Source organism: Rhodoblastus sp. 17X3, assembly GCF_030056575.1.
Classification (GTDB): Bacteria; Pseudomonadota; Alphaproteobacteria; order Rhizobiales; family Beijerinckiaceae; genus Rhodoblastus.
On the sequence record NZ_JASHHX010000015.1, the window covers coordinates 57,672 to 101,157 of the forward strand.

Here is a 43,486-nt window from a genome sequence, read left to right on the forward strand (position 1 = left end):
GGTGAAGAAGCTGGAGAAGATCGACAAGGTGGAGCCGCCGCGCCGCCGCCAGACGATCCTGTTCGAGTTTCCGCCCGCGCCGCGCTCCGGCGAGGACGTCGTCAGCCTGAAGGGCGTGGACAAGTCCTATGGCGCCCGCAGCATTTATTCCGGGCTGGATTTTCAGGTGCGCCGCAAGGAGCGCTGGTGCGTGATGGGCGTCAATGGCGCGGGCAAATCGACCCTGCTCAAGCTGGTGGCGGGCGCCGCGCGGCCGGACGGCGGCTCGGTCACGGTCGGCGGCACCGTGAAAATGGCGTATTTCGCGCAGCATGCGATGGATCTGCTGGACGGCGAGGAGACGGTGTTCGAGTCGCTGGAGAATTCCTTCCCGCAGGCGGGGCAGGGGTCCTTGCGCTCCTTGGCCGGCTGTTTCGGCTTTTCCGGCGATGATGTGGAAAAGAGATGCCGGGTGCTGTCGGGCGGCGAAAAGGCTCGTCTGGTGATGGCGAAAATGCTTTATGACCCGCCGAATTTCCTTGTGCTCGACGAGCCGACCAACCATCTGGACCTTCTGACCAAGGAAATGCTTATCGCGGCGCTGTCGCAATATGAGGGCGCCATGCTGTTCGTCTCGCATGACCGCCATTTCCTCGCCGCCCTGTCCAATCGCGTGCTGGAGCTGACGGACGAGGGCATTCACCAATATGGCGGCGGCTATACGGAATATGTGGCGCGCACCGGCCAGGAGGCGCCCGGCCTGCGCAGTTGAGCGGCGCCCGGTATGTAGTGTTGATCCGGCGGGAGGGACCGCGAGAGGGGAATAGTTTTCCACGCGGGACGCTCCCCGGAGCAGATTCGCCTTATTTGACAAGGGGTCGAGAATCGACATTGCCAATCCGGCCGGGCCGTTATAGGAAACGGGCCTTATGGGCTGGCTTGGCGCCTTTCTTGCCGGGCCGGACGCGCGTCGACGCTCGGCTTGATGGCGGTTTCGCCTCGCGATTTGAGCCCCCGGCGCGAATGGATCCCGGCGGAGCGCGGTCGCTCCCGCGGATCGGTTTGAAATCGAGGGCCAGCGCCTCTTTCCTGCCCCAATGGCGTTTCCTGCCTCAAGGGCGTGTTTTCGGCGCTGGACTTGCACGGAGATTGGTCAAGATGAGCAATGCCGCCGAGAATGACACCGTGATGGCTCCGCCCGCGGAAGCCCCGGCCAAGAAAAAGGGCGGCGCCTTCAACCGCGAAACCGTGCTTGAAGTTCAGCACTATACCGACCGCCTTTTCCGCTTCCGCACCACGCGCGATCCGCATTTCCGCTTCGTCAACGGCCAGTTCGCCATGATCGGCCTCGAAGTCGAGGGCAAGCCGCTGCTGCGCGCCTATTCCATGGCCAGCGCCAATTACGAGGACGATCTCGAGTTCTTCTCGATCAAGGTGCCGGACGGCCCGCTGACCTCGCGCCTCCAGCATCTCGAGGTCGGCGACACGGTTCTGGTCGGCCGCAAGCCGACCGGCACGCTGGTCCAGCCGAGCCTGCTGCCCGGCAAGCGCCTCTACATGTTCTCGACCGGCACCGGCATCGCGCCCTTCTCCAGCATCATCAAGGACCCGGAGGTCTATGACCTCTATGACCATCTGATCCTGATCCATGGCTGCCGCGAGGTCGCCGAGCTGAAATATGGCCTCGATATCGTCGAGGCGGCCCGCGACAACGAGTTCTTCGGCGAGATCGTGCGGGAAAAGCTCATCCATTATCCGACCGTGACCCGCGAGCCCTATCAATATCAGGGCCGCGCGACCGATCTGATCGAAAACGGCAAGCTGTTCGCCGACATTGGCCAGCCCCCGCTCGATCCGGCCGAAGACCGCGTCATGATCTGCGGCAGCCCCGGCCTGCTGCGCGATCTGGTCCGCATGCTCGAAGAGCGCGGCTTCCGCGAAGGCTCCGGCGGCGATCCGGCTTCCTATGTCATCGAAAAGGCTTTCGTCGAGTCCTGAGACTCGACGAAAGGGTTTCGGGCTGGCGCGATCTTGGGTTCAGGCGTTCATTGTCTGGCTCCAGGTCGAGGGCAGGTGCTTGACGATGGCGGGCTTGCCGCCGCGGGCGTGAACGTCGAGGAAATAACGCAGTTCCTTTGTGTCAAGTCCCGAAGCGCAGCGCCCGTTGCATTTGATCAGCGGGCCATTGATGAGGCTCGGGTCGACCGAGAGCATCACCAGCGCCTGCTGGGGATTGGCGCTCAATGGGTCGATCTCGCCTGACAGCACCTGCGGCGCCTTGGGGTCGAACCATTCGGACACCGGCTTTTCCGCAAAAAACGCGCGAAGTCCGGCCGAAGTCCAGTTTTCCGCAGTCAAGTCACGCGTCTCGACTTCATATCCGGCTGCGGCGAGCATGTCTTTCTGCTCGCGATCCTTTTTAGAACCAGACTTTTGGTAAAGAACTACCTTTTTCATGGCGCCATCCCTTGCGGTCAGAAGAAAGCTAAGCAAGTCGTAAGCTGTCAAGTCGACGGCGCCATGAAGGCCGGAATGCGACGCCCCTGCGTTGGTAAAGGTTTTTTTTTTGGATTTTTTCGGCATCGGCAAGAATTTGGTCGAGCAACACCGCTATCAAACAGAAATAATTTGCTTTAAACTGATTGAACTCATTTGATTCGTATTTTCCTATGTATGGAGATAGACGGGTGCGCCGTCCGCAGAAGCCTTTTACTGTCGAAGTCAAAAAAGTCCGCAAAGGCGGCTTCGCCAGATTTTTGGGCGCCGGACGGCAATGGAGCGAATCCGATCTAGCGGAAGAGGCGCGGAAAAACCAGCCGGCGCCGCCGCAGTCCGTGCCGCCCCGCGCCGAACCCGCGCCGCCCCGCCGTATTCTCGAGGCCATAGTGCCTGCATCGGAGTCGGGCGCGGTCGACGAGCCGGGTTCGGACGCCAGCGCTGAAGCGTCGCCGGAGGTTGCTGGCGAGACCGAGACAAAGCCGCGCCGGCGTGGCCGTCCCCCGAAAGTCGTGATCGTTGCGGAGGGCGCGGAACCCGCCGCAGCGCCGAAGGTCCGCGCTGTCCCGGCGCCGCGCAAGAAATCCCCGGCGATAAAAAGCCGCCCCGCGATCGAGCTTGTCCCGCCAGTGGTCGCGGCGCCCGTTTCGGCGCCAGAGCCGAACGCCCGCGTTGCGCAGTCCGGTCGCACGGAAGCCGCAAGCAGCCTGCCGCGCGGCGAGCGCTGGAAACGCCGACTCCCCAGGGTCTTGTGGTAAGCTGAACCTCTGGGCCTTCAGGCCGGGATCGAATGGAATTGCCCGGCGGCGTCGAGTTGACGCGTTGTGACCGCAATGCGTTGCTTTTCCAGATCGAAGTCGATCAGAAAATAGGCAGAGCGGCGGCGCGGATTGCGGCCGATCGAAGACGCGGAGCAAATGCCGAGCACCGGAATCGGTCCGTCCGGCCCGGGCAGGCTTTTTCGTGAAATCATATGGCTGTGCCCGTGCAGCACCAGATCCGCTCCCTCGCGCGCCAGCACCTCGGCCAAAGCGCGATGATCCGCCAGATTGCGGATGCGGCCGCCGCCGTCGACCGGCGGGTGATGCAGCAGAACGACTCGAGCCACGTCACGTGTCTCGCGGAGGAGTTCGGCCAGCCGCGTCAATTGCGCGCGGCCGAGCTTCCCCGAGGCGACAAAGGGCAGCGTCGGGACGCCGCTGCACAGGCCGATAATCGCAACCCCGTCGCGCCGGCGCAGGAAAGGAAAGCCGTTCGCGCCATCGTCGCCGCGCATCCACGGACTCAGGTCGCGCGTCATATAGGGCAGGCTGGAACGTAAGTAGGCGTCGTGATTGCCGGGCGCGAGGCTGACGTCCGCTGGCGCGCCGATGGTGTGCAGCCATTGCGCGGCGAGCTGAAATTCCGCCGGCAAGCCGATGTTGCAGACGTCGCCCGTGATCGCGACATGGTCGGGACGATGGGCGCGCAGATCGGCGACGAGCGCGCCCAGCGCCTCCATGTCGTGGGCGCGATAGCGGCCGCGCCGCCAGTTGATGTAGCCGGTCGCGCGCTTGCCCAACAGCTCGCGCCATCGGGGATTGGGCAGCGGGCCGATGTGGGCGTCGGAAAGATGGGCGAGACGGAACATGCGGCGGGCCCTCAGGCGCCGCCGATGAGAATGCCGACGGCGAGCACGACAGCGCCGCCGACGACGATCTGGGCCACGGCCTTGAGGAAAGGCGTGTCCATATAGCGCGCCCTGATATAGGCGATGGCCCACAGCTCTATGAAAACCACGATTCCGGCGATGCTTGTCGCAGTCCAGAAAGCGTGGGGCCAGGAATCCGGCACCAGAAACGGCAGGCTGTGGCCGAGGCCGCCCGCGGTGGTCATCAGCCCGCAGACCGCGCCGCGAATGAAGGGCGCACCGCGTCCGGTGATCGAGCCGTCGTCCGACAAGGCCTCGGCGATGGCCATGCTGATGCCGGCGCCAAGCGAGGCGGCGAGGCCAACCAGGAAAGTGCTCCAGTTGTTCTGCGTCGCGAAGGCGGCGGCGAACAGCGGCGCGAGCGTCGAGACCGAGCCGTCCATCAGGCCGGCGAGGCCAGGCTGGACATATTGCAGCACGAAGAATTTATGCGCGGTCCGGCCTTCCTCCGCGCGGGCGCTTTCGGTCAGAATCGCTTCCGAAAGCGCGTTCGCCTTCTCGCCGTGGGTTTTCTCGACCGCGGCGAGATCGCCGAGCAATTTGCGCACGCCTACGTCCTGCGATGCGGCGGCGGCCTGGATGTAAAAACGCTGCGAATCCACCTCCATCGCCTCGGCCTGGTTGCGGATCGTCTCCAGCGGCAGGTTCTTGACCAGCCAGGTCGGGCGGCGGCTGTAGAAGCCCTTGACGTCTTCGCGGCGAATGGCCGGGAGATTGGAGCCAAAGCGGGCCTGATAGATCTCCAGCAGCTGGCGGCGATGGCCGTCTTCCTCAGCCGCCATTTCATGAAACACTTTCGCGGTTGCGGGATAGCGATCCGCCAGCTCTTCTGCGAAAGTAGAATAGATTCGGTTGTCTTCTTCTTCGGAAGCAATGGCGATGGCGAGGATTTCGCGTTGGGTCAGTTCGGAAAAGCTCTTCAAACTCATGATCTTCTCCGAGAGAGCGACGGCGTCGGGAGCCTTGCGCGACAGGCGTTTCGCTTGCCGCCCGTTTTCCATTTCGCAAGCGCATCAAAGCTATAATTTGATTTCAAGACTGAATCCAGTCGCGGAGCTTTCATGTCGGAAATGACGTTATGGCAAAAATTCATCCGGCAGGGGCAGCGGGTTGTCGGCCTGTTGCTGCGTCCGATGACGCTCGGCGTGCGCGTGATCGCGCTCGATGAGAAGGGCAGGGTTTTCCTCGTGCGCCACACTTATATCCCGGGATTTCATTTGCCCGGCGGCGGCGTTGAGCGCGGGGAGACGGCGGTGGCGTCGCTGCGTCGGGAAATGGAGGAGGAGGGCGGCCTCGTCTCGCAGGAAACGCCCCGCCTGATCGGACTCTACCATAATCCCCGCCATTCGCGGCGCGATCACGTCGCGCTTTATCTCGTGCGCGGCGCGCGCCAGGTCAAACCCCGCGCGCCCGATTGGGAAATCGCCGAAAGCGGCTTTTTCCCCCTCGACGCGCTCCCCGCCGAAGCTACGGCTTCGACGCGGGCGCGCATCGCCGAATATTTGCAGCAGGCCGCGCCCTCGCCGATCTGGTGACGCGCCGGCCGAACAGCGGAGAATATGATGACGGAAGCAACGGCGACGCAGGACGAGACGGACAAGCAGCGGCCGCTTTTTGAAGACATTCGCCTGCTCGGCCAGATCCTCGGCGATGCGGTGCGCGAGCAGGAGGGCGAGGCGGTCTTCGAGCAGATCGAAAAGATCCGCCGGCTCTCGGTCGCCGGCCAGCGCAAGGCCGATCCGGCCGCCGGGCGCGAGCTCGACGCCCTGCTGCAGTCCCTGACGCCGGCGGAAACCGTCTCCGTTATTCGCGCTTTCGCCTATTTTTCCCATCTCGCCAATATCGCCGAGGACCGCCACTTCCTGCGCCGCCGCGCCGCCCACGAGCCGCAGACCCAACCCGGCGGCCTCGGCCATTGCTTCGAGCGGCTTTCGGCCGTGGGCGTCGCCCCGGAAAAGATCGAGGACATGCTGCGCCATTCCTATGTCTCGCCGGTGCTGACCGCGCATCCGACCGAGGTGCAGCGCCGCAGCACGCTCGACGCCGAGCGCGGAATCGCCGATCTGCTCACGGCGCGCGAGACGTGCCGGACCGAAGCGGACCGGCGAGAGAACGAGGCGCAATTGCACGCCCGGGTGGTCCAACTCTGGCAGACGCGCATCCTGCGCACGTCGAGCCTGACCGTGCGCGACGAAATCGACAACGCGCTGCTCTATTACCGCTCGACCTTCATCCGCGAGATCCCGAAGCTTTACGCCGATCTGGAGCAAAGGCTCGGTCGTCCCGTGGCGCCTTTCTTCCGCATGGGCAACTGGATCGGCGGCGATCGCGACGGCAATCCCAATGTCGACGCGCAGACACTGGACGCCACGGTCAAGGCGCATGCCGAGACGATCCTGCGGCATTACCTCGTCGAGGTTCACCTGCTCGGCGCCGAATTGTCGATGTCGCGGACGCTGGTCGATTGCTCGGCGGAATTGGATGGGCTGGCCAAGGCGTCCGGCGATCATAACCCGCATCGCGCCGATGAATCCTACCGTTGCGCCCTGATCGGCGTTTACGCCCGCCTCGCCGGAACGCTGACCGCCCTGACCGGCGGCGAGGCGATGCGCCACGCCGTCGCCCCCGGCGCGCCCTATGCGCGGCCGGAGGACTTGCGCGCCGACCTCATTATCGTGCGCGAGTCGCTGATCGCCCATCACGGCGCCGCTTTGGCGCGCGGCCGGCTGGCGCGGCTGATCCGCGCCATCGACGTGTTCGGCTTCCACATGGCCACGACCGACCTGCGCCAGAGTTCGGACCAGCACGAAGCGGTGCTCAGGGAGCTTCTCGCGGCGGTGCGGATCTCGCCGGACTATTCCGCGCTGCGCGAGGACGAGCGCATCGCCCTGCTGCTGCAATTGCTCGCGGACCCGCGTCCGCTGCGCGCCCCGAACCTGACCTATTCCGACGGGCTGCTCAGCGAGCTGTCCGTGTTCGAAACGGCGCGGATTGCGCGCGAGAAATTCGGCGCCGGAGTGATTCGCCATTACATCATCAGCCATACCGAAAGCGTCAGCGACCTGCTCGAAGTCATGGTGCTGCAGAAGGAATGCGGCCTGCTGCACGGAACGCTGCATGAGTCCGAGCGCGATTTGGCGGAGCTGGAGCTGATCGTCACGCCGCTATTCGAGACCATCGAGGATCTGCGCGCCGCCGAGCCGATCATGCGCGCCTTTTACGCCTTGCCGGGAATTGCCGATCTGATCCGGCGCTCCAGCGGCGTGCAGGATGTGATGCTCGGCTATTCAGATTCCAATAAGGATGGCGGCTATCTCACCTCGAACTGGGAGCTTTACCGCGCCTCGACGGCTCTGGCGGCCTTGTTCGATTCGCTGTCCGGATTGCGTCTGCGCCTGTTCCATGGACGCGGCGGCGCGGTTGGGCGCGGCGGCGGCCCCTCCTATCAGGCCATTCTCGCCCAGCCGCCCGGCACGGTGCGCGGCCAGATCCGCCTGACCGAGCAGGGCGAGGTGATCAACGCCAAATACGCCAATCCGGACATCGGGCGGCGCAATCTCGAGACCTTGATGGCCGCCAATCTCGAAGCCAGCCTGCTGGTGGACGGGCAGAAGCCGCCGGAGGAATTTCTCGCGGCGGCGGAGGAATTGTCGCGCCTGTCGATCCGCGCCTATCGCGGCCTCGTCTATGAGACGCCGGGTTTCGTCGATTATTTCTATGCCGCCACGCCGATCGCGGAAATCGCCGAGCTGAACATCGGCTCGCGCCCCGCTTCACGCAAGGCGACGCGGCGGATCGAGGATTTGCGCGCCATTCCGTGGGGATTTTCCTGGGGCCAGAGCCGCGTCGCCCTGCCGGGCTGGTTCGGCTTCGGCGCGGCAGTCGAGGTTTTCCTGCGCGAAGACAGCGAGGCAAGGAAGGCGCTGTTGCGGCGCATGTCCGAGGAATGGCCGTTCTTTCGCGCCCTGCTGTCCAATATGGACATGGTGCTGGCCAAGGCCGATCTCGAAATCGCGCGGCGCTATGCTGATCTTGTTCCTGACCGGGGGGCGGCGGAGGTGATTTCTGCCGCGATCGAGACGGAATGGGCGCGCACGGTCGCGGCGCTCGAAATTGCGACCGGCCAGATCGAGCGGCTGGCCGACAATCCAGCGCTGTCGCGCTCGATCGCGCATCGCTTCGCCTATATCGCGCCGCTCAATTACCTTCAGGCCGAACTGCTGCGGCGCTGGCGCGCTGGCCTGATCGACCACAAGGCGCGGGTTGGCATCCTCATCGCCATCAACGGCATCGCCGCGGGGCTGCGCAACACCGGCTGACCTCGCAAAAATGCGTCCTTGGGCGCGGGCAAGAAAAAGCCTCCTTGGCGATCGCCAAGGAGGCTCAGGAGCAGATCAGCGGCCGAAGTCGCCAGAAGCCGGATTAGTGGGCTTCCTTCATGACGACGTCGAGAAGCTTGTCGGACTTGTGCTCCGCGCAATATTTGCCGATCACCTCGTGGTTGCGCTTCATATAGCGCGAATCGATGGTGGTCAGGTTCTTGGTCGAGCTGTAATAGCCGCCCATCCAGGACGAGATCAGCAGCTTGTCGGCGTCGGGCAGATTGGCGAACTGGCCGCAGGTGATGAGGCTCATGTCGAGCATGACCTGCGCCTTGGCGGGAACGGTCAAGGCGAGCATCGCCGCCGCGAGAATCAGCTTGGTCTTCATAGTTTTTCTCCGAATGGCTCGATGCGGCTTACTGCTTCTTCATCATCTGATTGACGGACGCCTGGATCACGCCGAACAGCTGATCATTCGGATGAGCGGCGCAATATTTCTCTACGCTGGCGATGTTGCGGTGGAAGGCGTCGAGGTCGACCTGGGTATAGCCGAGCTTCTGGTTGAACCAGCCGCTGAACCAGGCCGCGACCATGTCGGCGTCGGCAGGCCCCATCCCGGCCAGATCGCCGCAGGTGATCTTGGTCGTATCGATCATGATCTGGGCTGAGCCGGCGGTCGGCGCCAAAGCCATTCCGAGAGCCAGGCAAATCGCTGTTTTTTTCATGTTTCACCCCTTAAGTCGCCTGCGTCGCCGGGAGCGAACGCGCAGGCAAAAAAAATTGTCGCGAATGGCAAACCCATTCGGACATTCATTTTTGCTTGCGGTCGGGGCGGTCGCCGCCGATCAAATATACAGGGCGCCTGCTTCCGCCGCGATCGCACAGAAGCACGATTTAATTGGGAAGGCCAGAGCGTGGCGGCGCGCCCGACTGATATTTCATGCGCTGTCCCGGCGCAAAAACGGGCATGATTTTCGGGGGCTCGGCGAGGTCAAGAAAAAGGCCGGGGCGTGAGCCCCGGCCTGATCATTTCGCCCAACTGGCGGTCTAATCAGTTGATCAGCGCCTTGACGCTGGCGATGCCCTGATCGACGAAGGCGGCGCCGTCCGGACCGCTGGCGCTGGACTTCAGCACGGTCTCGGCGGCCTTGACGGCGGCGTCGGCGGCGGCGGAGCGCACGTCGGCGGTCGCCTGGGCTTCGGCCTGAGCGATCTTGTCCTGAGCCTGCCGGGTGCGGCGGGCGACATATTCCTCGATGCGCGCCTGGGCTTCCTTGGCCATGGCCTCCGCTTCGGCCTTGGCCTGGGCGACGATGCTGGCGGCCTGGGCCTCCGCTTCCGCCGTCTTGGCGGCGAAGCTCTGCATCAGGGTCTGGGCTTCTGCGCGCAGGCGGGCGGCTTCGGCCAGCTCGCTCTTGATCTTGTCGATGCGGCCGTCAAGTGCAGCGCCAAGCTTGCTGTGCACGCCCAGATAGCCGAGCAGCATCACGAAGAGAACGAAGCCGAGGGCGACGAAAAATTCAGCGTCCATGTTTCGCTCCTTCAGCTCTTGAGCGCGGCGATCGCGGCGGCGACGGCGGAGACGTCGGCCGGCTTGCCGGTGATGTGTTGCAGGATGGCCTGGGCGGTCTCATTGGCGATGGAATCGACATTGCCCATGGCGGCGGTCTTGGTCGTGGCGATCTGCGCTTCAGCGGCGGCGAGCTTGGCGTTTAGCTCGCCTTCGAGGGCGGCGCGGCGGGCGTCGGCCTGAGCCTTGACGTCCGCGTGGGCGGCCTGGCCCATCGCCTGGGCCTTGGCCTTTGCCGCGTCCAGCGTCTTTTCATGCGCGGCGGCGGCGGCGGCCGCGTCGTCCTGCGCCTTGGCGGCGGCGGCGAGGTCGGAGTCGATCTTGTCCTTGCGGGTCGCGATGATCTTGGCGACGCGCGGCAGCGCGATCCTGGACATCAGCAGGTAGATCGCGCCGAAAGTGATCGTCAGCCAGATGAGCTCCGCCGCGAAATTATTCGGGTCGAAGGGCGGGAAAACGCCGCCTTCGTGAGCGGGGCCGCCAGGAACCTCGGTTCCGGCCTTGTGCCCTTCAACGTCGTGAGCCATGGGTCGATCCTAAATTTGCGGGACGAAACGCGCGTCGGCGAAAACCCGCCGGCGCGCGACTTAAATCACTTCACGAAGAGCAGAATGATCGCCACGAGGAAGGCGAAAATGCCGAGACCTTCGGCGAGGGCGGCGCCGATGAACGCGCGGCCGAACTGGCCATCGGCCGCGGACGGATTGCGCAGCGCGCCGGACAGGAAGTTGCCGAAAATCGTGCCCACGCCGATGGCGGCGGCGCCCATGCCGATGGCGGCGAGACCGGCGCCGACGTACTTAGCTGCAACAGGATCCATCTTGAAACTCCATTCGATTTTGAAGGGCGACTATTTGTTGTTGAGTTGGATTATCAGTGGCCCGGGTGAATTGCGTCGTTGAGATAGACGCAAGTGAGGATGGCGAAGACATACGCCTGAAGGAAAGCGACCAGCAGTTCGAACGCGGTCAGGAGAACGATGCCGATCAGCGGCAGCGGCGCGAGAAGGGCGTAGACGCCGGCGCCGAGCAAAAGTGTCACGAAGCCGCCGAACACCTTCAGGGTGATGTGGCCCGCGAGCATGTTGGCGAAGAGACGAACCGAGAGCGAGATCGGCCGCGAGGCGAAGGAGATGATCTCGATCAGGACGATGAAGGGCAGCAGGATCGGCGACACGCCCGACGGAACGAACAGGTTCAGGAAGTGCGTTCCATTCTTGTAGAAGCCGTAGGCCAGCACCAGCAGGATGATGAAAGCGGCGAAGGCGAAGGTGACGATGATCTGGCTGGTGACCGTGAAGGTGTAGGGCACGAGGCCGATCAGGTTCGAGAAGAACACGAACATGAAGACGGAAAAGACGAAGGGGAAGAACTTCATGCCCGCTTCGCCCGCGGTCTGCCGCACCGTGCTCGCCACGAATTCATAGGACATTTCGGCGAGGGTCTGGAGGCGGTTGGGGACGATGTGCTCGCCCGACGTGCCCACCAGCATGATGAAGGCGATCACCGCCAGAATGATCACCATGAAAAGCGAGGCGTTGGTGAAGGAGGCGTCGACCCCGCCGATGCTCAGAGGCGCGATGACGTTGATGTGGAATTGGTGGATCGGATCAATCGCGGGACCAGCTTCCGACATGTTCTGCCCTTCACTTAAATGCGGGAGGCCCCGCTCACAAGGTTATGCGGGAGGTCCCGCTCATCAATTCAAGACTCTTTCGAGCCGCCTCGCCCCGACGGCAGCACCGCGAGGCGATAGATGTTCCAGAAGCCCGCCGCCACGCCCAATCCCAGCAAAAGGATCAGCAGGAACGGGCTTGTGCCCAGCCACTCGTCGAGCTGCCACCCGATCAGGGCGCCGACCACGATGGCGGCCACAAATTCCGACAGCACGCGAAAGCCGAGGCTCATCGCCTGCCCAAGGCCCTTGTCGGTCAAATCCGCTTCCGCCTTGCGATCGGCCTCCTTGCGGCCGGATTCGCGCTGCGCCTGCAGGTCGCCTCGCAATTTGGCGAGACGCGCCTTCAGTTCCTCGGCGTCGTCCGGTCCGTCCTGCATCAATCGCCCCCTAGCTCATGGCGCCTCGGCGCGGGATCGGGGCAGGCGCCGCTGATATTATCGCAGCCGCCGCATCTAGCAGGAGGTCGTCCGGACGAGAACCGATGAGGAATCGGACTCGTGGGATGCGAAACATCCCGCCCTTCTTGAACCGGGCGCACCATATTGACGGGACCTCGCCCTGTCAAGATAAGCGCGGCTTTTCTATGACACAAATAACACATTGAAAATAAATGGGAAAACATGATTTTATCCGGGTGTCTCCTAAGGTCGCAGACGGCGGTGCGGCGCGGGGCCGGACAGCGCGGGTTTTTTCCCGCGCCCGGATGGTTTAGCCTGCCGCCGAAGCAGGACGGAGGACAGGCGTGACGAGCGAGCGGCTGAAGGCTTTTTCCGATGGCGTGCTCGCCATTATCGTCACCATCATGGTGCTGGAGCTGAAGGCCCCGCACGGCGAGGATTTCCCGGCGCTTCTTCCGCTCTGGCCGGTATTCCTGGCCTATGTCCTGAGTTTCATCTATGTCGCCATCTACTGGAACAACCATCACCACATGTTCGCCATCGTTGAAAAGGTGAACGGCGGCGTGCTGTGGGCCAATATCCACCTGCTGTTCTGGCTGTCTTTGCTGCCCTTCGTCACCGCCTGGGCCAGCGAGAGCCATTTCGCGCGCGATCCAGTGGCTCTTTATGGCTTCGTGCTGCTCGGGGCGGCTTTCGCCTATTACATCCTTGTGGTCGCGCTGCTGCGCGCCCACAGGGGCGAGACCTTGCTGCGCCGCGCCATCGGCAAGGATTTCAAGGGCAAGATTTCGATTGTCGCCTATCTCGCCGGCATGGTCGGAACCTGCTTCAGCCCATGGATCGGCTGTCTGGTCTATGTCGCCGTCGCGGCGATGTGGCTGGTCCCGGACCAGCGAATCGAATCGCGGTTGGGCGAGATTTAGCTCGCCTCCAGCAGGCGCTCCGCCTGCTCCAGCTCCACCGACACCAGTTGCGACACGCCGCGCTCGGCCTGGGTCACACCGAACAGCCGGTCCATCCGCGCCATGGTGATCGGATTGTGGGTAATGGTGATGAAGCGGGTGTCGGTCTTGCGGGCCATGTCGTCGAGCAGATCGCAAAATCGCTCGACATTGGCGTCGTCGAGCGGCGCGTCCACCTCGTCCAGCACACAAATCGGCGCCGGATTGGTCAGAAACACCGCGAAGATCAGCGACATGGCGGTCAGCGCCTGCTCGCCGCCCGAAAGAAGCGTCATGGTCGCGGGTTTCTTGCCCGGCGGCCTGGCCAGAATCTCAAGGCCGGCTTCGAGCGGATCGTCCGATTCGACCAGTTGCAACTCCGCCGAGCCGCCGCCGAACAGCAGCGAGAACAGGTCGCGGAAATGCGCGTCGACCCGCGCGAAGGCGTCCAGAAGCCGCTCGCGGCCTTCCTTGTTGAGCGAGCCGATGGCCGAGCGCAATTTGCGGATCGCCTCGGCGAGGTCGTCGCGCTCGGCGATCAGCTTCGCCTGTTCGTCCTCTACTGTCGCCAACTCGTCCTCGGCGCGCAGATTGACGCCGCCAAGCCGCTCGCGGTCCTGTTTCAGGCTGGCGAGGCGGATGCTGACCCCGTCCATGGCGGGAAGGTCGTCGCCTTCGGCGATGCCGGCGAGCGCCGGCAGGCCCTGCGGCGCGCAATTCAACTGCTCAGCGATGTCGCGGATGAGGATTTGCAACCGCGTCCTGGCGGCTTCGGCCTGAGCCTCCAGCCGGGCGCGGGTCTCGCGGGCCGCGCTCATGGCCTCCAGCGCAGCCCGGGCGGCGCGGTCGGTCTCGGCAAGGGCGGTTTCGCCCCTGGCGCGGGCGTCGGCTGCGTCGCGCAGCGCGGCCTCGGCCTCCTCGATCTTCTGGGCTAATGAGCGGCGCTGGAGCAGGAATTCGTCGGGCGCGTCCTCGAGCTTCGCCAGCTCCTCTTGCGCCTCGGCGACGCGGAATTCGATTTCCTCGGTCTGGAATTGCGAACGCGCACGGCGGTCGAGCCAGCTCTTGGTCTCGCGCGCGATAGCCTCGCGGCGGCGCAGCCGGCTTTCCGCCTCGCGCGAAAAAGACTGCAATGCCGCGCGGGCCTCGGCGGCCTCGGCGCGGTCCAGCGCATTGGCGGCGCGGGCGGCGTCGCGTTCGCCCGCCAGCGTGGCGGGCTCGGCGACATCGTCGAGCGCCTCGCGCGATTCGATCAGCCGTTCGCGGGCCTCGTCGCGCAATTCTTCGGCGCGCTTGCGGGAATCGTCGAGATTGGCGAGGCGCGACAGGAATTGCGCCTGCCGGCGCTCGGCGGCGTTGGCGCTTTCACGGGCCTCGGCCAGCGCTTTCTGTGTCATGCGGGCGGTCTGGCGGGCGCGCTGGTCGGCCTCGGCAGCCTCCGCGACGGCGACCCGAACCCATTCCATCTTCTCCAGAAGCGCCTCGACCGCCTCGCGCGCCGCATCGGCCTCGATTTCGAGATCGCCGAGGCGGTTCTTCTCGGCGAGGCGGCGAGCGGCGGGCGTGGGGGCCTCGGCGGCTTGCGTAAAGCCGTCCCAGCGCCACAGATCGCCCTCGATCGAGACGAGCCTCTGCCCGGGTTTGAGATGCTGGCGCAGGACCGGCCCCGCATCGCGCGAAACCAGTCCGATTTGGGCGAGGCTGCGGTAGAGCGCGGGCGGGGCGCTGACCCATTCGGTCAGCGGCCGGGCGCCTGCGGGCAAGGAGGGGTCGCCGCCGCTTTGCGTGATGGTCCAGTGCGCCGGGGCGGCGTCGTCGTCGGAAGCGTCGAGATCGTCGCCGAGAGCCGCGCCGAGCGCGGCCTCATAGCCCTTGGCGACGACGATACGCTCCAGCACGGCGGGCCAGCCGCCGCTCGCGCCGGTCTGCAGCAATTTGGCCAGCGTCCCGGCCTCTGTTTCGAGCCTTTGCGCCTTGCGTTCGGCCTCGGCCAGCGGGCCGCGCAAAAAATTCTCCTCATCGCGGGCCAGCGCGAGTGCCGATTCCGCGGCGATCGCGTCTTCCTCGGCCTGCGCGGCGGCGTCCATCAGGCGCTCGGCCTCGGCGAGCGATTCGGCCAGTTCGGAATCGCTTTCGGCGCTCGCGCGCAGGGCGGCGATGTCGTCTTCGATGCGCGACAATTCGCCCTCGAAACGCAGCAGCGCCTGCTCTTCGCGCCGCGCCGCCTCGGCGAGGGCGTTGCGCTGGGCCTCGGCGTTGGCGAAGGCGTCCTGCGCCTTTTCCAGCGCGAGTTCCGAGGCGCGGAGTTTTTCCTCGGCCTCTTCGCAGCGCAACCGGGCCTCTTCGACGAGATCGGCCTCGGCCTCGCCGGCCCCCGCGAGGTCTTCGTCCTCGGCTTCGAGACGGGCCAGGGTGGCCGCCGCATCCTCGAAATGGCCGCGTTCGCGGGCGAGATCGGCGGCCGCCTGGGCGATGCGGCGCTCCATTTCGGTCTTGCGCTCGGCGGCGCGTTTTTCCTCGCCATCGAGCGTTTCGCGGGCGAGGACGAGACGCTGGAGGGCGGCGGCGGCCTGGCTTTCCGCGTCGCGCAAGCCGGGCATGGCGTGGGCGGCGAGCGCCTGCAACCGGGCGGTCTCGGCCTGCTGGCGGGTGCGCTCGGCGACGTCGACCACATTGGAATCGAACAGCCGCTGCGCCTCCTCGGCCTCATGGGCCGCTTCGCGCGAGGCGATCAGGGCGGTCAGCGCCTCGTGGCGGCGGATTTCGGCGGCCAGCGCGCGATAGCGTGCGGCCTGTCGGGCTTGACGTCGCAATGATTCGGCCTGCGCGCCGATCTGGGTCAGCACGTCCTCCAGCCGGAGCAGATTTTCTTCCGCGCCCTTGAGCCGCAATTCGGCCTCGTGGCGGCGGGAATGCAGCCCGCCGATGCCGGCCGCTTCTTCCAGAATGCGGCGGCGGGCCTGCGGTTTGGCGGCGATGATCTCGCCAATCTGCCCCTGCCGAACCATGGCCGGCGAGCGCGCGCCGGACGAGGCGTCGGCGAACAGCAATTGCACGTCGCGGGCGCGCACCTCGCGGCCGTTGACGCGATAGGTCGAGCCCTGTTCGCGCTCGATGCGGCGGGTGATTTCGAGAATGTCGGAATCATTGAAGACGGCGGGCGCGGAGCGGGCGCTGTTGTCGAGCACCAGCGCGACTTCGGCGTGATTGCGCGACGGGCGCGAGCCGGAGCCGGAGAAGATGACGTCGTCCATGCCGGCGGCGCGCATCTGCTTGTAGGAGTTCTCGCCCATGACCCAGCGCAGGGCCTCGACGAGATTGGACTTGCCGCAGCCGTTCGGCCCCACAACGCCTGTCAGGCCGGGGTTGATCACGAAATCGGTCGGCTCCACGAAACTTTTGAAGCCGGTCAGTCGCAGCTTGTCGAATTTCATGTCTTTACGCAATTTTTCGCCGGCCATGGCCGGCGAACCCCTCGCATCAGCTCGGCGTCGCGTTCGCTCCTGGCGCGCGCCCGCTGGCTCCCGCCAGCGCGATCGCGCCTTTGCCTCGCACGCCGCATTCCCAGAATGGAACAAGGCGCCAGAAGAGGGCCTGAATCAAGCGCGGCCACGGCGAAAGTTGGGGAAAAGGGCGCGCCGCCTCAGGCCTTGACCGGCTGGGGAGGCGTCCAGCGCAGCACCGGCTTGCGCGCGGCGGCGGTCTCGTCGAGCCTTTTGCGCGGGGCGTAATGAGGCGCGCCGAGGAAGCGCTCGGTCTCGCCGCGCAGGGCGCTGAAAACGAGATCGCGCAAGGTTGCGATGAACAAGGTCAGCGAGACCAGCGATTCCGACTCGGTCGGCTCGATCAGCATGGCGCCATGGACGACGAGCGGGAAATAGATCGTCATCGGGTGGAAGCCCTCGTCGATCATCGCCTTGGCGAAATCGAGCGTGGTGATGCCCGTGTCCTTGAGCCAGCGGTCGTCGAACAGGGCCTCATGCATGCAGATCTTGTCGCCGAAGGGCGCTGACATGACGTCGCCGAGGCTTACCCGGACATAATTGGCGGCGAGCACCGCGTCTTCCGAGGCCTTGGCCAGACCGTCCGCGCCGTGGGAGAGGATATAGGCGAGCGCGCGGACGAACATGCCCATCTGGCCATGGAAAGCGGTCATGCGGCCAAAGGCTTCCGTCCCTTCCGCGTTCTCGACCAAAGTGAGCCGTTCGCCCTCGCGCTTGAGGAAGGGAACCGGCGCGAAAGCCGCCAGCCGGCTCGACAGCACCACCGGGCCGGAGCCGGGGCCACCGCCGCCATGCGGGGTGGAGAAGGTCTTGTGCAGGTTGATGTGCATGGCGTCGACGCCGAGGTCGCCGGGCCGCACCTTGCCGACAATGGCGTTGAAATTGGCGCCGTCACAATAGAAATAGGCCCCGGCCGCGTGGACCAGCCGCGCGATTTCGACAATGTCGCGCTCGAAAAGCCCGCAGGTGTTGGGGTTGGTGAGCATGATCGCGGCGACGTCGGGGCCGAGCGCGGCGGCGACCGCGTCGGGATGGACCAGCCCGTCCGGTCCGGCGGGCACGACGCGGACGGAAAAGCCGAGCGCGGCGGCGGTGGCCGGATTGGTGCCATGGGCCGATTCCGGCGCCAGCACCACTTTCCGCGTCGCCGCCTCTCCGCGCGCGGAAATCGCCGCCTTGATGGCCATCATGCCGCACATTTCGCCATGGGCGCCCGCCTTGGGCGATAGCGCCACGGCCTGCATATTGGTGAGCTTGAGCAGCCAGCCGGCCAGCTCTTCCATCAGTTCCAGCGCGCCCTGCACGGTCGAAACCGGCTGCAAGGGGTGAATATCCGCAAAGCCGGGCAGCCGCGCCATTTTCTCGTTGAGGCGCGGATTGTGCTTCATCGTGCAGGAGCCGAGCGGATAAGGCCCGAGGTCGATGGCGTAATTCTTCTGCGACAGCCGGACGTAATGGCGCATGGCCTCCGGCTCGGAAAGTCCGGGGAGGCCGATCGCGCTCTTGCGCTCCAGCCCGCCGAGGCGCGGCGTGAACGGCGCGGGCGGGTCGAGATCGACACCGGTAAAGTCATTGCGGCCGGTCTCGAAGATCAAGGCCTCGGCGACTTGCAACGCGCGATTGCCGGTGAAGGTTTTCGGCATGTGCGGCGTTGCGACCTGCGGCTGGGTGGGGCGGCCTTCGCGGTTCATGCGCGCATCTCCGCTTGCAGCGCGTCGAGGAGGACGGCGCGATCCTCGTCGGTATTGACTTCGCTTGACGCCACCAGCAGCAGGTCGTCGAGACCGGCGCCGGGCAGCAGGCGCGAGACGGGGACGCCGGCGAGCACGCCGCGCGCCGCCATGCGCTCGACGAGGTCCGCCGCCGAGCCTTGCACCTGTAGCGTGAATTCATTGAAGAAGGCGCGGTTCAGGACTTTTACGCCCGGAACCTTCTCCAGCGCGTCGGCCAGCGCGACGGCATTGGCGTGGTTGATCAGGGCCAGTTGCTTCAGGCCCGTCTCGCCGAGCAGCGAGAGGTGAATCGAGAAAGCGAGGGCGCAGAGGCCGGAATTGGTGCAGATGTTCGAAGTCGCCTTCTCGCGGCGGATATGCTGCTCGCGGGTCGAAAGGGTCAGCACAAAGCCGCGCCGCCCGTCGGCGTCCACGGTCTGGCCGCAGAGCCGGCCGGGCATCTGCCGAAGATATTTCTCGCGCGCGGCGAACAGGCCGAGATAAGGCCCGCCGAAATTGAGGCCATTGCCAATCGACTGGCCCTCGCCGACGACGATATCGGCGCCCATCGCGCCGGGCGATTCGATCAGTCCGAGCGCGAGAGCTTCCGTCACCACGGCGATCAGCAGCACGCCCTTGGCGCGGCAGGCCTCGGCCAGCGGACGCAGGTCGCGCGGATTGCCAAAGACGTCCGGGCTCTGCACGACGACGCAGGAGAGGCTGTCGTCCAGCGCGCCGATCAGGTCTTCCGAAGCCAGCGGGTCGGGCGGGAGGATGCGGATCTCGTCCTCGGCCATGTCCGACAATGTGCGGGCCGTCGCTGCATAATGAGGATGCAACCCGCCTGAGACCAACGCCTTGCGGCGGCGCGTGACGCGATGCGCCATCAGGATCGCTTCCGCCGCGCCGGTCGAGCCGTCATACATCGAGGCGTTGGCGACCTCCATGCCGGTCAGATTGGCGACCTGGGTCTGGAACTCGAACAGGACCTGCAATGTGCCCTGCGAAATTTCCGGCTGGTAGGGCGTGTAGCTGGTGAGGAATTCCGACCGCTGGATCAAATGGTCCACCGTCGCGGGAACGTGGTGCTTGTATGCCCCCGCGCCGACGAAGAAGGGAACCGCGCCAGCCGCGACGTTTTTGCCCGCCAGAGCCGAGAGGCGCCGCTCCACCTCCAGCTCCGATTTCCGCGACGGCAGGTCGAGCGGGCTGGTGAGCAGGGCGTCGCGCGGCGCATCGGCGAAAAGGTCGTCGATGGCGGCGACGCCGATGCGGGCCAGCATGTCCTCGCGGTTTTCGGCGCTGAGCGGCAGATAACGCATACGGAAAGAACTCTTACTTCAGATAGGGAGCGAGGACGGCGTCGAGCTCTTCGGCGGGGATCTCGCCGGACTTCTTGTCGCCGTTGATGAAGAAGGTCGGCGTGGCGCTGATGCCGAATTTCTGGGCCGCCGTGTCGCGGATCTGGTTGATCTTGTCGAACATGGCCTGGTCGTTGAGGCAGGCGTCGAAGGCCGCCGAACCCATGCCGGTCTGCTTGACGGTGTCGCGCAGGGCCTGCAGCGGATTATTGACGAAGGCCCAGTTCTTCTGCTGCTGGAACAGCAGTTCGACCACGGCCTCGCGCTTGTCGCCCGAACAGCGCGCGAGCATGGCGGCGCCGGCGGCGAGCGGATCGAGCGGGAATTCGCGCAGGGCGAAGCGCACCTTGCCGGTGTCGATATATTTGGACTTCAGGGTCGGGAAGACGTCCGTGGTGAAGCGCGCGCAATGGCCGCAGGTCATCGAGGCGTATTCGACGATCGTCACGGGCGCCTTGGGGTCGCCCAGCCAGACGTCGGGCAGCGGCGGTTCGGCCATCAGCTGGTCGAGCGGGACCTTGGCGGCGGCTTCCGGCCCGGCGGCTTTTTGCGCCTGAGCGGCGAGGGGCGTGGCGGCCAGAGCGAGCGCGGCGCCGAGACCGAGCAGACCACGGCGCGTGGCGCTGGAGCGGAAACGAGACATGGTGCGATCCTGCGTGACGGAAACGATTGGCCCTTCATATACGCTCGCGCCGCGAGTCGCAAAGCGCGCGGGCCGCAATGCACAATATTGAGGGGGAGGCCGCCGCCCGGCGCGCACGCAGCGAGGGGGGAACGCCGATTCAGGTATTACGCTGATCCAGCTCTGATAAACCGCGAAGTAAGCGCCTCGAACGCAGGATTGCGTTCATGCCTGACTGAAGAAATCATTCTCTTTTTGGAGTGGGTGGGCTGTGACGAGCGCCCTACGATCACCATTTTGGGTCGGGGCAGGCACGAATATCAGCAAAATCTGCTCCGCCATTATGCAGAAACGGCAGCGATTGAGGCCGTCCGTCGCACAAAGCAAGACAACGGGAGGGAACGATGGCTAAGGGGCAGGTTAGAGGGAATAAAGAGGCCAAAAAACCGAAGGCGGATCAAGCGCACCCCAAAAAAGGCCTTCCGTCCGCCTATCAGAAATCACAGGGAAGAGAAGACCCTGTAGATAGTTTGTTCAAAAAGAAGGGCTGAGTGACTATAAACCGCTCCCTAAACTCACGAAGCGTGAGTAAAATCGATTCTCTTCACGGAACAAAAAAGAGTGTCCGGCAACCCTCGTTGCCGGACACGTAACCGTGCGAATTACGGTGACAAAATTACCGAACCAATGTGACAAGAATTATAGTGACAGAATACGAATTTCTATAATTAGACCACGCCCCCTGCCGACGGAATTGTCGAGCCAGGAACCAATAGCCGGTCACCGCCCTGCCGGCCCCCGCAGCGCGCGTGCGCCCAGCCGCGCCAAAGCCTTGCGCAAATCTTCGTCCTCGACGTCTTCGGCCGCCTTTTCCGCCTCGGCCAGAGCTTGCGGATCGGGCGGGGCGATGCGCGCCGGCCTGTTGGCCTTGCTCAGCGGCCCCTGCCGGATCGCCAGCTTGCCCACGGCCCGCCAGCCGAGATGGGAATTGACGCGCTCGATCAGAACCGGCCCCATGTGCTGGATTTCGAGCGCCATGGCGCCCGAGACGCGCAGGACGAGGGTCGCGGGCTCGACGACCGCATCGGGCGGGCGCTTGGCGGGGCGCGGCGGCCATTGCAGCTTGATCGGCTCGGAACAGGCGGCGACGCGCTCGCCGACAATGTCGTCCCAGTGCAATATGAGGCTGGATTCGCCGAATCCCTGTCTGGCCAAAACCGGATCGACCGCCGCGCGAACGAAATCGGCGAGCGGGACGGGTTTGGAATATTTTTGACGCGGAGCCATCCGGTCATAGTGGGAGTCCCATGGGCAAAGGCAAGACCAATTCGGGCGTCGGCGTCGGGGAGAGGCTGCTGGCCTGGTACGACCGCAGCCGCCGGACGCTGCCGTGGCGCGCGGCGCCGGGGGAAAAGCCCGATCCTTACGCCGTCTGGCTGTCGGAAGTGATGCTGCAACAGACCACGGTCGCGGCGGTGGGCGCTTTCTACGCGAAATTCCTGGCGCTGTGGCCGCGCGTGGAGCAGCTCGCGGCGGCGCCGGTCGAGGCGGTGATGCAGGCCTGGGCGGGGCTTGGCTATTATTCCCGCGCCCGCAATTTGCACGCCTGCGCGCAGAGCGTCGTGCGGGATCATGGCGGGCGCTTTCCCGACAGCGAGGCGGATCTGCTTCGCCTGCCGGGGGTCGGCCCCTATACGGCGGCGGCCATTGCGGCGATCGCTTTCGACCGTCCCGCCATTGTCGTCGACGGCAATGTCGAACGCGTGATCGCGCGGCTGCGCGCGGTCGAAACGCCCTTGCCGGCGGCGAAGAAGGAGATTTCGGCCCTTGTCGCAGAGATCGCGCCGCGCGCGCGGCCGGGGGATTTCGCGCAGGCGATGATGGACCTTGGCGCCACCATTTGCACGCCGCGCAACCCGGCCTGCGTGTTGTGCCCGCTTCGCGCTGACTGCGCCGCCAGCGCGACGGGGACGCAGGAGGATTATCCGCGCAAGGCCGCGAAGAAGCCGAGGCCGCTGCGGCGCGGCGCGGTGTTTTACCTGCGCAGGGCCGACGGCGCCGTCCTGACCCGGACACGGCCGCCGCGCGGTTTGCTCGGCGGCATGGAGGAGTTTTTCGGCACGGATTGGCGCGGCGAGCGGGCGGCGGATTGGGCGGCGCGGCCGCCGGCGGGCGATGACGCGCCGCCGCCCCACGCGCGCTCCGATTGGCGTCACGCGGGAGAAATCGAGCATGTCTTCACCCATTTCGCGCTGAAACTGGCGGTTTTTGTCGCCGAGGCGCCGCGCGGCGTCCCGGCGCCGGAAGGGGGGCGCTGGCTGGACGAATCGCAAATGCGCGCCGCCGCCTTGCCGAGCGTGATGCGAAAGGCTGAGCGGGCAGCGCTTGGATTTCTCGCCGTTTCGGGCTTGTCTGGAGAGCAGAACGGTTCATGATGCGGCGGGAGCGGAGACGGGCATGACCAGGAGGCGCGGCGACAAGCCGGAGGTGGAACTGACCGAAGGCGCGATACGCGTGGTCTGGCGGGGCCGCACCCGCACCATCATGCCGGCCGCCGCGCCGCCCGGCGCCGAGGAGGCGGCGGATTTCATCGTCTTGCTCGACGACATCGTCTGTTGGGACCCGCCCGACGAAGAAACCGAAATTGAAATGAACGAATTGCAGACGATCCTCGAAGCCATCGACGAGGCCTTCGACAAGATCGGGCTCGAAGTGGCCTATGAATGAACAGCCTCCCCAATTGGGGTTTGGGCTGTTAGAAGAGTCGCGCGCCTTCGCGGAGACGAATTGCGATGAAATGGGAAGATTACGGTCAGTCTGAGAATATCGAGGATCGCCGCGGCGACACCCAATATGCCGGCGGCGGGGGCGGCTCGTCGGGTCACCTCGGCCTCGGCGCGATGATCGTGCTGGGCCTGGTCGGCTATGCGCTCGGGATCGATCCGCGCCTGCTGATCGGCGGCGCTGAAATGGTCAGCCGCATGGGCGGCGGCGGACAGCAGGAGGTCGCGCGCAAGGGCGAGGTCGGCGTGCCGAAGGACCAGGTCGGGCGTTTCGTCGCCTCGATCCTCTCCCAGAACGAGCAGGTCTGGGGCGAGGTTTTGCCCGCGCAGACCGGCGTGAAATTCAAGCCGGCGCCCATCGTGCTCTTCAATGGCATGACTTCTTCGGGCTGCGGCACGGCGCAGTCGGCGATGGGTCCGTTCTATTGCCCGATCGACGGGAAGATCTATCTCGACACCTCTTTCTTCCGCGACATGAAGACCAAACTGGGCGGCGGCGGCGATTTCGCCTATGCCTATGTGATCTCGCACGAGATGGGCCATCACATTCAGGATCTGCTCGGCGTCCTGCCCAAGGCGCAGGCCGCGCAGAAGAACGCCTCCTCGGAGGGGCAGGCCAACGCCATTTCCGTGCGGATCGAATTGCAGGCGGACTGCCTTGCGGGCGTCTGGGCGGCCAACGCCAATGAGAAATGGCAGAATATCGAGCCGGGAGACGTCGAAAAGGCGATCGCGACGGCGCAGGCCATTGGCGACGACCGCTTGCAGAAATCGCAGCGCGGCTTCGCCGTGCCGGATTCCTTCACCCACGGCTCTTCGGCGCAGCGCGTCCAATGGCTGCAACGCGGCTTGCAGTCCGGCAAGGTCTCGTCGTGCAACACCTTCGCCAATTGACGAGCGGTGAATCCCGGCCAGGGGGCGGGAAGCGGCCCCTCACGCCGGAACGAGTCCATAGCGCTTCATGATCTCGCCGATGCGTGCCGGATCGGGCGCGCCGGGTGCATTCACCGCTGCGGCGATCTCCTCGAAATAGCGCCGCCCTATAGTTCCGGGGTTCAGCACGACGAGGGCGCGGGCGCCGCCCTCGTGCAGGTTCTGGTGGTGATGGACGCTGCCGCGAGGAATGACAATGGTGTCTCCTTTGCTGATTTCATGAGTCTCGCCGTCGCGTGTGACGGTCAAGGTTCCCTCGAGACCGAAAATCACCTCGTCGACCTTCTCGTGATAATGCGCCGCAGGCACGCGGGCGCCCGGCGGCACTGTGAACTCGAACATCACCAGATCGCCGGACCCCTGCTTTTCATCGACCAGGAAGCGAAGATCCAATTGCCCGATCCGCACCGTCTCGCCGTCGAAACTTGCCATGTGCGTCCCCTCTCTGTAAAACGACTTTACGCTAACCAAGTAAAATGACTTTACAAAATATGTCAAGTTCGACCCTGCTCAAAACACCCTCCGCGGATATCGATGGGCCGCCGTTCGTGGGAGCGCTTCTGCGCATGTGCGTCAAACGCATTCGCGCCCGAATCGATGCAGCCATCAAACAGGCCGGGTTCGCCGATCTTCAGGAAACGCATCTGCGCGTCTTTTCCTACCCGCTGCCGGATGGCGTGCGCCCGTCTCAACTGGCGCGCCACCTCGGCATGTCGAGGCAGGCGACGAACCATGTCATCGCGCAGATGGAGGACCTCGGGTATCTTGAGAGACGCGGAGAAGACGGCGAACGCCGCCTCGTCCATTTCACGACCCGCGCATGGGGCGCCGTTGAAGCGATTTACGCCGCTTCTCGCGAGGTTCAGGCCGAATGGGCGAAAGAAATCGGACAAGATCGCTTCCGCGACCTCATCGCCACCCTGCGGCTCATCGCGGCGGAGGAACTTGAGAAGGCGCCCAGCGCTGCAAAAGACGGCGGTTAAAGTCCCGGTTGAAGGAAAGTGTCTTGCTGTCCGCCGATTTCCGCGCCAGTCGGCAGGACATTTGAACGGTCAGCAGGGCGACCAGCCGGGCGGCGCCAACTCGAAGCCTGAAAAGTTGAAGGCCGGAGCGACGACGCAGGACGCCAGCGTCCACGCTCCGAGGCTTTGCGCCGCCTGCCAGGCGTGAGCTGGGACGACGGCTTGAAGCGTTTCGCCGGCGTTCAGGTTCGGGCCGAGGCGGACGCTCTTTCCGTCATTGCGAGCGTCGCGAAGAAATCCACTCTCTGGCCTGCTGAGAGATGGCGATGGATTGCTTCGCTCCATTCGCAGGGACGGTCCGGGAGCGCGCGCGATTTCCAGCTTCAGCGGCGCGCCGGCCTGCCAGATCCACAATTCGGCTGCGTCGACGCGATGCCAGTGCGAGCGTTCGCCGGCTTCGCGCAGGAACAGGATGCTGGTCGCGGCGCCGCGCCCGCCGCCGTCGGGCGCATCGCGCCAGATTTCCCGATAGGCGCCGCCTTCCGGATGCGGCGCGAGGCCAAGCGCCTCTCGCACCGCTCGCGCGTCGAGCGACGGATCGCGCAGGTCGATCACGTTGAGCTATTCGGCGGCGTGCAGATGCGCATCCTTGCGGATGGTCTCGTCGCGCTTCTTGCGCGCCAGCGCTTTCTCGCCGCCCGAGGTGGCGTGATAGAGCTCCATGTCCTCGAATTCCTGCGCGCTTTGTTTGGCGATGGCGGTGTCCGTATAGGTCTCACGGTCAGGCGCCTCGACAACCTCCTGCTGGAACTTGCGGAATTTGCGGATGGTCAGCCAATAGCCGATGGCGTTGCGAATGGTCTTGAAGCCATAGCGCGGATAGAAGATCAACGGATTTTCAAGCTTCATTCCCGGGCGACGGTCGGTGCGGAATTTCATTCGCAGGGCGCCGCCTTCCAGCGGATGCACGCCCTCATATTTGATCATGAGGTGAAACATCAGCAGCTTGGACGTCAGCGACTTGATCGAGCGCAGTCCGTGGACGGCCGAGCGGCGCATGACGGTCTTGACGTGCTCGTCGGTGTAATAGGCCTTCCAGGCGGATCGATAGGCGTCCTCCCATTCCGCGTCCGACATCTTCCCATGATGGGTGACGCGGTGGTTGAGGTCGTATTTGTTGAGATCCGGATCCATCCAGACGCCCTGCGCGAGCGCGCGCTTATGGTCTTCGGAGCCCGGCAGCGGGGTGAGGAAGAAGAATTCGAGAATGTCGAGCGGCAGCTCCCGCTTGATGATCTCGATGTCGCGCAGGATGCTTTCCTTGGTATCCGCCGGAAAGCCCAGAATATAGCCGGCTGCGGTATGGGCGCCGTGCTCGCGCCATTTCTGCAGCATGGCGCGATATTCGGTGATCTTGTTCTGGCGCTTGTTGGCGCCGATCAGATTGTCGGGATTGATGTTCTCAAGCCCGATAAACACGCGGTTGGCGCCGGCGCGGGTCGCCTTCTCGATGAAATTCGGAATCTTGTGGCAGAGGGTATCGACCTGGATGGTGAACCCGAAAGTCATGCCCTCTTCCTCGCGCAGCTTGATGATGCGGTCGAACAGCTGCTCCCATTGCGAATTGCGGGCGAAATTATCGTCCGTGATGAAGAAGCGGTTCACGCCCTGGGCTTGGTTCTCGCGCAGGATGCGTTCGAGATCGTCGGCGTTGCGGTAGCGGCTCTTGCGGCCCTGCACATTGATGATCGTGCAGAACGAGCATTGATAGGGGCAACCGCGCCCGAAATCGAGGCTCGACAGCTTGCCCATGGTTCGGCGCACGCGGGCGCGCGGCAGGATGGGGAGCGGTTCGCCTTCGAGCGAGGGCAGGTCGTCGAGATAATTATAGAGCGGCTTGAGCTGGCGGGCGAAGGCGTCGCCTAGAAAGCCGTCGAGCCGGCCGGCCTCGGATTCGCCTGCGAAAAGCGAGACGCCAAGCTCCTGCGCCTCGCGGATTTCCGGCGGAATTTCGGGCAGCATCGAAAAACAGCCCGAGACATGGAAGCCGCCAATGGCGACCTGAATATTTTTAGCGCGAAACACGCGGGCGAGATCGACGGCGCGCGGATATTGGTTGGATTGCACGCCGACAAGGCAGATCACGCCTTCGCCGCCCGTCTCGCGCATCATCTCGACGATTTCCTGAGGGCGGATGCGGGTATTGGTCTCGTCAATGGTGTGCAGGCGAATCTCGACGTCGTCGCCTAGGATATGGCGCCGCGCCGCGTCCTGCGCGAGGCCGTACATGCAGGCCAGCGTATTCGACGGAATCGCGGAGCGGAACCATTGTATCGGATAGCCTTGATCGTCGTAATGGGTTGGCTTGATCAGGACGACGTTGAAGATGCGGGCGGCGGTCTGGGAGATCGTCTCGGACGTCATTCTCAACCCTTGGCTAAAGCTTGGCGCTATTGATTTTATTGGAAATCTCCGCGCGACTTTAGTCGATCCGCCCGCGCGGGGAAAGCGGCAATGCGCCAAAGGCGCGGTTTTCGGCCTGTTCCGCGCCGTTCAGACCACTTTTTGCGCGCGGACACGGAGCGTTTGGCGAATTTTCGCCCTTCGGATCAATTCCTTGATGTCGTGCGGGCCAGCCGCGCGCAAGGCGGAGCAAAGCAAGAAGGCGCCGACGGGCTCCGCCAGGCCCGGCGCGATCCGGGTCAGGAGATTGGCGGGCTCTCGCAACAGCCGCGCGCCGCGAAAGACTGCGGCGCCAAGCAGGAGATCGCTCGCTTCCTCGACGAAGCCATTCTGGGGGATGAATCCGCCCTTCAGCACGAAGGCGATCTCGCTGCGCGATTGCGCGACGGCGCGCGCGAAACCCTCGGCGGCGGTGGCGGCCTCGATCAGCCCGCACCCGGCCTCATTGGCGATTTCGCCGAGTTCGTCATCGGCCTTGCCGATAATGATCGCGTCCCGCACCACGCCTTCCACCGCGGCGCGCACCAGCGCGCAGAGGCTGCGCGCGACGGCCTCCGCCGCCCGGGGCGCGGGAGCGGCTGCGAAAAGCGACGGAGACAGAACGACGGCCATGACCATGGGGCGATGCGTTTAGTCGAAATCCCACCTTTGGCAAGCGGCTTGACATGGGATTAATGTTCCTTAAATGTTCTTTGTATCGTTTTTGTTCTCATCATTCGGCTGAATCCCAGGAGGCGACGATGGCGTTACCGGTCCATAATCCGCCTTCGGGCGCTGACGATGGCGCGCAGGTCGCGCCTCCGCGCCGGCGCGGGCGGGCGGCGGCGAGCAATGTCTCGGGCCGTTTCGAGAAATTCCAGCGCGCCGATTTCGACGACGGCTGGGGCTCGCTCGACGGACTGCCGCCGTTCAGGACCGAGGTCACGCATGAAAAGCCGAGGACAGTCATCACGCGCAACGATTCGCCCGACCTCGCCTTCGACCGCTCCATCAACCCCTATCGCGGCTGCGAGCACGGCTGCGTCTATTGTTTCGCGCGCCCGACCCACGCCTTTCTCGGCCTCTCGCCGGGGCTGGATTTCGAGAGCCGGCTATTCGTCAAGGACAATGCCGCCGAGGTGTTGAAGCGCGAGCTGTCGGCGCCCGGCTACCAGCCCAGGACGCTCGCGATCGGGACCAACACCGACCCCTACCAGCCGATCGAGCGCGAACACCGCGTCATGCGCTCCATTCTGGAGGTTCTGTCGGAAGCCAACCATCCGGTCGCCATTGTCACCAAATCTGCTTTGGTCCTGCGCGATCTCGACCTGCTCGCGCCCTTGGCGGCCAAAGGACTGGTCAAGGTCGCGCTGTCGGTCACGACGCTCGACCGCGATCTCGCCCGGGCGATGGAGCCGCGCGCGACCACGCCGTCGCGGCGGCTGGAGACGATCGAGAAGCTCTCGGCGGCTGGCGTTCCCACGGCGGTCATGGTCGCCCCTGTCATCCCGGGGATCACGGACCATGAGATCGAGACCATTCTGACCCGCGCCTTCGCCCATGGCGCGCGTGAGGCTGGCTACATCTTGCTACGGCTGCCGCTGGAGACGCAGGACCTCTTCGCCGGCTGGCTGCTGGAGCACTTCCCGGACAAATATCGCAAGGTGCTCTCGCTGCTGCGCTCGTCCCGCGAGGGCAAGATCTATGACTCGACCTGGGGCAAGCGCATGACCGGGACGGGCCCTTACGCCTGGATGCTCGGGCGGCGTTTCGAACTGGCCAGCGAGAAGATCGGTTTCGGCAAGACGCGTATCCGGCTGCGGGCCGATCTCTTCAAAAGGCCGGCCGGCGGCGCGCGGCAACTGAGCCTGTTCTGAAAGGGCGGTCAGGTTTTGCGGGTCAGGCGATAGGGGAAGGGCGCGAAGCGCGCCGAAGCCAGCGCCGGCGCCGATCCATTGATAGGAACGCCCCAACGCGTCACCTTCGCCGGCGGCGCGGCGGGGGCCAGCGGCCTGAAGGGCGGCAGCGGCGGGTCGGCTGGCTGCGGGCTTGCTTCGGACGCATCGCTCGGCAGCAGAGTAGGCGCGCCGGGTTCGGACCGTGCGATTTGTATTGGCGGAGGGGCGAGATCGCTCGGGCGCGGCGGGGGAATTGGCGCGCCGGCGACGGGAGGCGCAGGGACGACGGCGGATTCCGCGGATATTGCGGCGGCTTCGGGGGCCGTGTTCTGGGCGGCGGTTGCGTCGGAACGCGCCGCGCCTCCCGTGGACGGCGCAGCCTCGGCGACCTGAACCCCGGCGGTCTGGGGTTTCACGCGCTGGACCTGGACCGGCGCGCCATAGCCGCTATAGGCGGGAATCTGCGTCGAGCCGAACCCCGACATCAGGCCGCCGAAGGCGTTGGAGAGCGGGTTTTCTCCGCGCACTGGGCCCGGCGTCGCGCGCGCCATCAGGATCCGCGGCTGGGAGGGGGCGTTGCAGTCGCGCACGCCGAGCCGAATCAGCTCGGAACCGGTCAGAGACTTATATTGCCGCGTCAGGACGCCCAGGCGCTGGCGCACGGCTGGCGGATAGGCGGACAGCATCGCGTTCGAGACGTCTTCATTGGTCGCCTTGGTGATCGGATTATAGGCCTTGTGAAAACGCAGCACGCTGTCGGGATAGACGCAGACGTTCGGCACCGCGAGGGCAAGCGTGCAGGCCGAGCGGCATTCGTGCAGGCGCACCTGGCGGCCGCTCTGGATATAAGCGGTCGTCTGAGCGCTATAGGCCCGGACGTCGCCGCCGACGTCCTTCATCACGATCACCGGCGCGTCGCCGGGTGGCGGGTACAAATATCCCATGGGCTTTCCGTCCCGAATTTGACGTCAGCTTTGGCCCAACATGGTAAAGGCATCATTAAGGCGCCCTTGGGGCTCTGGAGCCAAAAAACACGAATAGCTAACGCCTGTAGCTTGTTCATGGCCTTGGAATAGGCTATAAAAAGCCATATTCAGAATTTTTGGCGATTAGGTCAGGGATTGACCTGGCTGCGCCATGAATTCGCATCACGACAGGACCTGAACCATGCTTTTCGAAGGCGGCTTTAATTTTTGGAACTTTCTGGCTGACGCCATCACTATTTTCCTCTTCATCATGTGGATCTGGATCCTGATCAATGTGATCAGCGATCTCTTCCGCCGTCATGACGTCTCGGGCTGGATCAAGGCGATCTGGATCGTCGCGCTCATTTTCGTGCCCTATCTCGGCGTGCTGATCTATCTGATCTTCCAGGGCCGGGGCATGGCAGTCCGCCGTCTGGAAGACGTCAAGCACGCGCGCGAGGACATGCGGCGTTTCGTCGGCTATAGCGTCGCGGACGAGTTGCTCAAGCTCGACCAGCTGAAGCAGTCCAAGACCATCACCGACGAGGAATACGCTCGGCTGCGCGCGCGCCTGGTCGACTGAGAGCCCGGTTTCCGGATCGCTATCTGATTTTCGGGCGCGTCGCTTCAGCGGCGCGCCTTTCGCTTTCCGTTTGCGTCCTGTTCAATATTGCCGGCTGATCCTGTCCGCGGGACAGTTCATCGGAAGGGGCCGGCGATGAAAGCAAAAAACGATGTTGCATGGGTCATCGGCGTCTGGATCCTGGGGCTTGCAGTTTCGGGCGTCTTCCCGGGGGATCGCCTGACCTGGGCGCTGGAGGTCTTTCCGGTCTTCATCGCCATCCCGGTCCTGCTCGCCACGAGGACAAGCTTTCCCCTGCCGCGCTATATTCTCTTTCTCATCTGCGTTCATGGCCTCGTGCTGATGATCGGAGGCCATTACACCTACGCCAAGGCGCCGCCGGGGGAATGGGTTCGGGATCTGTTTGGGCTCGCGCGCAATCCCTACGACCGTCTTGGACATCTCTTTCAGGGCTTCGTTCCGTCCCTGATCGCCGCCGAAATCCTGCGGCGCAGGGCTGGCGTCGCGAGCAAGGGCTGGGTTTTCTTCCTCTCCGTCACGACTTGCATGGCCATCAGCGTGACCTATGAATTCATCGAATGGTGGGCGGCCCTGTTGCTCGGCGAGGACGCCGACGCCTTTCTCGGAGCGCAGGGCGATCCCTGGGACACCCAATCGGACATGTTCGCCGCCACCCTCGGCGCAATTCTCGGACAGGTCTATTATTGGCGAAAGGCGTCGCCTTCCGCCGCCGGGGCCGGCGCCTGAGGCGGGTCGCTTGGGGCGCCAATACGCCAATACAGCGTCTCGCCGACTTTAATGCGCCGGGATTTACAGCGCGTGGGTCCGCGAAAATTCCTTCAGCAGCCCGTTCAACTCGTCGATCAACGCCTTGATCCGTGCAACCGTCGCTTGCGCCGTGCTGCTTTCTCCGGCGTGAATTTCGCCGGATTCCAGCAACTTGAGCTGGCGCTGGAACGTCGCCCGCATCTCGATCCATTCCTCGATCAGATGTTTCACTTCAGCCATGAACTCGCTCCCGAGTTTGTCGCCAATTTCAGCGCTCCGGCCCTGTCCGTTGGGGGGGGCGCTCCGGCCAGATGGATGTCTCCCGATCGCCGATATAGGTCCCGTCGATCACCCCCCGTCATGAACTTCATTCCCCGAAGGCCCAGCGCTTTGTTCCCCGGAATGTCCGGACCTGTTGTGGACCTCCTTCAGGACTTCGGCCATCGCCCGGCGCAGTCCATGAATCTGGTCCAGCAGGCTCAGCACGACGCCGACGCCTTCAGAATTGACGCCCATGTCGTCGATCAGGTCGTGAATTAGCTTCGCCCGCGCCAGATCAGCTTCGGAAAAGACCGGCTCCGGCGCCGACCGGGTTGGAATGAGCCATTCCTCTTCGATCCAGACCTCCAGGGTCGGAGGATCAATGCGGGCCCGTTCGAGAAATTCCAGCTTGGTGATGATCATGGCTTCATGTCCCGGCGCGGATCGTAATTGGCGGGCGCCCAACTGGCGAGAAAAGCCTCAAGTTCGGCGTTCGGTTCCATCGGCGCCACGATCCTGAGCTTGACCAGCAGGTCACCGCGCCCGTTGCGCCGGGGCGCGCCTTTCCCTTTCAGCCGCAGAACCGTGCCCGTGTTCGATCCCTTCGGCGTCTTCAGCATGACCGGCCCCGTCGGCGTCGGCGTCTTGATCTCCGCGCCAAGCACGACTTCGCCGAAGGTCACCGGCAGATCGAGATGAATATTGTCGCCGTGGCGAGTGAAGAACGGGTGCGGGTTGATCGACACTTCCACCAGCGCGTCGCCTGGGTCGCCTTCGCCGGGCGCGGCGCCGCCCTTGCCGCGCAGGCGAAGTATCTGCCCATCCTGCAGGCCGGGCGGAATGGCGACGTCGAGCGAGCCGCCTTCCGGCAGGCTGATCCGCTTGGTGGCGCCATTGACGGCGTCGAGAAAATCGACGGCAAGCCGGTAATGTGCATCCGCGCCGCGCGCCCGACGCGCCTGCCGCCGGAACATTTCCGCGAGGAAATCGTCATTATCCATGAAATCGGCGTAGCCGGACTGGTTCTCGTAACGATAGCCGGGGCCAGCCTCGGCGGCGTAATCGCGGTAATATCTCTCAGGCGGCTTTTCCGCGCCCGACGCGTCGATTTCGCCGCTATCGAACCGCCGCCGCTTTTCGGGGTCCGACAACAGGTCATAAGCGCTGGCGGCTTCCTTGAAGCGGCTCTCGGCCTCCTTGTCGCCGGGATTGAGATCGGGGTGCAGTTTCTTGGCCAGCCGATGGTAGGCCTTGCGGATGTCCGCCGGCTCCGCGTCGCGCGCGACGCTCAAAATCTCATATGGGTCTTTCATTGGCCCTCCGCCCCGGTCGCCCGGGGAATGCGCTTTTCGTCAGGACGCGCCCGTCGTGCGCAGGATGGCGCAGAAACGCCGGGATTGAATAGCGGTATTTTGCGCTCGGCCCTGTTCCCGGCGCGCCGTCCGCCGGAGTCGGATTTTCAATACTAAAGCACTTGCCTAACTGTCTGGGGCATGATAGTTAGGTAAATGCTTAACCAACAGGCTGATCTCAACCGCTTGTTCAACGCCCTCGCCGACCCGGCTCGCCGGGCCATGGTCGAGCGACTGAGCCGCGGCCCGGCCCCGGTCAGCGAACTGGCCAGGCCCTTGCCCATGTCGCTGCCCGCAGTCATGCAGCATCTCGACGTCCTGGAGGCAGCGGGGCTGGTGCGATCGGAGAAGGTCGGACGGGTGCGCACCTGCGCCATCGATCCGGCGGCGCTCAGCCAGGCCGAACAATGGATCAATGCGCGGCGGATCGAATGGCAGGGCCGCCTCGACCGTCTCGGCGAATATCTGAAAACGCTTGAAAGTGAAGGAGGAGACGATGGCTCAAGTCACTGATCCGAACGCGGACGCGAAACTGCGCCAACCGCCGCCGCTCAGGCTATCCCGCATCTTTCACGCCCGGCGGGAGACCGTTTTCAACGCCTGGAGTTCGGCGGAGCACGTCAAGCGCTGGTTCTGCCCGGAAACCTATTCGGTCCCTGAAGCCGAAGTCGAGATGCGCGTTGGTGGCCCGTTCCATGTCTGCATGCGCTCGCCGGCCGGCCAGGAGCACTGGACGCGCGGGGTTTTCGTCGAAGTCACGCCGCATTCGAGGCTGGTGATCGACATGGAGGTCCCGAATGCGGCTGGCGGCCTGTTGTTCCGCGCCCATACCGAGGTCGATTTTTCCGACGCGCTCGGCGGAACGCGGATGGACGTGACGCAGACCTATACCCTGTTCGACGCCGCGCTGGCCGGGCCGATGGTGCGGGGCGCGTCCGAGGGATGGCGCACCACGCTCGACAAGCTGGAAAAGGAAGTCATCCGCATGCAGGGCGGGGCCGAAACCGGGCGGCGCTCGGCGGCCCACGCGACCTTCCATCTGGAGCGCGTCTATGACGCGCCGGTCGCGCGCGTGTGGAAGGCGCTGACGGATGAAGCGGCCAAGGCCAAATGGTTCGCCGGCGCGCCCGGACGTTGGGAACTGCTCGAACGGCGCATGGACGTGCGGGCCGGCGGCAGCGAGCGGCTGAAAGGGCGTTGGGAAGGGGGCGTCGTTTCGACCTTCGACGCCATTTATCACGACGTGATTCCGAACCAGCGGCTGGTCTACAGCTACGAAATGCATCTTGACGACAAGAAGATATCCGTGTCGCTCGCAACCTTGCAGCTTCATGCGGGCGAGGGGACGACCAGGCTCCTGGTCACCGAGCAGGGCGTGTTCCTCGACGGCTATGACGATGGCGGTTCGCGCGAGCAGGGCACAGGCCAGCTGCTCGACGCGCTGGGGGCCGCGCTGAAGGACTAGCGCCGTCACGGACCTATGGCTCAACCTCGCGTCAGCGCCGCCTTGCCAAATTCCTTGCGAAAGGCGGCGGGGGTTCGATCCCGGCTCCGCACGAACAGGCGGGTCAGATGCGCCTGGTCGGCGAAGCCGCAGCTTGCCGAGATTTCCTTGATCGGCAAGGAGGTGAAGGCGAGCAGCCGATGCGCGCGCTCAAGCCTGCGGTCGAGGACATAGGCATAGGGCGCCGTTCCGGTCGCGCGCTTGAACCGCCGGGCGAAATTGCACGGGGGCAGATCGACCAGATCGGCAAGGGATTTCAGATCGATCGACTCGTCGAGATGGCTGTCGATGTAGTCATCGATCCGGCGCCGCTGCTGGGAGCTGAGCCTGCCGCCCTGCAGGTCGCGGTCAGGCTTGATCGAGGCGTATTTGCGCATCAGATGGATGATCAGGCCGCGCGCCAGCGTCTCGACATAGAGCGGGCCGCCGAGCCCCTGCGTCTGCGCTTCGGCGGCGATCGCCTGAAGCGCGAAGGTGATTACTGGGTCCTCAAGATGCAAAACGTCGGCGAGCGTCACCTCCGCGATCGGGCGCTCCATGATTTCGCTCGCCACGTCGAGCACGAGGTCCTGCGCCAGATAGACATGGGTGACGTCGATGGTCTCGCTCCAGAACCAGTGCGATTGCTCGGCCCGGGTCAGCAGCGAGACCGCGCCCGGCGCGCAGGTCGCGTGCGACCACTGGCCGTCGAAGCGCCTTTGCATCGGCGTGGCGCCGAGCCGATAGCCGACGATCATGAAATCGCGCATTGCCGGCACGATCACGTCCTGGCCGAGATAATGATAGGAGCGTAGAAAAACGCTTTTCCAGCCGAGATCATCGCTGGCGCAAAGCACGTTCCCGGGCACCCAATTGGGCAAGTCTTCCGGCGGCACGAGCGCACCCACGGGCATATCCTCCCTGCGGCCTCTGTCGTTTTCGACTTTTCAGCCTGTTATGGCGATGCGGCGGGATTGGCGCCGTCGCATCGTCGAGATTCGCATGCGCGAACAAAAAGTCAAAAGAACTCGTCGGCGTTCAGGCTGGGGTCGCCAGCAATTCCATCAGATGCGCATCGACCTGGCGCACATATTCCGCGTCGGTTCCGAACAGGCCGAGATGGCCGTCGATCGTCTTGAGCACGCGCAATTCGGCGCCGGGGATCAGGTCCGCCTCGCGGGCGCAATCGACTGGCGGGAAGAACATGTCCGTCTGGATTGGCAAGACGAAGGTCTTGGCTTTGATGCGCTTCAGCGCGGCGGCGAGATCCCCGCCGGTATGCCGCGACACGTCGGCGCGCTGCCATTTCCAGGCCAGGCACAATAGGTCATTCGGGTCCATCGGGCCGAAATAGCCGTTCATGAAACCATCGATGAACGCGTCGATGGTCTCGAAGCCCAGAGCCTTCGGGCGTTGCTGGACATAGAATTCCGTGCTCCAGCCCATGACCGACCAGAGCTTGGCCTGATTGCGCAATCCTGCCGCGACGTCCGACGAGGCTGCGTAATCGCCGCCGTTGAACCCGGGGTCGGACAGCAATGTGTCACGCACGGCGTCGGCGAACAGGAAGTCGTGATCGGTGGTCCTGGCGGTCCCCGCGATCGGCGCGGCGCGGCGCACCATTTCGGGGTAGGCGACGGCCCATTCATAGGTCTGCTGGGCGCCCATCGAACCGCCGGTCACCAGCGCGAGGCTGGTGATTCCGAAGGTCTCGGTCAGCAACTTGTGCTGGGCGCGAACATCGTCGGCGATCCGGACCTTCGGGAAATTCGCCATGCCGTTCGGGCCGTCCGTATTATGCGGGGAAGTCGACAGTCCGCTACCGATCTGATTGACGATGACGATGAAATATTTGTCGGGATCGAGCGCGCGGCCTTCGCCGACATAGACGTCGCTCATGATCTTCGACGTCCCGGAATACCAGGTGGTGATCAGGATCGCGTTGTCCTTGGCGGCGTTGAGCTTGCCGTAAGTGGCGACAGCCAGCTGGCAGTTCTTGATGGTCCCGCCTTCCTCAAGGGCGAAGTCGCCGATGTCATGAAGTTCATAGGGGCCATGGATTTCCTGGCTGTAATAGGAATTGACGATCACTCTTTCCTCCCGGTTTTCCGCTCGGCGCGCTTTGCTGGCGCCTTCGATTGTGCGGGTCCGCCGGACCTTCTCGGCGGACGTGCGGTCTTGCCGAACGCATCCCGGAATACAGCACGGCGAAACGAAAGGCGCCGCCTCGCGGCGGCGGCGAATGTCCCAATTCGGCGGAAGTTTTCGGAAGGCCCTTGGTGTGGCGACGAAGGAGCGAGGCGAGCAATCGCGGGCCGCCGCGCCTCACTCCACGGCAAGCCGCTCGGCCAATTCCGTCACATCGTCCCAATTCAAATGGCGCCCTCCGTCCGCCGTCTCCACGCGCACGCCGTCTTGCGCAACTGCTGCCGAAAATTCGACATCGGCTCCGACCGGGCTCAAATAGATGAAGTCGGTGCGCCGCCAGTCATGGGCCACGGCGGTGAAAGCGCGTGACAATGTTCGGCCCTCTTCCAGGGTCAGATCGAAATAAACCTGATCGCTCAACATCATCCGCAGCATTTCGCCGAGCCGCCGATGCGACACGCGTTTGACGAGGGGATAGCTCATGGGGCTTTGCTCAGTTTGGGCTCTGGACAGGCAGGCGGATTCAGGCGCGAGGTCGCTCCGAGGCCACGGCGGGCCCCGGAGAAGATCGCTGGATCGGTCGACGCCTCTACTAGGCGGCGCGAACCTCCTCCGGCTTGGCGATGAAGTCCACGCGGTCGGCTTGATCGAAGTCGGAGATCGGCACGTCGAACACAAAGCGGTTCGGATACCAGAAATTGGCGTAGGGCAGGAACAGGCTGCTCGACGACAGGCTGGCCAATTCCTGCGAGCCCGCAAAGAGGACCGCTTCGAAACCGACCCCGTTTGCCGGCGCCGCCGTGTTGTCGCCGAACACCTCGAACTGGACGAAAATTTTGGCGGAAGGGACCCCCGTCTCGACGGTCTTGATCCCGATGACGCGAATATCCTGGAAGCGACGACCGATCTTGCCGTCGGTCAGATGTTGCAGGTACTCATGCACGCGGCCCTTCTTGACCATGGCGCCTTCCAATGGCGCGCCCAGATCGGCCAGTCCGGCAGTTTTCGCGGGCGCCAATGTCACGGTGGCGCGGGTTTCTTGCAATGAGGGCAAGATCGGCTCCTTGTACTTTTCTATGTTGGAAACCCGACCAAAACGCCGGGTCGGAGCCGCGTCACGCATTTTGCGCGCCAATTTGGCGTGGCGGCCTAGCGGTCGCGCGCCCGGCCGAGCGTTTTCGAGGGCAATTCGCCAAAACGCTGCTGATAGGCGCGCGCGAACATGCCGAAATTCACATAGCCCCAGCAGGAAGCAATCGAGGCGACGGTTTCGCCGGGGCCGGCCGCGAGGAGCGCGTCGCGCACGCCTTGCAGCCGCTGCTCGCGCAGGAAGGCGCCGGGCGTCGTATTTCGGAAGCGCCTGAAGGCGTCGGACAGAGCGCGGACGCTCACGCCGGCCTCCTTCGCGATTTCCGCGATGGTCGGGGCCTTGGCGGCTTCGGCGCGGATGAAATTCTCCGCCCATTTCACATGGCGCGGCGCTGCGCCACATGGTTCGCGGGTAAGCGAGACATTGGCGAGGCCCGCCCAGTTGCGCAGCAGTTCGACGCAGATCGCTTCTTCGAGATGAGCGCCGATTCGCCCGCTCGCGAGCTTCTCCGGCGCCTCGGACAGCAGCCGGGCCGCATATTCGAGCAGCGCCATCCAGCTCGAATCACCGCCCCCGAATTTCACCTTTTCCCGCCACAATCTTTCGTCCGGCGTCGTGTCGAACCAGCTCCGTGCGACTTCCTCGACGACGTCATGCGGAATGGTCAGGTTGATCTGCAGATGCTGGGCGTCGCCTTCGAGCCAATATTCAGCCCGGCTGCAATCGGCGACGAAGCTCTCGCCGCGCGCGGTGATCGCGCTGCCGGTCGCGCCGACCGAATGCTTGAGATGGCCGCGCAGCGTCGTCAGGACGATGATCTTGCCGTGAGCGGGATCGAATTTGCTGAGATAGATCGGCACGCCATAGCTGAATCGCGTCACCACGATGCGGTTGATATTGGTGGCGTACATGACGGATTTCGGCCGCAGGTTCTTCCCGACCGGCGTGACGCTGTAAGGCATGTAAAAGCGATTGGAGAAGTCCTGGACTTCGTCCCAATCGTCCGAGCTCGTCTTGCAATGCTTCGTGATCGGCCGCCCATGGGCGTCCAGAAGCAGTGCGCGGTCCAGCGCCAGCATCAACCCTCCCTGTGGCGCGGCCCCTGACGTTCTTCGGCGTCATGTCTGGCTGGCCCGCCTGGTCGTCCGACGAATTTGATACGCATTGCGCGGCGATGACAAGCTTGTCCGCGGCCGCCTGCGACGGCGGCCGCGGCCTTGCCGCCGCGCGGGAGTATCAATATTTCGCGGCGATCTGCTGGTTGGGGGTGGGCGCGAGCCAGATAGGAACGACGATATTCGCCCAGATCCGCGTGTCCCGGCCGCCATAATTGCGCTCGGCGAGATCGGTCGTCAGCTTGAGCTGCAGGTTGAGCGGCCCGAAATTGTAGCCGACCAGCCCGCCCAGGGCGAACTGGCTCTGGCGGGCGTAGCCGGGGTACGGGCTCGACAGGTCGGCCGAGCCGAAGGCGATCGGGCCGACTTCCCATTTTCCGAACGTCTTGGTCGCGGTGAGATCGTAATTGAGCCAGGAGGGCGCGAAAGAGCCCGGTGTCGTTCCGTTGCGGCCCGTACCATAGGCGAAGGTGGCTGTGAGGTTCCAGCCGTCGTTGAGATAGGACAGCGAGGCGACCTGCATGAAGCTTGCGAAATTATAAGCGACGCCGATCTGCTCGAGCGGACCTTCGACGGGCAGATGCACGCCTTCATGCACGCCGAAATAGAAATTATTGCCGAGCGCCCATTTCAGGCTGACCTCGACCAACGGATTGGCCCAGCCCGCCTTGTTCAGGCCGACCGGATTGTCGATGCCGACCTGAGCGACCGGGGTCGCGGCGTCGAAGCCGATCCGGCCTCCGAGGAGGGTCCAGGGCGTTGACCAGACCAGCCAGAGCGGCGTGAGGACGCCGACATTGGTGGCGGGGTTTGTCGAACGCGCGCCCCAATTGGGCAGCGTGAGGCTGTAGACGCCTTCGGGCAGAGGCGCGCCAAGCGCGAGGCCGACCGAGGTGCCGGGTTGCAGTTCCGAACCCGCCCGGGCCGGGCCGGCCGCGAGGGTGAGCAGCGATGCGGCCGCCAGGGCCATGGTCGACGAGTGCGTGATTTTCACTTTGTTCCTCCCCTCCCGCCCGCGACGCGTCGTTTGACAGCCCCTTCGGCTTCTTCGCCGCGGGATTTCGCATCGTTCAGACGGGCGCTCAGTCAAACATCGCCGCCGCCGGCGCGCCGCCCGGGAACGGCGGCGAATGTCCCGGATCGGCAGATTTCTGCGCTGGAGCAAGGCGAAGTCTTGAGCTGGGCCGTCCGGGAATGAGCCGCGCAGGATCGTTCAAAGATTTGTCCGGGCCGTTCAATACCCGCGCCCGCGCCGCGCCTAATTTCGGGACGCGGGTCAAACAAACAAAACCGAATTCGCCGCGCGCCCCGCACAAGAATCGCGGCGTTCAGTTGGAGGAATTCTCAATATGAATACGACGGTTCGGACTACGGACAGGGCGAAGAAGCTGGACGCCGTCATCATTGGCGCCGGAGTGGCGGGACTCTATCAGCTCTACCAGTTGCGCAAGATGGGCCTGAACGTTCGCGCCTATGACACGGCTTCGGATGTCGGCGGCACCTGGTACTGGAATCGTTATCCGGGCGCGCGCTTCGATTCCGAGGCCTATATTTATCAATATCTTTTTTCGGAAGAGCTTTACAAAGGCTGGAGCTGGAGCGAGCGCTTCCCCGGGCAGCCGGAAATCGAACGCTGGATGCATTATGTCGCCGACAGCCTCGACCTGCGCAAGGACATCCAGTTCAGCACGCGGATCGCGAGCGCGCATTACAATGAAGACACGCGCCGCTGGATTGTTCGCACCGAGGCCGGCGAGGTCATCGACGCCCAGTTTCTCGTCACCTGCTGCGGCATGCTTTCGGCGCCGATGAGCGAGATGTTCCCCGGCCAGAACAGCTTCAAGGGCCGCATTTTTCACACCGCGCGCTGGCCGCATGGAAAGATCGAGCTGGAGGGCAAGAAGGTCGGCGTGGTCGGCATCGGCGCCACCGGAATCCAGGTGATCCAGACCATCGCGGACAAGGTCGGCGAACTGACCGTTTTCGTGCGCACGCCGCAATATGTCCTGCCGATGAAGAATCCGAAATTCAGCGAGAGCGACGTCAAGGCCTACAAGGATCGCTTCGACGAGCTGAAGAAGACGCTGCCCCACACCTTCACCGGCTTCGAATATGATTTCCTCTACACCTGGGCCGACCTGACGCCCGAGCGCCGTCGCGAGGTGCTGGAGGAAATCCACCAGAATGGTTCGCTGAAGCTCTGGCTCGCCTCCTTCGCCGAAATGTTCTTCGACGAAGCCGTGAGCGAGGAGATTTCCGAATTCGTGCGCGAAAAGATGCGCGCGCGCCTCAAGGATCCCGAGCTGTGCGATATCCTGATCCCGAAGGATTACGGCTTCGGCACCCATCGCGTGCCGCTCGAAACCAATTATCTCGAAGTCTATCACCGGCCGAATGTGAAGGCGGTCAGCGTGAAGGACAATCCGATTGTCGAGATTGTCCCGGAAGGCGTCAAGACGGCGGATGGCGTCGTTCATGAACTGGACGTGATCGTTCTGGCGACCGGCTTTGACGCCGGCACCGGCGCGCTGACCCGCATCGACATCCAGGGCCGCGACGGCCGCTCGCTCAAGCAGGACTGGGGCAAGGACATCCGCACGACCTATGGCATTCAGGTCTATGGCTATCCCAATCTGTTCATGACCGGCGCGCCGCTGGCGCCCTCGGCTGCGCTCTGCAACATGACCACCTGCCTGCAACAGCAGACGGAATGGATCAGCGACTGCATCCGCTATATTCGCGACAAGGGCGTCGCGGTGATCGAGCCCACGGCGGAGCTTGAGGACAGCTGGGTGCGCCACCATGACGAGACCGCGAACGCCACGCTGATCTCGAAGACCAATTCCTGGTACACGGGCTCCAACGTGCCGGGCAAGCCGCGCCGCGTGCTGTCCTATACCGGAGGCGTCGGGACCTATCGGCAGAAATGCTCGGAGGCCGCGGAAAGCGGTTACAGCGGCTTCGCTCTGACGCCCTGATTCCGCCCCGGGGGCAACGCGCGGACGTTTCAAATCACTTTGCCCGGCCGAAACACTCAGCGGGCGCGCACATGGCGCGCCCGCTTTTTCACGTCCTCCTTGACGCGCCGCCTGAATGGATTTTCCTTGCGCTTCCGCAGGGCAGCCTGAGCGCAACACGTCGAGCAAGGACGATGCGCAATTCTGCGGCGGCGGCGCCACGGGCGTGCGCGATCCCGCCGATTATCCCGCCTTCATGCGCTACGCTTCGCGCGCCAGCCTGAAGGCGGCCTACAGCCAGGACAATCTCGGCTTTCGCTGCGCAGGAGACGCGTGATGTGGGTTCAGCCAAGGCCTATGCCGACGAGCGCGGCCTCGACCCCGCGCAATGGTCGCTTTATCACGGCGACGACAAGGCGGTCCGCGATCTGGCGGCGGCGCTCGGCGTGCGCTATCGCCGCGACGACAAGGGCGGCTTCGACCATTCGGCCGCAATTACCCTGCTCGACGGCGAGGGCGAGATCGTCTTACAGAAAGCCGACGCCAAATTCGACATCGACAAATTCGTGACGAAAATCGAGGGCCTGACGAAGAAGTGACGACCGCCCGCAATGCTAAGTCCCGGCGTCAGTCCTGCTTGTTCGCGAGGGCCTGAAGACCCGCCATGTCGCGCACCACGACGCGCTGTCGCCCGCGTTCGACCAGGCCCCGCTCCTCCCAGGCGCTGAGAGTGCGGCTGACCGTGAACAGAGTCGCCCCGGTCATTTCGGCAAGATCCTGCCGCGAGAGCGGAAAGTCGATGAGCGTGCCGTCGTCCGTCTTCTTGCCCGCCTGCTGGGCGAGTTGAAGCAGGGCGCCGGCGATGCGTTGCTCGACCTGCTGGGTCGACAGGTCGAGGATCCGCTCCTGAGAGGCCTGCAAGCGCGCTCCCAGCGCCTGCATCGTATTGACCGCGAGGCCGGGGTGGCGCGCGAGCAGGTCCTTCCATGCCGCATTGGGCCAGCTCACGGCCAGCGAATCGATCGCCGCCGTCGCCGTGCCCGGATAGGCCTCGACCTTGATGGCCATGGCGACGCCGAACATGTCGCCCGGCGAAATGAATCGCACCACCATTTGCTGCCCTTGCGGGTTCAGGCGCGTTACCCGCAACCGGCCATGCAGCAGCAGGAAGAAGCGATCGGCCTGCTCGCCCTGGCGGAAAGCGGCCTCGCCCTTCGGCACGCGGAGCGGCGTCGCCTGGGCCAGAATGTCGTCCAAAGCTTCGGGACGCAGGCCAGCGAATGTCGGCGAGTTGGCGATCAGCGAACGGTCGAGCTGCGCCATGGGCGGCGTTCCTCCAGATGTTCCGCGCCCGGTCTGGCCGCTGGATGCGCCGCGCCCTTGTCTTCATGCAGGGCCGTGACGTCGCGTCTGGTTTAGCAAGAATCGCACGCGTTCCCAAGGCGCCATTGCGCCGGACGCTGCGAGCAGGGGAA

General features: G+C 64.4%; 49 protein-coding genes (1 of these 49 running past the window's edge). 19 read left to right on the forward strand and 30 right to left on the reverse strand.

The features are described 5' to 3' along the window. Both abc-f and QM467_RS14145 read left to right on the forward strand, forming a co-directional pair. Window positions 1-751, forward strand: the final stretch of a protein-coding gene (gene abc-f, locus QM467_RS14140; protein ID WP_283366979.1) for a ribosomal protection-like ABC-F family protein. The gene continues 872 nt to the left of window position 1, outside the view; only the last 751 of its 1,623 coding nucleotides appear in the window; the start codon falls outside the window, past its left edge; it ends in the stop codon at window positions 749-751. A gap of 416 nt (window positions 752-1,167) precedes the next feature. Beyond that, entirely contained in the window at window positions 1,168-1,977 is an 810-nt protein-coding gene (locus tag QM467_RS14145; RefSeq protein ID WP_283367024.1) for a ferredoxin--NADP reductase, read from the forward strand. A 39-nt stretch (window positions 1,978-2,016) separates the two neighbouring features. Here the strand turns inward: QM467_RS14145 and QM467_RS14150 are convergent, their stop codons facing one another. Continuing rightward, on the reverse strand, window positions 2,017-2,568 hold the full coding sequence (locus QM467_RS14150; protein ID WP_283366980.1) for a hypothetical protein: 552 nt from the start codon (window positions 2,566-2,568) through the stop codon (window positions 2,017-2,019). Between the two features lie 98 nt (window positions 2,569-2,666). On the opposite strand from QM467_RS14150, the gene QM467_RS14155 reads away from it, so the two are divergent. After that, window positions 2,667-3,233 (forward strand): hypothetical protein, encoded by a 567-nt coding sequence (locus QM467_RS14155; RefSeq protein ID WP_283366981.1) that lies wholly within the window; start codon window positions 2,667-2,669, stop codon window positions 3,231-3,233. A gap of 17 nt (window positions 3,234-3,250) precedes the next feature. Here the strand turns inward: QM467_RS14155 and QM467_RS14160 are convergent, their stop codons facing one another. Then, window positions 3,251-4,105: a metallophosphoesterase family protein gene (locus QM467_RS14160; protein ID WP_283366982.1), complete on the reverse strand. Its 855-nt coding sequence runs from the start codon at window positions 4,103-4,105 to the stop codon at window positions 3,251-3,253. A gap of 11 nt (window positions 4,106-4,116) precedes the next feature. Continuing rightward, window positions 4,117-5,088 (reverse strand): iron exporter MbfA, encoded by a 972-nt coding sequence (gene mbfA, locus QM467_RS14165; RefSeq protein ID WP_283367025.1) that lies wholly within the window; start codon window positions 5,086-5,088, stop codon window positions 4,117-4,119. A gap of 138 nt (window positions 5,089-5,226) precedes the next feature. Between mbfA and QM467_RS14170 the strand changes: the two genes are divergently transcribed. Both QM467_RS14170 and ppc read left to right on the forward strand, forming a co-directional pair. Continuing rightward, window positions 5,227-5,700 carry an NUDIX domain-containing protein gene (locus tag QM467_RS14170; RefSeq protein ID WP_283366983.1) on the forward strand — a complete coding sequence of 158 codons (474 nt, stop codon included), beginning with the start codon at window positions 5,227-5,229 and terminating at the stop codon, window positions 5,698-5,700. Window positions 5,701-5,724: 24 nt separating this feature from the next. Next, window positions 5,725-8,484 (forward strand): phosphoenolpyruvate carboxylase, encoded by a 2,760-nt coding sequence (gene ppc, locus QM467_RS14175; protein ID WP_446737781.1) that lies wholly within the window; start codon window positions 5,725-5,727, stop codon window positions 8,482-8,484. A gap of 103 nt (window positions 8,485-8,587) precedes the next feature. Here the strand turns inward: ppc and QM467_RS14180 are convergent, their stop codons facing one another. The 7 genes from QM467_RS14180 to QM467_RS14210 form a co-directional block, all read right to left on the reverse strand. Further along, a complete protein-coding gene (locus tag QM467_RS14180; protein WP_283366985.1) occupies window positions 8,588-8,875 on the reverse strand; it encodes an HdeA/HdeB family chaperone in 288 nt (95 codons plus the stop codon). A gap of 28 nt (window positions 8,876-8,903) precedes the next feature. Further along, window positions 8,904-9,212: an HdeA/HdeB family chaperone gene (locus QM467_RS14185; RefSeq protein ID WP_283366986.1), complete on the reverse strand. Its 309-nt coding sequence runs from the start codon at window positions 9,210-9,212 to the stop codon at window positions 8,904-8,906. A 326-nt stretch (window positions 9,213-9,538) separates the two neighbouring features. Beyond that, window positions 9,539-10,018, reverse strand: a complete 480-nt coding sequence (locus QM467_RS14190; protein WP_283366987.1) for a F0F1 ATP synthase subunit B family protein — start codon at window positions 10,016-10,018, stop codon at window positions 9,539-9,541. Between the two features lie 11 nt (window positions 10,019-10,029). Then, window positions 10,030-10,584 carry a F0F1 ATP synthase subunit B family protein gene (locus QM467_RS14195; protein ID WP_283366988.1) on the reverse strand — a complete coding sequence of 185 codons (555 nt, stop codon included), beginning with the start codon at window positions 10,582-10,584 and terminating at the stop codon, window positions 10,030-10,032. Between the two features lie 65 nt (window positions 10,585-10,649). Beyond that, window positions 10,650-10,877, reverse strand: coding sequence for a F0F1 ATP synthase subunit C (locus tag QM467_RS14200; RefSeq protein ID WP_283366989.1), 228 nt, complete (start codon window positions 10,875-10,877; stop codon window positions 10,650-10,652). A 53-nt stretch (window positions 10,878-10,930) separates the two neighbouring features. Continuing rightward, a complete protein-coding gene (locus QM467_RS14205) occupies window positions 10,931-11,692 on the reverse strand; it encodes a F0F1 ATP synthase subunit A (RefSeq protein ID WP_283366990.1) in 762 nt (253 codons plus the stop codon). Between the two features lie 68 nt (window positions 11,693-11,760). Beyond that, window positions 11,761-12,111 (reverse strand): AtpZ/AtpI family protein, encoded by a 351-nt coding sequence (locus QM467_RS14210; protein WP_283366991.1) that lies wholly within the window; start codon window positions 12,109-12,111, stop codon window positions 11,761-11,763. Between the two features lie 365 nt (window positions 12,112-12,476). On the opposite strand from QM467_RS14210, the gene QM467_RS14215 reads away from it, so the two are divergent. Continuing rightward, entirely contained in the window at window positions 12,477-13,055 is a 579-nt protein-coding gene (locus tag QM467_RS14215) for a TMEM175 family protein (RefSeq protein ID WP_283366992.1), read from the forward strand. Here QM467_RS14215 and QM467_RS14220 read toward each other — a convergent pair. The 4 genes from QM467_RS14220 to QM467_RS14235 all read right to left on the reverse strand — a co-directional run bounded on the left by QM467_RS14220 (window position 13,052) and on the right by QM467_RS14235 (window position 20,292). Further along, window positions 13,052-16,507: a chromosome segregation SMC family protein gene (locus tag QM467_RS14220; RefSeq protein WP_283366993.1), complete on the reverse strand. Its 3,456-nt coding sequence runs from the start codon at window positions 16,505-16,507 to the stop codon at window positions 13,052-13,054. The genes QM467_RS14215 and QM467_RS14220 overlap by 4 nt on opposite strands. Before the next feature lie 209 nt (window positions 16,508-16,716). After that, entirely contained in the window at window positions 16,717-18,267 is a 1,551-nt protein-coding gene (gene gcvPB / locus QM467_RS14225; protein ID WP_283366994.1) for an aminomethyl-transferring glycine dehydrogenase subunit GcvPB, read from the reverse strand. Further along, window positions 18,264-19,610 (reverse strand): aminomethyl-transferring glycine dehydrogenase subunit GcvPA, encoded by a 1,347-nt coding sequence (gene gcvPA, locus QM467_RS14230; RefSeq protein WP_283366995.1) that lies wholly within the window; start codon window positions 19,608-19,610, stop codon window positions 18,264-18,266. Before gcvPA ends, gcvPB begins: the two co-directional genes overlap by 4 nt. A gap of 13 nt (window positions 19,611-19,623) precedes the next feature. Then, window positions 19,624-20,292: a DsbA family protein gene (locus tag QM467_RS14235; protein ID WP_283366996.1), complete on the reverse strand. Its 669-nt coding sequence runs from the start codon at window positions 20,290-20,292 to the stop codon at window positions 19,624-19,626. A gap of 383 nt (window positions 20,293-20,675) precedes the next feature. On the opposite strand from QM467_RS14235, the gene QM467_RS14240 reads away from it, so the two are divergent. Next, entirely contained in the window at window positions 20,676-20,822 is a 147-nt protein-coding gene (locus QM467_RS14240; protein WP_283366997.1) for a hypothetical protein, read from the forward strand. A gap of 229 nt (window positions 20,823-21,051) precedes the next feature. Here QM467_RS14240 and QM467_RS14245 read toward each other — a convergent pair whose 3' ends face one another. Beyond that, on the reverse strand, window positions 21,052-21,558 hold the full coding sequence (locus tag QM467_RS14245; RefSeq protein WP_283366998.1) for a DUF721 domain-containing protein: 507 nt from the start codon (window positions 21,556-21,558) through the stop codon (window positions 21,052-21,054). A 20-nt stretch (window positions 21,559-21,578) separates the two neighbouring features. On the opposite strand from QM467_RS14245, the gene mutY reads away from it, so the two are divergent. The 3 genes from mutY (at window position 21,579) to ypfJ (ending at window position 23,948) form a co-directional block, all read left to right on the forward strand. Further along, entirely contained in the window at window positions 21,579-22,706 is a 1,128-nt protein-coding gene (gene mutY, locus QM467_RS14250; protein ID WP_283366999.1) for an A/G-specific adenine glycosylase, read from the forward strand. A 22-nt stretch (window positions 22,707-22,728) separates the two neighbouring features. Then, complete coding sequence (locus tag QM467_RS14255; RefSeq protein WP_283367000.1) at window positions 22,729-22,998, forward strand: Imm74 family immunity protein; 270 nt, start codon at window positions 22,729-22,731, stop codon at window positions 22,996-22,998. Window positions 22,999-23,063: 65 nt separating this feature from the next. Then, window positions 23,064-23,948, forward strand: a complete 885-nt coding sequence (gene ypfJ, locus QM467_RS14260) for a KPN_02809 family neutral zinc metallopeptidase (protein ID WP_283367001.1) — start codon at window positions 23,064-23,066, stop codon at window positions 23,946-23,948. A gap of 39 nt (window positions 23,949-23,987) precedes the next feature. Here ypfJ and QM467_RS14265 read toward each other — a convergent pair whose 3' ends face one another. Then, complete coding sequence (locus QM467_RS14265; protein ID WP_283367002.1) at window positions 23,988-24,419, reverse strand: cupin domain-containing protein; 432 nt, start codon at window positions 24,417-24,419, stop codon at window positions 23,988-23,990. A 278-nt stretch (window positions 24,420-24,697) separates the two neighbouring features. Here QM467_RS14265 and QM467_RS14270 point away from each other — a divergent pair, with 278 nt between their 5' ends. Further along, window positions 24,698-24,970, forward strand: a complete 273-nt coding sequence (locus QM467_RS14270; RefSeq protein WP_283367026.1) for a hypothetical protein — start codon at window positions 24,698-24,700, stop codon at window positions 24,968-24,970. A gap of 69 nt (window positions 24,971-25,039) precedes the next feature. Here QM467_RS14270 and QM467_RS14275 read toward each other — a convergent pair whose 3' ends face one another. The 3 genes from QM467_RS14275 to QM467_RS14285 form a co-directional block, all read right to left on the reverse strand. Next, entirely contained in the window at window positions 25,040-25,555 is a 516-nt protein-coding gene (locus QM467_RS14275; RefSeq protein ID WP_283367027.1) for a cupin domain-containing protein, read from the reverse strand. A 15-nt stretch (window positions 25,556-25,570) separates the two neighbouring features. Next, window positions 25,571-27,373 carry a B12-binding domain-containing radical SAM protein gene (locus QM467_RS14280; RefSeq protein ID WP_283367003.1) on the reverse strand — a complete coding sequence of 601 codons (1,803 nt, stop codon included), beginning with the start codon at window positions 27,371-27,373 and terminating at the stop codon, window positions 25,571-25,573. A 129-nt stretch (window positions 27,374-27,502) separates the two neighbouring features. After that, window positions 27,503-28,030 carry a transposase gene (locus QM467_RS14285; RefSeq protein ID WP_283367004.1) on the reverse strand — a complete coding sequence of 176 codons (528 nt, stop codon included), beginning with the start codon at window positions 28,028-28,030 and terminating at the stop codon, window positions 27,503-27,505. Window positions 28,031-28,152: 122 nt separating this feature from the next. Here QM467_RS14285 and QM467_RS14290 point away from each other — a divergent pair, with 122 nt between their 5' ends. Next, complete coding sequence (locus QM467_RS14290) at window positions 28,153-29,268, forward strand: PA0069 family radical SAM protein (protein ID WP_283367005.1); 1,116 nt, start codon at window positions 28,153-28,155, stop codon at window positions 29,266-29,268. Window positions 29,269-29,276: 8 nt separating this feature from the next. Here the strand turns inward: QM467_RS14290 and QM467_RS14295 are convergent, their stop codons facing one another. Continuing rightward, on the reverse strand, window positions 29,277-30,233 hold the full coding sequence (locus QM467_RS14295; protein WP_283367006.1) for a hypothetical protein: 957 nt from the start codon (window positions 30,231-30,233) through the stop codon (window positions 29,277-29,279). A gap of 223 nt (window positions 30,234-30,456) precedes the next feature. On the opposite strand from QM467_RS14295, the gene QM467_RS14300 reads away from it, so the two are divergent. Next, window positions 30,457-30,837, forward strand: a complete 381-nt coding sequence (locus tag QM467_RS14300; RefSeq protein ID WP_283367007.1) for an SHOCT domain-containing protein — start codon at window positions 30,457-30,459, stop codon at window positions 30,835-30,837. A gap of 135 nt (window positions 30,838-30,972) precedes the next feature. After that, entirely contained in the window at window positions 30,973-31,584 is a 612-nt protein-coding gene (locus QM467_RS14305; RefSeq protein WP_283367008.1) for a DUF2238 domain-containing protein, read from the forward strand. A 63-nt stretch (window positions 31,585-31,647) separates the two neighbouring features. Here the strand turns inward: QM467_RS14305 and QM467_RS14310 are convergent, their stop codons facing one another. The 3 genes from QM467_RS14310 to QM467_RS14320 form a co-directional block, all read right to left on the reverse strand. Further along, window positions 31,648-31,845 carry a hypothetical protein gene (locus tag QM467_RS14310; protein WP_283367009.1) on the reverse strand — a complete coding sequence of 66 codons (198 nt, stop codon included), beginning with the start codon at window positions 31,843-31,845 and terminating at the stop codon, window positions 31,648-31,650. Between the two features lie 108 nt (window positions 31,846-31,953). Then, the gene (locus QM467_RS14315) at window positions 31,954-32,289 is read right to left on the reverse strand and encodes a chaperone modulator CbpM (protein ID WP_283367010.1); all 336 of its coding nucleotides are present in this window, start codon (window positions 32,287-32,289) and stop codon (window positions 31,954-31,956) included. Continuing rightward, window positions 32,286-33,179: a J domain-containing protein gene (locus QM467_RS14320; protein WP_283367011.1), complete on the reverse strand. Its 894-nt coding sequence runs from the start codon at window positions 33,177-33,179 to the stop codon at window positions 32,286-32,288. Before QM467_RS14320 ends, QM467_RS14315 begins: the two co-directional genes overlap by 4 nt. Window positions 33,180-33,374: 195 nt before the next feature. On the opposite strand from QM467_RS14320, the gene QM467_RS14325 reads away from it, so the two are divergent. Further along, entirely contained in the window at window positions 33,375-33,731 is a 357-nt protein-coding gene (locus QM467_RS14325; protein WP_283367012.1) for an ArsR/SmtB family transcription factor, read from the forward strand. Continuing rightward, the gene (locus QM467_RS14330) at window positions 33,715-34,683 is read left to right on the forward strand and encodes an SRPBCC family protein (protein WP_283367013.1); all 969 of its coding nucleotides are present in this window, start codon (window positions 33,715-33,717) and stop codon (window positions 34,681-34,683) included. The genes QM467_RS14325 and QM467_RS14330 overlap by 17 nt, the downstream gene beginning before the upstream one ends. 20 nt (window positions 34,684-34,703) lie before the next feature. On the opposite strand, the gene QM467_RS14335 is transcribed toward QM467_RS14330, so the two are convergent. The 6 genes from QM467_RS14335 to QM467_RS14360 all read right to left on the reverse strand — a co-directional run bounded on the left by QM467_RS14335 (window position 34,704) and on the right by QM467_RS14360 (window position 40,048). Next, window positions 34,704-35,609: a helix-turn-helix domain-containing protein gene (locus QM467_RS14335; protein ID WP_283367014.1), complete on the reverse strand. Its 906-nt coding sequence runs from the start codon at window positions 35,607-35,609 to the stop codon at window positions 34,704-34,706. A gap of 130 nt (window positions 35,610-35,739) precedes the next feature. After that, window positions 35,740-36,792: an alpha/beta fold hydrolase gene (locus QM467_RS14340; RefSeq protein ID WP_342395130.1), complete on the reverse strand. Its 1,053-nt coding sequence runs from the start codon at window positions 36,790-36,792 to the stop codon at window positions 35,740-35,742. Between the two features lie 234 nt (window positions 36,793-37,026). After that, window positions 37,027-37,332 (reverse strand): hypothetical protein, encoded by a 306-nt coding sequence (locus tag QM467_RS14345; RefSeq protein ID WP_283367015.1) that lies wholly within the window; start codon window positions 37,330-37,332, stop codon window positions 37,027-37,029. A 109-nt stretch (window positions 37,333-37,441) separates the two neighbouring features. Next, the gene (locus QM467_RS14350; protein WP_283367016.1) at window positions 37,442-37,903 is read right to left on the reverse strand and encodes a hypothetical protein; all 462 of its coding nucleotides are present in this window, start codon (window positions 37,901-37,903) and stop codon (window positions 37,442-37,444) included. Window positions 37,904-37,998: 95 nt separating this feature from the next. Then, on the reverse strand, window positions 37,999-39,018 hold the full coding sequence (locus QM467_RS14355; RefSeq protein ID WP_283367017.1) for a helix-turn-helix transcriptional regulator: 1,020 nt from the start codon (window positions 39,016-39,018) through the stop codon (window positions 37,999-38,001). 157 nt (window positions 39,019-39,175) lie between these two features. Beyond that, window positions 39,176-40,048: a transporter gene (locus tag QM467_RS14360; protein WP_283367018.1), complete on the reverse strand. Its 873-nt coding sequence runs from the start codon at window positions 40,046-40,048 to the stop codon at window positions 39,176-39,178. Window positions 40,049-40,403: 355 nt separating this feature from the next. On the opposite strand from QM467_RS14360, the gene QM467_RS14365 reads away from it, so the two are divergent. The 3 genes from QM467_RS14365 (at window position 40,404) to QM467_RS14375 (ending at window position 42,610) form a co-directional block, all read left to right on the forward strand. Continuing rightward, window positions 40,404-42,032 carry a flavin-containing monooxygenase gene (locus tag QM467_RS14365; RefSeq protein WP_283367019.1) on the forward strand — a complete coding sequence of 543 codons (1,629 nt, stop codon included), beginning with the start codon at window positions 40,404-40,406 and terminating at the stop codon, window positions 42,030-42,032. 115 nt (window positions 42,033-42,147) lie between these two features. Further along, the gene (locus QM467_RS14370) at window positions 42,148-42,348 is read left to right on the forward strand and encodes a hypothetical protein (protein ID WP_283367020.1); all 201 of its coding nucleotides are present in this window, start codon (window positions 42,148-42,150) and stop codon (window positions 42,346-42,348) included. Between the two features lies 1 nt (window position 42,349). Then, window positions 42,350-42,610: an SCO family protein gene (locus tag QM467_RS14375; protein WP_283367021.1), complete on the forward strand. Its 261-nt coding sequence runs from the start codon at window positions 42,350-42,352 to the stop codon at window positions 42,608-42,610. 28 nt (window positions 42,611-42,638) lie between these two features. On the opposite strand, the gene QM467_RS14380 is transcribed toward QM467_RS14375, so the two are convergent. Next, on the reverse strand, window positions 42,639-43,334 hold the full coding sequence (locus tag QM467_RS14380; RefSeq protein WP_283367022.1) for a Crp/Fnr family transcriptional regulator: 696 nt from the start codon (window positions 43,332-43,334) through the stop codon (window positions 42,639-42,641). Window positions 43,335-43,486: the final 152 nt, after the last annotated feature.

Excerpts from the sequence above, each read along its gene's own strand:
- QM467_RS14145 (WP_283367024.1), top strand. The coding sequence starts at position 1,168 with ATGGCTCCGCCCGCGGAAGCCCCGGCCAAGAAAAAGGGCGGCGCCTTC.
- QM467_RS14160 (WP_283366982.1), bottom strand. The coding sequence starts at position 4,105 with ATGTTCCGTCTCGCCCATCTTTCCGACGCCCACATCGGCCCGCTGCCC.
- QM467_RS14170 (WP_283366983.1), top strand. The coding sequence starts at position 5,227 with ATGTCGGAAATGACGTTATGGCAAAAATTCATCCGGCAGGGGCAGCGG.
- ppc (WP_446737781.1), top strand. The coding sequence starts at position 5,725 with ATGATGACGGAAGCAACGGCGACGCAGGACGAGACGGACAAGCAGCGG.
- QM467_RS14180 (WP_283366985.1), bottom strand. The coding sequence starts at position 8,875 with ATGAAGACCAAGCTGATTCTCGCGGCGGCGATGCTCGCCTTGACCGTT.
- QM467_RS14185 (WP_283366986.1), bottom strand. The coding sequence starts at position 9,212 with ATGAAAAAAACAGCGATTTGCCTGGCTCTCGGAATGGCTTTGGCGCCG.
- QM467_RS14190 (WP_283366987.1), bottom strand. The coding sequence starts at position 10,018 with ATGGACGCTGAATTTTTCGTCGCCCTCGGCTTCGTTCTCTTCGTGATG.
- QM467_RS14195 (WP_283366988.1), bottom strand. The coding sequence starts at position 10,584 with ATGGCTCACGACGTTGAAGGGCACAAGGCCGGAACCGAGGTTCCTGGC.
- QM467_RS14200 (WP_283366989.1), bottom strand. The coding sequence starts at position 10,877 with ATGGATCCTGTTGCAGCTAAGTACGTCGGCGCCGGTCTCGCCGCCATC.
- QM467_RS14205 (WP_283366990.1), bottom strand. The coding sequence starts at position 11,692 with ATGTCGGAAGCTGGTCCCGCGATTGATCCGATCCACCAATTCCACATC.
- QM467_RS14210 (WP_283366991.1), bottom strand. The coding sequence starts at position 12,111 with ATGCAGGACGGACCGGACGACGCCGAGGAACTGAAGGCGCGTCTCGCC.
- QM467_RS14220 (WP_283366993.1), bottom strand. The coding sequence starts at position 16,507 with ATGAAATTCGACAAGCTGCGACTGACCGGCTTCAAAAGTTTCGTGGAG.
- gcvPB (WP_283366994.1), bottom strand. The coding sequence starts at position 18,267 with ATGAACCGCGAAGGCCGCCCCACCCAGCCGCAGGTCGCAACGCCGCAC.
- gcvPA (WP_283366995.1), bottom strand. The coding sequence starts at position 19,610 with ATGCGTTATCTGCCGCTCAGCGCCGAAAACCGCGAGGACATGCTGGCC.
- QM467_RS14235 (WP_283366996.1), bottom strand. The coding sequence starts at position 20,292 with ATGTCTCGTTTCCGCTCCAGCGCCACGCGCCGTGGTCTGCTCGGTCTC.
- QM467_RS14240 (WP_283366997.1), top strand. The coding sequence starts at position 20,676 with ATGGCTAAGGGGCAGGTTAGAGGGAATAAAGAGGCCAAAAAACCGAAG.
- QM467_RS14245 (WP_283366998.1), bottom strand. The coding sequence starts at position 21,558 with ATGGCTCCGCGTCAAAAATATTCCAAACCCGTCCCGCTCGCCGATTTC.
- mutY (WP_283366999.1), top strand. The coding sequence starts at position 21,579 with ATGGGCAAAGGCAAGACCAATTCGGGCGTCGGCGTCGGGGAGAGGCTG.
- QM467_RS14255 (WP_283367000.1), top strand. The coding sequence starts at position 22,729 with ATGACCAGGAGGCGCGGCGACAAGCCGGAGGTGGAACTGACCGAAGGC.
- ypfJ (WP_283367001.1), top strand. The coding sequence starts at position 23,064 with ATGAAATGGGAAGATTACGGTCAGTCTGAGAATATCGAGGATCGCCGC.
- QM467_RS14265 (WP_283367002.1), bottom strand. The coding sequence starts at position 24,419 with ATGGCAAGTTTCGACGGCGAGACGGTGCGGATCGGGCAATTGGATCTT.
- QM467_RS14270 (WP_283367026.1), top strand. The coding sequence starts at position 24,698 with ATGTCGAGGCAGGCGACGAACCATGTCATCGCGCAGATGGAGGACCTC.
- QM467_RS14280 (WP_283367003.1), bottom strand. The coding sequence starts at position 27,373 with ATGACGTCCGAGACGATCTCCCAGACCGCCGCCCGCATCTTCAACGTC.
- QM467_RS14285 (WP_283367004.1), bottom strand. The coding sequence starts at position 28,030 with ATGGTCATGGCCGTCGTTCTGTCTCCGTCGCTTTTCGCAGCCGCTCCC.
- QM467_RS14290 (WP_283367005.1), top strand. The coding sequence starts at position 28,153 with ATGGCGTTACCGGTCCATAATCCGCCTTCGGGCGCTGACGATGGCGCG.
- QM467_RS14295 (WP_283367006.1), bottom strand. The coding sequence starts at position 30,233 with ATGGGATATTTGTACCCGCCACCCGGCGACGCGCCGGTGATCGTGATG.
- QM467_RS14300 (WP_283367007.1), top strand. The coding sequence starts at position 30,457 with ATGCTTTTCGAAGGCGGCTTTAATTTTTGGAACTTTCTGGCTGACGCC.
- QM467_RS14305 (WP_283367008.1), top strand. The coding sequence starts at position 30,973 with ATGAAAGCAAAAAACGATGTTGCATGGGTCATCGGCGTCTGGATCCTG.
- QM467_RS14310 (WP_283367009.1), bottom strand. The coding sequence starts at position 31,845 with ATGGCTGAAGTGAAACATCTGATCGAGGAATGGATCGAGATGCGGGCG.
- QM467_RS14315 (WP_283367010.1), bottom strand. The coding sequence starts at position 32,289 with ATGATCATCACCAAGCTGGAATTTCTCGAACGGGCCCGCATTGATCCT.
- QM467_RS14320 (WP_283367011.1), bottom strand. The coding sequence starts at position 33,179 with ATGAAAGACCCATATGAGATTTTGAGCGTCGCGCGCGACGCGGAGCCG.
- QM467_RS14325 (WP_283367012.1), top strand. The coding sequence starts at position 33,375 with ATGCTTAACCAACAGGCTGATCTCAACCGCTTGTTCAACGCCCTCGCC.
- QM467_RS14330 (WP_283367013.1), top strand. The coding sequence starts at position 33,715 with ATGGCTCAAGTCACTGATCCGAACGCGGACGCGAAACTGCGCCAACCG.
- QM467_RS14345 (WP_283367015.1), bottom strand. The coding sequence starts at position 37,332 with ATGAGCTATCCCCTCGTCAAACGCGTGTCGCATCGGCGGCTCGGCGAA.
- QM467_RS14355 (WP_283367017.1), bottom strand. The coding sequence starts at position 39,018 with ATGCTGGCGCTGGACCGCGCACTGCTTCTGGACGCCCATGGGCGGCCG.
- QM467_RS14365 (WP_283367019.1), top strand. The coding sequence starts at position 40,404 with ATGAATACGACGGTTCGGACTACGGACAGGGCGAAGAAGCTGGACGCC.
- QM467_RS14370 (WP_283367020.1), top strand. The coding sequence starts at position 42,148 with ATGGATTTTCCTTGCGCTTCCGCAGGGCAGCCTGAGCGCAACACGTCG.
- QM467_RS14380 (WP_283367022.1), bottom strand. The coding sequence starts at position 43,334 with ATGGCGCAGCTCGACCGTTCGCTGATCGCCAACTCGCCGACATTCGCT.